Below are 42,162 nucleotides of genomic sequence, written 5' to 3'. Positions count from 1 at the left end.
CATCTACGGCTCCAACGGCAACTTCAACCTGTCCGGATAGGGAGATGACGTGACACGCAATCTCGGTCCGGGCCCGGCCGACCGATCCGAAACCGAAACCGCCGCCGCACCGGTGGCGGCCCGAACCGGCGCCAGCTTCGGCGCGCGCAACTACGCGCGCCCGGTAGCGGGCAGCCTGACGGTACTCACCATCATCGTCATCATCGTGGTCGCCGTCGGCCTGTTCCGTGGCGACTTCACCAAAACCGTTCCGGTGACCGTGATCTCCGACCGCGCCGGCCTCGTCATGAACCCCGACGCCAGCGTCAAACTTCACGGCGCCCAAGTGGGCACGGTGGCTTCCATCGACTCGCTGCCCGACGGCAAGGCCGCGCTACATCTGGCGATCGACCCCGCCAAGGTGCGGATCATCCCTGCCAACGTCAACGCCGACATCACCTCGTCAACCGTCTTCGGGGCCAAGTTCGTCGAATTGCGCACGCCCGCAAACCCGTCCGCGCAGCGTGTGCAATCGGGCCAGGTGATCGACGGTAAGCACGTCACCGTCGAGATCAACACCGTGTTCCAGCAGCTGGTCTCGGTGCTGTCCGAGATCGACCCCGTCAAGATCAACCAGACTCTCGGGGCGATCGCCAAATCCCTGAGTGGGCGAGGCGACAGATTCGGCCAGACCCTGGCCGACCTGGACACCGCGCTGGCCACAATAAACCCCAGCCTGGACACCATCAATCACGAAATCGCCATCGCTCCAGAGGTATTCGATGCCTACGCAGACGCCTCGCCAGACCTCGTGAACACCGTGAGCAGCGCGACGAAAATCAGCGACACCATTGTCGACCAGGAACAGAACCTCGACACCCTGCTCATCAGTGCTATCGGCCTCGCCGACATCGGGACCGAGGTTCTGACCGACAACCGGCAACCGTTGACCGACCTTGTCCATCTGCTGGTCCCTACTCTCGACCTGACCAACAAGTACAACGCGGCCCTGACCTGTGGACTCCAGGGCATGATCCCGTTGGCAACCGGTCCGGGTACCGCACAACCAGGCGTCATGTTGCTCGACTCGTTCTTCCTGGGCCGCGAGCGCTACCGGTACCCGGCCAACCTGCCCAAGGTCGCCGCCAAGGGTGGCCCGCAGTGCGCCGACCTGCCGGCGGTGGGCTTCGAACAACGACCCCCGTACGTGGTGACAGACATCGGCGCCAACCAGGCTCAATACGGCAACCAGGGGATCCTGCTCAACTCCGACGGCTTGAAACAGGCCCTGTTCGGGCCGATCGACGGACCGCCACGTAACTCCACACAGATTGGCATGCCGGGATGACGGGCCTGTCGAAGACCATCGTCAAGATCAGCATCTTCGGTGTCGTGATGATGCTGTTGACCGGGGCGTTGTTCGCCATCTTCGGACAGTTCCGCAGCGGGTCGACGAACACCTACTCGGCCATGTTCACCGACGCGTCGCGCCTGAAATCAGGGGACTCGGTCCGGGTGGCCGGAGTCCGGGTCGGCACCGTCAGTGATGTCGCGTTGCAGGTCGACAACAAGGTGATCGTCACATTCGACGCCGATCGCGACGTCGTGCTGACGTCAGGGACCAAAGCGGTCGTCCGATATCTCAACCTGGTCGGCGACCGCTACCTGGAACTGCTGATCAGTCCGGGCTCGGGGAAGGTCCAGCCGCCGGGCAGCCGGATACCACTGGGCCGCACCGAGCCGGCGCTGGATCTCGACCTACTGCTCAGTGGCCTCAAACCCGTTGTCCAGGGCTTGAATCCGCAAGATGTCAATGCGCTGACCAACTCATTGATCCAGATCCTGCAAGGTCAGGACGGCAACGTCGAGTCGCTGTTCGCGCGAACGTCCTCGTTCACGAGTTCCCTGGCCGACAACGGCAAGACCGTGCAGCAGCTGATCGACAACCTCAACACTGTGGTCACAACCATCAGCAAAGACGGCGAGAAGTTCTCCGGCGCCATCGACAAGCTGGAGAAGCTGATCAGTGGTCTGTCTGCCGACAAGGACCCCATCGGAGCGGCCATCTCCGCCCTGGACAACGGCACGGCGTCGCTCGCGGACCTGCTGACCCAGGCGCGACCACCGTTGAGCGGCAGTATCAACCAGTTGGGCCGCCTGGCACCGCTGCTCGACGAGGACAAGGCCCGCGTGGACCTCGCGCTGCAGAAGGCACCCGCCAACTATCGAAAGCTGGTGCGACTGGGCGCATACGGCAGCTGGCTCAACCAGTATCTGTGTGGCTTGTCCGTGCGGGTCACCGACCTGCAGGGCCAGACCGCCTACTTCCCCTGGATCATCCAACACACTGGAAGGTGCGCCGAGCCGTAATGCTCAAATACCGTGGATCCTCGCTGATACGGGCGGGCTTCATCGGCCTCGTCCTGATCATTCTCGTTATCGTCGTCGGATTGCAGCCCGAGCGAATGATGACGTGGGCCAGCGCGATTCGGCACCAGGCGGTGTTCGCCGAAGCGGGTGGTCTGGCAGCGGGCAACGATGTCGTTGTCGCCGGCATCAAGGTCGGAACTGTCTCGGAGGTGTCGTTGCTGCGTGGCGATGCCCTGGTGACCTTCATGGTCAACGGCACGGTGCGGCTGGGCTCGGAGACGACCGCGCACATCCGCACCGGAACGCTGCTGGGTCAGCGGGTGTTGACGCTCGAGCCCGAGGGAGCCGGAAAGCTGCGGTCCTCTGACGTCATCCCGCTGTCACGCACCGGATCCCCCTATTCCCTCACCGATTCGGTGAACGATTTCACGGCCAATACCGCCGACACGAACACCGCGACGCTGAATCAGGCCCTGGACACGTTGTCCGACACTCTGGATCGCGTCACCCCGCAGCTGGGTCCGACGTTTGATGGTGTGAGTGCGCTGTCGCGGATGCTGAACGAACGCAACGACTCGCTGGCGGGATTGCTCGACAGCGCCGCAAAGGTCACCGGAGTTCTGTCGCAGCGCAGTGAGCAGGTCAACACCCTACTTCTCAATGCCAACGACCTGTTCGGGGTGTTGGATCAGCGACGGTACGCCTTGGTGAATCTGCTGACCAACACCTCCGCGCTGTCCAAACAGATCAGCGCGATGGTGCACGACAACGAGAAGACGCTGGCGCCGGCACTGGAGAAGATCAATTCAGTGACCGCGATGTTGCAGAAGAACAACGACAACATCGTCAAGGCGCTCAACGGGTTGGCGAAGTATCAGTTGACCCAGGCGGAAGCCGTCAACAACGGCTTTTACTACAACGCCTTTGTCGGCAACCTGCTACCGGCGCAAACCCTGCAGCCCTTCCTGGACTACGCCCTGGGCTTCCGGCGGGGAACCGATGCGGGGCAGCCGGCCGACAACGCGGGCCCCAGGGCGGAATTCCCCTTCCCCCGCAACGGAATACCTCAGCCCGCTCAGCGATGGGGACAGCCATGACATCTCGCAAACGAGTTACCGTCGGCGCGGCGCTGGTGCTGGCAGTGCTGCTGGTCGCCGGCGTCGCCGTGCTGATTCGCCAGTCGGTTGACAAACCGACCACGATCACCGCGTATTTCACCAGCGTCACCGCGATCTACCCCGGCGATGACGTTCGGGTCTCGGGTGTGAAAGTCGGCACCATCGCATCCATCGAGGCGCAACCAACTCAGGCAAAAGTCGTACTCGACATCGACCGAGGGGTATCGATACCGGCGGATGGCAAGGCGATCATCGTCGCCCAGAACCTCGTCGGCGCCCGCTTCGTCCAACTTGCGCCGTCATACCGGGGGAGCGGTCCCACCATGGCGAACGGCGCGGTGATCGGCCTGGACCGCACAGCGATTCCGGTGGAATGGGACGAGGTCAAGACCCAGCTGATGCGGCTGGCGACTGACCTCGGGCCGGCCAACGACGCGTCGAGCACGTCGGTTGCGCGCTTCATCGACACGGCCGCCACGGCACTCGACGGCAATGGCGACAAATTGCGGCAAACCATCGCCCAGCTCGCCGGCATCAGCCGCGTCCTGGCCAATCGCAGCGGAAACATCGCCGACATCATCAAGAATCTGCAGACGTTCGTCACCGCACTGCGCGACAGCAACACCCAGATAGTCCAGTTTCAGAATCGGCTGGCCAGTGTGAGCAGCGTCGTGGACGGTAGCCGATCGGATCTGGATGCGGCCCTGACCGATCTGTCCGGTGCCGTGGTCGACGTCCAACGTTTCATCGCGGGCAGCCGGGACCAAACTGCCGAGCAGATTCAGCGACTGGGCGATGTGACCCGTACGGTCGCCGACAACAAGACAGCGTTGGAGAACGTGCTGCACGTGGCCCCCAACGCAATCGGGAACAGCTACAACATTTACAACCCTGACACCGGCAGCGGTATCGGCGCGTTCGCGCTGGCCAACTTCTCCAATCCGGTGCAGGTGATCTGTTCGGCCATCGGTGCGGTCAGCAATGCGACCGCGTCGGAGACCGGTAAATTGTGCGCCCAGTATCTCGGGCCGGCACTGCGCCTGCTGAACTTCAACTACCTGCCGTTCCCGTTCAACGCCTACCTCGGGAAGTCGCCGAGCCCGGAGAACTTGGTGTACTCGGAGCCGCAACTGGCGCCGGGGGGTTCCGGTGCGTCGGCCCCGCCTGCCGAAATCCCACCGAGTGTGTCGGCCTACACCGGATACAACGGTGACGTTCCCCCGCCGCCTGGCTGGGGCACCCCACCCGGTCCGGCGGGATCGTATGCGCCCAATGGTCTTCCGGCCGATCCGCAGCCGGCCCTGTATCCCGGAGCCCCGGTCCCGCCGGGTGTCGTGTCCTCACCTGCTGCGCCACCGCCGTCGAACCTGGAGGGCATGTTGCTCCCGGCCGAAGGGACGCCGCCATCATGATTCGAGATCGTTCGCTCCGACACTTCGCGGTGTTGACATCGTGTGTGGCGGTCACCGTGAGCGGGTGCGCGTTCGGCGGACTCAATTCGCAGCCTCTGCCGGGCACAGCAGGCCGCGGGTCGGGTGCGACCACGTATCACGTCGAGCTGGCCAACGTGGGAACGCTGGAATCGAATTCGCCGGTGCTCATCGGCGATGTCGTCGTCGGGAGTGTCGGCACGATGCGGGCGCGGGACGGGCATGCCGACGTCGAGGTGTCGGTCAATCCCGGCGTTGTCGTTCCGGCGAACGCGGTTGCCGTGGTCGGGCAGACCAGCCTGCTGGGATCGATGCATCTGGCGCTGAATCCGCCGCTCGGTCAGGCGCCGAGCGGTAGCCTGCGGCCGGGTGCAACGCTCGGCCTCAACCGCTCGTCGACCTACCCGTCGACCGAACAGACGTTGTCGGCACTGTCGGTGGTCGTCAATGGCGGTGGCTTGGGCCAGATCGGCGATATAGTGCACGAGTTCAACAGCGCCCTCAACGGTCGCCAGGACCAGATCCGCGATTTGTTGGGCCGACTCAACGACTTCGTCGGGATGCTGGCCGCCCAACGGGACAGCATCAATGCCTCCATCGCGTCATTGAATCGCCTGGCGGATGTGTTCGCCGGCCAGCGTGACGTGCTGACCGAGGCGCTCAAACGGATCCCGCCGGCGCTGGAGATCCTGGTCAAGGAGCAACCGAAAATCACGACCGCGCTGGAAAAGTTCCGCACCTTCAGCGATCTGGCGACCGGCCTGATCTCCGATACCCAGGCGGACCTGGTGCGCGACTTGAAGAACCTCGAACCCACCTTGCGGTCCCTGGCCGATGTGGGTCCCAAGCTCGACACGGTGCTGGCCTACGCCACGACATTTCCGTATACGCAGAACTTCATCGACCGGGCCATCCGGGGCGATTACATGAACCAGTTCATCGTGTTCGACTTCACCATCCCGCGGCTCAAGCGCACCTTGTTCCTGGGCACCCGGTGGGGCCAGGAGGGCGCCAAACTGGTTCCCGCACCGGGCGATCCGTGGTATGCGACCTACACCTACGATCCGCTGAACGCGCCGCTGACCCCCACACCATCGGAGGTTGCCGCGATTCCGCCATTGGTCGATCCCGGGACGACTGACGCGACGGGATCGCTACCGGGTCCTGATCCGCACGCGGCACCGCACAACGAGGGTGGTCAGTGATGTTGACGCGATTTATCCGCACTCAGCTCATCATCTTCGCCATCGCCTCGATCGTCTCGATCACGGCCATGGTCGTGGTGTATCTGCAGGTTCCGACCCTGATCGGTATCGGCAAGATGACGGTGAAGCTGGAGATGCCCGAAACCGGCGGCCTGTACCGGTTTTCGAACGTGACCTATCGCGGCGTTCAGCTCGGCAAGGTCACCGACGTACAAGCCACTGAACAAGGTGCCGAGGCGACGTTGATGCTCGACACCTCACCGGAGGTGCCCGCCGATGTCCAGGCGCGAGTTCTCAGTGTCTCGGCAGTCGGGGAGCAGTATGTGGATCTGGTGCCGCGCAGCGCATCAGGCCCCTATCTGCGGGACGGCTCGGTGATCGCGGCCGGCAACGTCACCGTTCCGCAGGCGGTCGGCCCGATGCTTGATCAAGCCAGTGAGCTTCTGAAGAGCATTCCCAAACAGCGGCTCGGGGATCTGCTGGACAATTCCTTCGCGGGACTGAACGGATCAGCCGACGACCTGAGCACGCTGATGGATTCGTCCTCGCGGCTCGCCGCCGACTTCAACCGGTCCGCCGAGCGTCTGCGCACCGCGGTCGAGGACGGCCGCCCGCTGCTGGACGGCCAACTGGCATCCACTGACGCCATCCGGACGTGGGCGCACAGTGTCGCCGGCGTCACCGGACAATTGGCGGACAACGACCCTCAGGTGCGGGGTCTGTTGGCGAATGGGCCGGGTGCAGCCGATGAGGCCGCCCGGCTGCTCAACCAGATAAAGCCAACCCTGCCGGTACTTTTGGCCAACCTCACCACCATCAGCCAGGTGGCCGTCACGTATCACGCTTCGCTGGAACAGTTGCTGGTGTTGCTGCCGCCTGATATTGCCGCCACCCAGTCGATGGGCGGGGGGCCGCGCAATCCCACCGGCATGTCGCTCGGTGACTTCACCGTCGTGATGAACGATCCACCCGCCTGCAGCGTGGGATTCCTACCGCCGAGCTCGTGGCGGTCCCCGGAGGACCTGTCCGATGTCGATACCCCGGACGGGCTCTACTGCAAGCTACCGCAGGACTCACCCATCGGTGTTCGCGGTGCCCGCAATTACCCGTGCATGGGCAAGCCGGGCAAACGCGCTCCGACAGTGGAGATCTGCAACAGCGACCAGCCTTACGAGCCGCTGGCCATGCGCCAGCATGCGACCGGTGCTTACCCGATCGATCCGAACCTGCTCGCGCAGGGGATCCCGCCCGACGACCGGACCACGTTCTCGGACAACATCTTCGGTCCGTTGCAGGGCACACCCACACCATCCGCGGCTCCACCGGCAGCGCCACCGACGCCGGCGCCTGCCGACGGTGCAGCGCAGGTAGCGCCAAGCGGGTTCAGCCCGGGCGCAGGACCTGGACCATCGGTTGCCGTCACTCGATACAACCCGAAGACCGGGCAATACGTCACGCCGGAGGGCGCGGTGTTCCAGCAATCAGATCTGGTCGCGCCGGACGCCACCCGATCGTGGAAGGACTTGCTGCCGACCACGTGAGAAGCCGGCCGCGCGAATCCGACGTCAGGGCTGTTTGACGAGTTTGAACGGCATGTTGACGAACAGCGCCAGGCTACGGCCGCAGGCCCCGCTGGGCCCGGTCGTCTGGTCCTCGCCGAGCAGCGTGGTGGAGCCGGGGTCGCCCGCTTCACCGCCGGGTGTCATGGGCTGAAACCAGAACACCTGCAGGCCGTCGGCTGATGTGCCATCGGGGCACGGTTCCCAATTGGCCACGGTCCGTTTGACATACCACATCCCGCCCGTCTGATAAATCGGCGCGGACCAGCCTGCATCGCTGGTGACGGTGCCGGTGCACTCGGTGGGGTAGCTGCATCGGGTGCTGATCACCCAGTCGGATCGCACCGATTTCTCGTCGTGGAAGACGTCGTTGGTCTTCGCCCACTCGCCATTCGACGTGGCGGTGAAGGTTCCGTTGAGTCCCCAGTCATCAGCCGCGTGGGCCGGAGTTGGGACACTACCGCACTGCAGTGCACCAGTGGCTACCAACCATATTGTGACAGTGCGTAATCCACGCATCATTCTCCTCAACGCCGGTCAGGTGCTGTGCCAGGGGCACCGCGCGCGAAGCTAACACCGGCGAGGTGCCGAGGATGCGCTACCGTCCACTCAACGGACGGTCACCCGCCGTCCGCGGAGGTCCTTTTCGGGCGGATGAACACGCCATGCGCCTCAACGGTGATCATGCCGTCGGCGTCGGCTATCCGACCTACGGCAAAGGTCTTGATGCCCTCGTGACGGTCCACCCGAGCCTCGGCGTGGACGCGGCCGAGGCGAGTCGGTCGCACATAACGAACAGTGAGCGTGCCGGTGAAGGCGGGGTTCCCGGGTTGATGTGCGGTGGCGCCGAGCATGTGGTCGAGGATCAGAGCGCATACCCCACCGTGGACGTGTCCTGGAGGGCCTTCAAATGCGGCACCGAGGTCTACCTCGGTGTGCACCGAGCCGTCCGCATCGCCGTGTATGACCAGCGGGGGAGCGACCGGATTGCGAAGGCCGATGGCGACGTTGCCCCACGCAACCGTGCCGCCGTCAGTTGTCGTCTGCACACCGAATGAGCCGGGGCTCATCTCGGCAGCAAGCAGTTCGGTGGCCCTCTCGATGAGTGCACGGGCGGTAACGACGGTCTCGGCATCGACTTCGGTGCGGATCGTGGCATCGATGAGGTGCCGGACGGACCGGGTCAGGGGTGCGAAAACGGCTTCGCCTCGTTCGACGTCGACGGCTCGCATCTGGTTGTCCGGCTCGCCGTGACTCATTGCACCTGACTCCCTCCCGCGACTGCACGTCTACGTTGCTAGCTGGAATGCCGGCTGCGCAATGCGCCATCCCGACCAGCGGTCGGCAAACCGCACTCCGGTGACCTGGGTTGATACCCTCAGCGGGTGACCGAGCCCGAATCTGGCGCCATGCCGTCGCTGTCCGCGACCGGCTGGGCATTGCTCGGGATGCTGTCATACGAGACGGAGCTGTCGGGTTACGACATCCGGAAGTGGATCGACTGGAGCATGCGCTACTACTACGGCAGCCCAGCGTTCAGCCAGATCTATTCAGAACTCAAGAAGCTCGAGAAGCTGGGCCTTCTCACGTCCCGGGTGGACGGCGCAGGCACCCGGAACCGCCGTCTGTACAAGATCACCGAGGCCGGCATGGAAGCGGTCACCCGGTGGGCGCGGGAGGCTCCGCTCGAGCCGCCGTCTCTGAAGCACCCCGCGATTCTGCGAGTGACCCTCGGGCACTTGTCTGATCCGGCGGCGCTCAAACAGATGCTGCACGAGCACATCGCGTACATCGACAGGATGCAGCGCGACGCCGCCAAGGAAGCTCGGTGGGCTGCCGCGGATCCCTCGTGGGCGTACGCCAAGATCGCGCTGGACTGGGCCGACCGGTATTACGAGTCGGAGCGGGAACTGACTTTGAGGTTGATCAAAGATCTCGACGAAGCCGAGGCCAACTTCCCGAAAGTCGGTGAGGGCGGCAAGATTCCGTGGCCGGATCCGGCCTACTGGTACGAGATCGAACGCAAAGCCGACGCCGAAGACGCCTAGGTCCTCCCCGCCGCGTCGAGGGCGGCGATATAGCCGTATACCAGGCCTTGGGCGATCGTCGCACCCGCGCCGGGATAGGTGTTCCCGAACGCGTTGGCCGCCGTGTTGCCGATCGCGTACAAGCCATCGATGATGGTTCCGTCCTCGCGAAGCACCCGAGCGCGGTCGTCGGCGCGTAGGCCGCCGCAGGTCCCCAGATCGCTCAGCACCATTCTCACCGCGTAGAACGGTCCCTTCACCAGCGGCCGCAGATTTGGGTTCGGGGTGATCGTGGGGTCACCGTAGTAGCGGTCGTATGCGCTGCGGCCGCGCTCGAAGTCGGGATCCTCGCCGGCGAACGCATTCTCGTTGAAGCGGGTCACCGTCGCGGAGAAGTCGTCGACGGGCACCCCCATTTTCGTGGCGAGATCGCTGAAATTGTCTGCGCGAACAGCGATTCCGGCGTCATACCAGGACTGGGGAATCGGCATCCGGGGGAACAGCTCGGCAGCGAAGACGTAGCTGTTGCGGTACTGCTGATCGAAGACGATCCACATACTTTCCACCGGGGTCCCGGCGGCTTCCAGTTGCAGGACCCGCTGACCGAAGCTCATGTAGTCGGCGGACTCGTTGGCGAACCGCCGGCCGTTCTGGTCGACGATGAACGACCCGGGCAGCGACCGCTCGGCCAACATGACCGCCGGGGCCGCGTCCGGCAGTGGGGCGACAGCAGGGAACCACCATGATTGATCCATCAGCGCGATGTCGGCGCCCACGTCCTGGCCGATGCGGATCGCGTCGCCGGTGTTGGATTCCGCACCGAGACTGAGATTTCGGCCGAGAGATTCGGATTGGAACTTCCACCGCATGTCCATGCTGTGATCGAATCCCCCCGCGGCGAGTACCACGCCGCGGCGCGCGGTGACGGTGACGCTGTGTCCGGAGTGTTCGAGGACGGCGCCGGTGACCCGGCCGCCATCGGTCGTCAGCTCTTTCAGCGCGGTGCCGAGCCAGATCGGAACTCCGGCACGGATCGCACCGGCGAACAGGCCGGCCGCCAAGGCCTGGCCCCCGGCTGCGTAGCGCCTTCCGAGGGCGAGCCCACCGACTCCCTGCGCGAGCCGCTTGAGAATGGTGGGTAACCCCTTGCGCGGTACCCGGCTCATGAGGTTCATCCAGCGGTAGTCCGCACCGGTGGTCGGCATCGGAATGCTGACCTCCATGATTCCCGGACGAAGGTCAGGCAGATATTCGCCGAGAATCGTGGTGTCGAGTGGGCGGCACTCGCACGTGCGTCCGGCAGCTGACCCACCAGGGGCTTCCGGGTGGTAGTCGGAGTATTCCTTGGCCCAGAACAGCTTCATCGGAGTTGTGCGGCGAAGCATGTCCACCGTTGCCGGCAGGTTCTTCACGTACGCCGCCGAGCGCTCCTGTGGTGCCGAGTCGGCTACCACCGAGTCGAGGTACGTCTGCGCCCGGCTCGCTGTGTCGACACCGCCGCATTCCGCGATCACCGGGCTGGCGGGCAGCCAGAGCGCCCCACCGGATCGTGCAGTCGACCCGCCGACACGCGAAGACTTCTCCACGACGAGAACCGACAACCCCCGCTCGTGGGCGGCCAGGGCGGCGGCGAGCCCGGTGCCCGACCCCACCACCAGAAGGTCTACCTCGGTGTCGGCGATGGTCAACCCGGTGGGGACGGTGTTGTGGCTGGTGGGGATCACAATTGTCGACGATAGGTCGGCGCGGGGAAATTCTGAATCCCGCCTCCCTTTGAGCGGAACGCAGACCTTCGCACGGCGTTTCTGCCAAGTTGAATGGGGACATCAGCCCGCGGATCCATCGATGAAGGACGGACGCAGATGACGACGCATGCCGAGGCCGACGACGTTCGCTTGATCGAGGCCGGATCGGTACCCACCCGCTTTGCCCGGGGATGGCATTGCCTGGGTCTGATCCGCGACTTCGCAGATGGGAAGCCGCACCAGATCAACGCGTTCGGCCAGAAGCTCGTGGTGTTCGGCAGCCAGGACGGTGCCATCAACGTGCTCGACGGCTATTGCCGGCATATGGGTGGTGATCTGTCCCAGGGAACGGTCAAGGGCAACGAGATCGCCTGCCCGTTCCACGACTGGCGCTGGGGAGGCGACGGTCGGTGCAAGTCGGTGCCCTACAGCAAGCGGACCCCGCGGTTGGCGCGCACCGCCTCATGGCCCACGTTGCAGCAGGACGGCATGCTGTTTGTCTGGAATGACCCGGAGCGCAACGCGCCGCCGGCAGATGTGACGATCCCTCGCATCGAGGGCGCCGGTAGCGACGACTGGACCGACTGGCATTGGTACACCACCGTGGTGAACACGAACTGCCGGGAGATCATCGACAACGTCGTGGACATGGCGCATTTCTTCTACATCCACGGATCGCTGCCGACCCATTTCAAGAACATCTTCGAGGGCCACGTCGCGACGCAGTACATGAACAGTGGCGGCCGTCCCGATATCGGGGAGCCCGGCGAAACGCAGATGTTGGGGACGACGTCGGTCGCGTCCTACCACGGCCCGTCGTTCATGATCGACGACTTGACCTACCACTACACCAATGTCGACCACCATACGGTTCTGATCAATTGCCACTATCCGATCGACGCGAATTCCTTTGTCCTGCAATACGGCATCATCGTCAAGAAATCAGCAGAGCTGCCTGACGACCTTGCCATGCAGACGGCGATCGGTCTCGGGGACTTCGTGAAGATGGGCTTCGAGCAGGATGTCGAGATCTGGCGCAACAAGACCCGGATCGACAATCCGCTGCTGGTGGAAGAGGACGGGCCGGTATACCAGCTGCGGCGGTGGTACGAGCAGTTCTATGTCGACGTCGCCGATGTCACGCCGGATATGGTGGACCGCTTCGAGTTCGAACTCGACACCACACAACCCACCGCGGCGTGGATGAAGGAAGTGGAGGCCAACCTGGCCATCCAGAAGGCGGCATCCGGGTCAGTGGGGGGATGATGGCGGTCCGCCCAGATATTCGCCTCGATGACTCGCCGATGGTCCCGGTGACGTGTGTGCGTTGTGGCGCCGGCGTCGAGGTCCGAAAGAGTAGTTGGAATCAGACCAGTGTGCAGTGGACCGCGTCGGCTTTGAGTCGATGTGAAGAGCGCTGCAGCGCATCGCAATTGGCGGCGAACGGAAGGGGCGGTCTCTTCCTGGCGTGCTCAGCCCTCAATGGTTCGATCGTCGATGCCGTGAAAGCGGGGATTGTTCCCGTTCTGGACACCGCCCGCTGATCGATCCGATGATCATCTCCATCCCGCTTCGCAGCGCGGATTGCAGGCGGGCGAAATCGCCATCGTCAACCCAGTGCACGTAAGCATGCCTGCATGCCTGAATTATCAATTGGGCAGGCAACTCTCGTGAAAACGAGTCGGTGCCGAGGTCGAACCGCGCGTCGAGAAAATCGGTGATCGGCGTGGCCAGGTCTTGGCCCCAATCCAGCCAACGCAGTCGATACTGCGGGTCGCTGAGCACCAACGCCATGAACGCGCGGTCGACGTCGAATTGACCGCGCTTGGGGATCTCGCTGCCGAAGGCGCGAACCAACGCATCGACGGGGTCGCTACCTGATTCTGCGTCGGCCAGCACGTGAATGCTCAGGCTGCCGAACTTGCCGAAGAGCGGCAGGATGACGTCTTCCTTGACAGGAAAGTGGCGGTGAAACGTCCGAGGCGCGATGCCGACGACCTCACAGATTCGCTCCACGGTCGCCGAGAAGGATCCGTCGGCGAGGAAGATGTCCCGGGCCGCCACGGCGACTTCGAGCCGCAACTCCTCGGCGCGCCGCTCGGTGAGTGTGGCCGGTTTACCGGTCGACGTCATGCTGTCACCCCCTTTGTCTGACCAGCTGGTTCATCGTAATCGCCGCGATCGTGTGCGCTTGCTTCACGCACCGCACATCTCCCGCTGACCGGGAATCCCGCACTGGCGCGAGTTACGCCGGCTTTATCGTCTGTGTCAGATTCTGCCACACAGGCTGAATCTGACTGCCACCCAGAGTCGAGTGCTTCCAGGAGGATCCAGTGTCAACCGCTACCGAAACTGCCGACGACCTGAACTACGACGACTACACCCACGACTTCATGGGCAAAGTCGGCAATATCCAGGATTTCTCCCGCGACTTCCTTCTCGGCCTGGCCCGCGTCTTCGAAGACGTCTTGAACTTCATGCCGTACGCGCACGTGAAGATCTACTCGGAGAAGGTGGGTATCAACGCTGCCATGGACGTCGCGGCCGAGGTGTCGAGAGCGGGTATGCGACAGGTCATGCCGATGGGCCGGTTCATCGCACCCCCGGGTTGGGATTGGAAAGACGCTCAGTACCAGGCTATTCCGTTCGACGTGCAGACCGAGGACCTGACCAAACCGGCCCTGATTCGGCTGATCAAGACGTACTGGGACCAATACCTCAAGGGACACAACTACTTCATCGACCAGTGGACGAAAATCATCCCCGAGGAAGAGGTTTGGTTGGGTCTGCCGGACATGTATCAGCTGATCATCGACTACCAGTACCCGAAGCTGGCGAAAGTCTTCAAGATCGAGCCCGTCCACGTCGTGGACTTCCTCAAGCTGGCGGTCCTGAGTATCGACGGCACCCTCGGATACGGCGGCGAGTACATCGTCTACAATTCGGACCACGTGGTGCTGAACATGCGCCGCTGTGAGGTGCTGCAGAAGTACACCGACGAGGGCCTCTACCCGCCGGCGCGGGCGTGGATGAACTGCACCTTCGAGCAGCGCATCTCGGCACCGTTCTTCCCGGGCTGCAAGCTCGCAATCAACCTGCCGCCCAAAGATTTCACGTTCGCACAGGGCGAACCCTTCTGCGTGTGGACCTACACCCGCGGTGAAGAAAATCATGCCGCGGCCGCGGCCGCGCCGGATCCGCGCGCAACTGCCATGCAGCGCATTCCGCTGATGGATGTGACGGTGTCGAAATGAGCTGACCGGAGCGGGAGGTCAGCGCGGTTTCGCTTCGAACACCTCAAGAGTGCCGACGAAACCGCGATTGACCTTCACCCGCTCGATCAGCAGCCATGATCCGTCGGCCGCCCGCCGCCAGGCGTCGCGGTAATCGCCGAGGGTGTACATCCGCGTCGCCGGATCGTCGGTCGAGTTCAGGTGAACGTCGCGGATGTATGCCCGGCTGGTGGCCCGATCACCCGAAACATCGATCACGACATTGCCGAGCAGGTGCTGGGTGACTCCGCAGTGGTCCAAGTAGCCGCGGACGAGGCCGACGACAGCGGAGCGCCCAGTCACCCGCCCGGTGCCGAAATCGCCCTCGGCATCCTCGGCGAGGATGCGCTCCATCGCCGCCCAGTCCCGTTCGTCCATTGCACGCGCGAAGAGGATCAGCGCGCGTTCGATGGCGCGTTCGTCGAGCAGGAGCATCAAAGCAGCCGACTCCATGCCGACGGTCCCCTCTCAGCTAGGCGTGCGCGCCGCCGTCCAGACGGATCTCGGTGCCGGTGATGAAGGCGCCGTCATCAGAGGCAACCATAGCGACCACAGCCGCGACGGCACTTGGATCGCCCAGGATCTCGCTGTCGTTGCCGTGAAGAAGCGGAGTCTGTTTGGCCCATAGGCCGAGGTCGTACCCTTCGGGCATCTTGTCCAAGGTGCTGTTGGCCAACGCCGTGGACACACCACCCGGTTGGATGTTGACCGCGCGCAGACCCTGCTTCGCGTATTCCAAGGCGAGCGAGTGCGTGAAACTCAGTATTCCGCCCTTGCTGGCCGCGTACGCCGCCATGTACGGGTGGGCGAAGGTCGCGGCGGTGGAGGTGAAGTTCACGACGACGCCACGGCCAGACTTCAGCAGCGCGGGCAGCGCTTGCCGGGTCATGAGGAACGTTCCGGTGAGGTTGACCGCCAGTGTGCGGTTCCACTCGTCCAAGCTGGTTTCGTGGGTATGCGAACAACTCTGAACGGCAGCGACGTTGATCAACGCCTCGAGTCCGCCCATCTCTGTCACCGCCGTGTCCACCGCAGCGATGACCTCATCCTCGAGCGATATGTCCACGACGGCCGTGGTGAGGCGCTTGGCTGTTCCGGCTTCCTCGGCGGCCGCGGTGGTTGCCGCCAGGCCGGCCGCGGAGATATCGAACGCGGCGACCGCTGCGCCCTCGTCGAGCAGGCGGGCCACGGTCGCGGCGCCGATACCCGAGCCCGCGCCGGTCACGATCGCGCGCCGGTCTGAGAACCGTTGCATCACACTGTCCTTCTGCTGCTTAGGCCCTTTACTACTCAGGCGAATTGGAATGCGCTGATGGGTGCCTCGTCGGGGTAGCTCGTGGGTCCGCCGAGGTCGTAAGCGGAGTTGAGGGCCGCGATGAACTGGGGATCGTGCAACGGCTCGCTCGGCACATCGAGTGCGATGCCCTTGCCTTTGAGATCGTCGACCATCATGCCGATCGCGCGTTCGATCGTGATGTCGTCGGTCCCGTCCATGTTCTTTTTGAGCTCGTCGAAGTCTGTGAAGACTTCGGCGGACCAGTGCACGAGGAACCTCAGTTCGTCGGTGTGGTGGCGGGCGATGACATCGTCGCCGTTCTTCAACAGCCATTGATCGCGGTCGGCGGGGTCGCCGGCGAAGACGGTGTCGAATGCCAATCCGGCCGGAACCTGTTGGTCCAGTGGGCCATTGGCTTCACCCCGGTGCACCATCATCTCGTTCTGCACGACCACCCCGCGGTTGTTGATCGGGGGCAGGACGCGGGCGGGAGCCTTGAGCGGGCCGTCGGGCCAGTAGGTGAACCCGGATCCTTCGTCGAGGGAGAACCAGGTGATGACCTGGGCCATCTTGATCAGGTAGTCGGTGAACAGCCCGGACTTGCCCATCACGCTGCACAGCCAGGTCGGCGCGTTCTCGTGACGCACACCTCGGAAGCTCGGCGAATCCAGGTGGCCGGGGTCGCGGTTGGCGCACGGCCCGTTGATGTTGAACAGCATCATCTCCGGCTTGGCGTATTGCGCGTTCCAGTAGTTCTTGGCGTGCCCGATGAAGTCGGCGTTGTAGAAGCAGTCGTGCAACTCGGGGTAGAGGACGGTCCCGTAGTTGGCGAGATACCCGCGGAAGGTCGGCGTCAGGAACAGGTCCAGCGAAGGCGTGAAACCCTCGGGGAACGCGCCGCTCATGGTGGCCATCAGTTCGTCGGCGGAGGCGAAGTGCTGGGCGATGATGAGCTTCCACGGCCCCTCGCTGTGCACGACATCGAGCAATCGCCGCCGTTGATCAGGGGTGTAGATGTCGGCGATCTCCCGCGGCGGGGCCACCGGACGCAGGATGTCGGACAGTTCCTGACGCTGCTCATCAGTCAGCATGATGATCTCCTTCGGTGCTGAGTCATTCGATTGTGGTGGGTGTCGAGTTGGACGATCCGGCGATCGTCCGTTGATCGGGAGGTCCGCTTTCGGTGCCGAGATGGCGGAATTTCGCGCGCAGCAAGGCACCGATCTCCGCGATCGCCAGGCGGCCCCGCGCGGTGGCATCGGACCGCATCAGGAAGCCGTGGTACACGCCCGGGTAGCGAGTGAGCGTCGTCTGCACGCCGGCATCACGCAGCCGCAACGCGTACCGTTCGCCCCAATCCCGGATCGGGTCACACTCCCCGGTCACCACGATGGCTGCCGGCAGGTTACGCAGATCCTGTGCATAGGCCGGGATTTGGTACGGATCCCGCGGCACCCCAGTTCCCTGGTCGACCAATTCGTGCATGTACAGGATGTCGTCGTGGCGCAGCATCGGTGCATCCGGCATCGAGGTGATCGACGTCGCACCCATGTCCCGGTCCAGGCCCGGATAGAGCAGCACTTGCGCGGCGATGTCGGGTCCGCCGTGATCCCGCGCCGCCAATGCGACAGCGGCAGCCAGCGATCCGCCCGCACTGTCGCCGACCACCGCGAGTCGGCCTGCGTCGATACCGAGGGAATCGGATTGTGTCGCAACCCATTCGGTGGCGGCGTACGCGTCGTCGAATTGGGCCGGTGGTGGCGCCTCCGGTGCCAGTCGGTAGTCGACCGATACCACCGCGGCGCCGCTGGCGTGGGCCAGCGCGCGTGCCAGGGGTTCGAACGAGTGATTGCTTCCCATCACCAGCCCGCCGCCGTGCAGGTAGACGAGCACGGGTGGGAAGGGTTCGGTGGTCGGCCGGTAGAGCCGCAGCGGGATCGGCCCCGCCGGGCCCGAAGCCGTCAGATCGTCGATGCCCGCCATCGGCGACATATCGGGCAGCGGTGCCGATTCGAGGCCGGCCCGCACTGCGGCCAGACCCCGGATACGCATCGGGGGGAGCTCGCCGAGAGAAGCGACGCGGTCTGCGGCGTCCGGGTCAAGTTGGGGGAGCACGTCAGTTCTGCGCGGGGTCGAATCGGCGTTCGGTACGTAACCGGGGCGGCTCCTGGCTGGTCAAGACGCGGGCCCGCTCCGCCATCGCCGACCCGACGTAATCAGGCTGAGTGAGCAGGTAGAACCGGCCCTCGGCGGCTTGTTCGAACACCACTTCGGCGGCCGCGATCGGATCCATGGCCTCGGCTTTGATGTCCAGCATGGCGGTTCGCTGGGCCTCGGCGGCACCGGCGTCACCAGAGTTCACGCCGCCTGCGGACTCGAAGATGTTGGATACCACCGCACCTGGCAGGACCGCCTGCACATGTACATGGTGATCGTGCCCGGCGGACTGGACCTCGAGGTGCAGGCACTCGGTCAGCGCCAGCACGGCATGCTTGCTCATGATGTAGGGCGCCTGCAGCGGAACCACTGCGACGCCGCCGATCGAGGACAGATTCCACACCCACGCCGGCGCGTCGGTGGCCATCATCCTGGGGAGAAACGCCCGAACTCCGTAGAAAACGCCGCTGATGTTGATGTCGACGACGCGCTGCCAGTTGGCCACGGGGGTGTCCCACAGGTAGCCGAACTGTTCGACACCGGCGTTGTTGACCAGCAGGCGCACATCGCCGATATCGCGGTAGACAGTCTCGGCCAACTCGTCGACCGCGTTGGCGTCGCGCACGTCGCAGACTGCCTCGACCGCGGAACCGCCTGCCGCGGTGAGTTCGTCGCGGAGCGCCGCCACTGCTGCGGCGTCGACGTCGGCCAGGACCACAGTCATGCCCAGCCGGCTGGCCTGACGAGCCAAGCCCGCACCGATTCCCGCTCCGGCGCCGGTGATGACGGCGACTCCGCCACCGAAGGTTTCGCGTGCGCTCACGCGGGGGTGCTGGCGGAGGCGTTGGCGGTGTGCTGCGCGAGCGGCACGGAATCCTCGGCGTCGAGGACCACCGTCATTGAGGTGAACACGAGGCCGTCGCTCGCCCGGCGGATGCCGGCGTCGACGACGCCACTGGATACGGCGAACGGAACGTTGTTGGTGATCTGGTTGACGAACAGATAGAACCGGACCGAGGTCACGTCACCGTCGACACCGGTGCGGAAGATGTTGGTCGCGTGGTGGCGGCAGGGGTACGGGTTCTCGTTACGGTGCTCGGTGAGCCAGGCGCGGGTTTCCTCGCCGCCGTGAAGGTCGGCGGCGAGGAGGTGCTCGAATGGGCAGTTCCCGGAATCCGAACGGCTCAGGTACTGCATCTCGTCGCCGATCCGGGCGTCCACCTCGGTGAAGTGGCCCTGGTCGTAGTGATACCAGAAACCCGCGATGAACTCCTGGACCTCGGACAAGGCGATCTCGTTACTCATGACGAGAAGTCAACCCCGGATGTGGCGCCAGTTACACCGGTGATGACCGTTGAGTGGAACACCCGGGGCCGGGTCAGCGACCATCGGCGATCAGGGCCCACAATCCCTCGGCTCCCGCAGCGGTTGCGGCGGCCGCGATCTGCTCGTCCCACTGGCGCACCGACCCGTATTCGGATCGCCACGTCAGCGCGGCACGGGTGAATTCGTGCAATCGATGTTCCCGGGTCGTGCCGATCGCGCCGTGCACCTGGTGCGCGTTTCGCGATACCACCGACGCCGCGTGGCCGGCGCAGGAACGCGCAGTGGCGATGAGGAAGTCGAGGTTGGCCGAGTCCCACTCTGTTGCGACCGCCACGTCGAGCGCCGCCTCGGTGGCGGCGCGGGCGAGTGCCGCCTCGGCGGCGGCATCCGAGATGAGATTCTGGATCGCCTGGAACTTGGCGAGCGGGCGGCCGAATTGCACCCGGGCGCAGACGTGCTCGATGGACAGCTCCACGGCACGTTCGAGTGCCGCGCACACCTGGATCGACCTCATCAGCGCCGCCCTGCGCTTCAACCGCCCCACCAGCGCGTCACTGACCGGCTCTCCGGCGCTCGCTGCGAAGTCCGCGCGGACGGTGTCACGAGGCTCGCCGATCAGATTGGCACCGTCGGTGATCGACAGCGTGGCGCGCTCGACGTCGGCAAGGCGATACTCGTCACCGGTCCACCACACCACCACGATCCGATCGACCTCGCCAGCCCACGGAACGGGTGCATCGTGCTCGACGTCGCGTCCCGGGAGGTGCACTGTGCGGACGGCGTCGCCGGGTGGCCGGCCGAGGGACTCCAGCAACCAGCATGCCAACAAGTCGTGTTCGCCGACGGGGGTGCGAATCCCATGGCGTACAGCGGCAGTCAGCAGCACGGCCGCTTCATGCCAGCCCGCCCCACTGCCGCCCGACTGCTCTGATCCGGTCAGCCGCGCCAATCCGAGGGATTCCAGACGGTGCCACAGAGTGCGGTCAAGGGCGGCGCGTCCGCCCGGTGGATGCGCGGGTCCGCTGCGTCGGTGGTCGGCGAAGACGGCGTCCATCATGGCGACCAGGTCCGGGTCGACCGCCGGGGCCGCGTTTACCGAGAGGTGGGTTGTGGTCATCGAATGCCCAATCCGCGTGCGATCACGCCACGTAACACTTCGTTGGTTCCGCCGCGCAAGGTGAAGCCGGGTCGCTGGTCGACGGCGTCGGCTACCAGTTGCACCCATTCGCCGGATTGCTCTGCATCGCAGTCGGTTTGGAGGTCGGCGAAGTCTGCGATGTCACCTTCGACGGTCGTGCCCAACACCTTGACGACGGAAGCGGCCACATCGCAGCTCTCGCCGCGCTGCAGCGCGCCTGCCACTGCCGTCGACATGTGGTGAAGCCCGGCGATGCGAGCCACCAGTCGACCGAGTTCGCGATCACCGGTTCCGCGCGGCGCGCCCGTGGTGTCCGCCGCGTGCGCCAGGAGGGGAAAGGTCGACAGGAAGCGTTCGGGGCCGCTGCGTTCGAAGCTCAGCTCCGAGGTGACCTGAGTCCAGCCTTGCCCGATCTCACCGAAGACCATCGCGTCGGGGACGAAAACGTCGGAGAGGATGACCTCGTTGAAGTGATGGCCGCCGTTCATCGAGACGATAGGACGAACGTCAACCCCAGGACCGTGCAAGTCGACGATGAATTGGCTCAGTCCGGCGTGGCGATGCGCAGGGTCCGCGGCGGTGGTGCGGGCCAGCACGATGAACGCATGCGCGCGGTGAGCTCCGGACGTCCAGACCTTGGTGCCGGTCAACGACCAGCCGCCGTCCACCCGGGTTGCGCGGGTGCGCACGCTGGCGAGGTCGGATCCAGAATCGGGTTCGCTCATCCCGATCGCGAAGAAGCACTCGCCGGCGACGATGCGTGGCAGGAAGTGCGACTTTTGGTGCTCTGTGCCGTATTTGAGCAACGACGGCACAATCTGCCGATCGGCGATCCAATGTGCCGCAACGGGGGCGCCCGCGGCCAGCAATTCCTCGGTGACGACGAATCGCTCGTGAAAAGAACGACCGTGCCCGCCGTAGTGCCGGGGGACGGTCATGCCCAGCCAGCCGCGCTTGGCCAGTGCCGACGTGAAGCCTTCATCCCATCCGCACAACCACGAGTCGATGGACGGTCGGAACGCGCCGGCGGCGAGCTGGTCGGCCAGGAAAGCCCGCACTTGCGCCCGTAGCGCGTCCGAGGTGGCGTCGTTGCTGACCGGTGGTACCAACCGGGGCATCGCAGTGGTCATGTCGTCCTCCACTTCGCGATCCGGCGCTGGTGCTCGGAGTCGTGGTGGGCCAACGGCTGCATTGCGGCGGCCATTGCCAGGGTGGATTCCAGCGATCCGGAGATGGATTCCTGCAGAAGTCGTTTGGCCATCCGCAGGGCATGCGGAGGGTTCACCGCGATGCGTTCGGCCAGCGCCCGTGCTTCGGTGAGCAGGTCATCATGTGGCACGACGCGGCTGACCAAACCCCATTCGAGTGCCGTACTCGCATCGATCCGGTCGCCGGTGAAGGTCAATTCAGCGGCCCTGGCGTACCCGACGGCACGCGGCAGGAACCAGGTGCCGCCGTCCCCGGGGATCAGGCCCAGCTGGACAAAGCTCTCGGCGAACGATGCGCGTTCGGAGGCGATCCTAATGTCGCACATCATCGCCAGGTCGCAGCCGGCGCCGATGGCCGCACCGTTGACCGCCGCGATCAGCGGCACTTCCAGACGGCCGAGCGCCCGAGGGATGCGTTGAATACCGTCGATGTAGGCGCGGCGTTGATCGATCGCGTCCAAGCCGAACATGCCACGGCCGTCGGCCATGTCCTTGACGTTGCCGCCGGCGGAGAAGATTTTCCCGGCACCGGTCAGCACGATCGCACACACGGCAGTGTCGCGATTCGCCCCATCGACAGCCTGCTCGAACGCGGCGATGACAGCCGGATCGGTGATGGCGTTGCCGACCTCCGGCAAGGTGATGGTCCAGACCTGAACTGCGCCGTGCGTGGTGACGTCCAGCGGTGACGTCATGCGCCCACCCTGAGTTGAAGGGATTTCGTCTGCAGGAATTCCTCGAGCCCGAACCGTCCCAGTTCGCGTCCGATGCCGGATTTCTTGTAACCGCCGAACGGTGCAGCCGGGTTGTAGGGCCCGCCATTGATATCGAGTTGGCCGGTCTGAACCTGGCGGGCGAACGCGATCGCGGTCTCGTCGTCGGCGGCCCACACCGCGCCCGACAGTCCGTAGAGCGTTCCGTTGGCGATGCGCAGCGCATCGTCGGTGTCGGTGTAGGGGATAACTGCCAGTACGGGGCCGAACACCTCCTCCTGGCCGAGCTCGGATTCCGGGTCGACGTCGGCGAAAACTGTTGGAGCAAGGAAGAATCCCTCGTCCCGAACCGGCTCGGCGCCGCCGGTCAGCAGTCGGGCACCTTCGCGGGCGGCCCGCTCGATGAAGCCGCGCACGGTGTTGAACTGCGACCGCGAGGCCGACGGGCCGATGCGGGTGGCAGGATCCCAGGGGTCGCCTACGGTGTAACGGGCGACGGCGGTTTCGATCTGATCCAGCGCCTCCCCATAATGCTTCTGTGGCACCAGCATCCGGGTCCAGGCCATGCAGGTCTGGCCTCCGTTGAGAAACGCATTGCCGACCCCGACCTTCACGGCGGTGGCCAGGTCCGCGCCGTCGAGGATCACATTGGCCGATTTGCCCCCCAGCTCGAGGGCGACCTTCTTGATCGATTGACCGGCCAATTCTCCGACGCGCGATCCGACACCGGTGGACCCGGTGAAGGACACGAAGTCGACGTCGGGGTGAGAGGCCAAGCGCTCACCGATGACCTGCCCCGGGCCCGACACGATATTGATGACGCCAGGGGGCAACCCGGCCTCTTCGCACGCTTCGACGAACGCGAACACCGACAGGGGCGCGTCGTTGCTGGGCTTGAGCACGACGGTGCAGCCCGCGGCGATGGCGGGCAGGACCTTGGCGACCACCTGGTACAGCGGGTAGTTCCACGGTGTGATGGCACCGACAACCCCGTATGGTTCCCGCAGCACCAGGGAATTGCCGATGCGCTCCTCGAAGGCAAAGCCGTCCAGTGCGTCGGCGAATCCCTTGGCCACGGCCAACGGAACCCGGGTCTGAACCGTCTCAGCGATGCGCACCGGGGCGCCCATCTCCGCGGTGATGAGATGGGCGATGTCGGGCAGACGTTTCTCCATCGCGTCGATCACGCGGTGGAGTCGATCGCGGCGTTCGTCCACGCTGATCAGCGGATCGAATGCGCGTCGCGCTGCGTGAACCGCAGCGTCGACGTCGGCGGCCGAACCGTTGGGCACGTGACCGATCACCTTCTCGGTAGCGGGATCGATGACATCGATCACCCCGCTGCCGGCCGGGTTCACCCAGCGGCCGTCGATGAACAGCGTGGGGTGCTCGTAGGTAGGCAAGACGAATTCTCCTCCGGTCGTGATGGTCAGGGGATCAAGCTGGCCCGGATGTCCCGCTTGCCGTCGGCAGCGGCGAACGCATCGTTGATGTCGTCGAGCGGGTAGGAGGCCGCGGCGAGTCGCTCGAATGGCAGCGAGTGCTGATGGCGGTCGAGGAATGTCAAGGCGCGGGACAGCACTGCCGGGTCATACAGCGAGACGCCGACCATGGTCTTGTTGGAGAACACGAAGCGCGACGGATCGAAAGCGAAAGTCCGGCCGACGTTGATGTTGCCTATCTCGACATAGCGGCCGAACTGTCCGAGCATCTGCAGACCCTCCTCGATGGCCGACGGGTGTCCCACGACTTCGACCACCACGTCGGCGCCGTGGCCGCCGGTCAACCCACGCACCGCTTTCGCGCGATCTTTTGGAGTGCTGATCTCGTTGAGGTCGAGCACGGTGTCGGCGCCGAACGCTGTTGCGAGTTCGAGTCGCTCGGATACTCCGTCGATGGCGATGACGTTTGCGGCGCCGCGCGCTTTGGCCACGGCGATCGCATAGAGTCCCAAGGCTCCTGCGCCTTGGACCACGACGTGTTCGCCGAGCTGCATGTCGACGCGTTCCAGTCCATACATCACCTGCGACAGAGCGCAATTCGCGCCCGCGGCGATATCGTCACCCACGCTGTCGGGCACAGAGTAGACAACCGCGCCGGCCAGCAGCAGATAGTAGTCACCGTAGCCGCCGACGAAATAGGGCGGCTCGTCAGCCCGGCCCAGCATGGCCATCTTCAAGTTCAGGCACGCGTTGCGTCGGCCGGCCAGGCAATTCCGGCAGGTGTGACAGCAGAAGAAGTAGGGGAACACCACCCGGGCGCCCTCACCCAGTGGTTTGCCGTTGGAATCGGCCGAGACCCCCGAGCCCAGTGCGGCGACAGCGCCGACCATTTCATGCCCGAGAACCGTCGGCAGCTGGCCGCCGAGCCCTCGCGTCGCGAACGTGCCGTGCCAGGCGTGGACGTCGGACCCACAGATGTTCGCGCGGAGAACTCGGACCAGGATCTCTCCCGGGCCTACCTCAGGGAGGCTGACGGTCTGGATTTCGAACGGCTTGCCGGGTTCGTCAAAGCGCGCGATGCGGCCCTCATACACGGGGGGAATCCCTTTCGATTTCGGAGTGATCGACGCTGAACCGCTGGCGCAGATCGCGTTTGAGTAGTTTGCCGCTCGGGTTCTTCGGCAGGGAGTCGACGAAGAACACCTGCTTGGGGGTCTTGAACCCGGCGAGGTGGTCGCGACAGTGACTCAGAATCTCGGCTTCCGACGGATCGGCTCCGGCGCGAGCGACCACCGCGGCCACCACGGCCTCCACCCAGACCGGGTGCGGGATGCCGAACACGGCCGCTTCTTCGATCCCGCTGTGCCGGTAGAGAACTTCTTCGACCTCACGGCTGGCGACGTTCTCGCCCCCGGTCTTGATCATGTCTTTCTTGCGGTCCACGACGTGGAGGAGACCGTGCTCGTCGTAGAAACCCAGATCCCCAGAGTGGAACCAGCCGCCGGAGAACGCTTGGGCTGTGGTTTCCTCGGCATCGAGGTAGCCGAGCATCAAATGTGGGCTGCGGTGGGCGATTTCGCCCACGGTTCCGGCCGCGACGGGGTTGTCCGCCTCGTCGAGGATGGCGGTTTCGACATTGACGACCGGCCGTCCCGCTGCCCCGGCATGGGCATCCTGCTCGTCGGGTCCCAACGCGGAGGCCAGCGGAGCCATCTCGGTCTGGCCGTAGAAGTTCCACAATCGGAGGTTGGGTAGCCGCTGTCTCATCTCGTACAGGATCTCGGTGGGCATCGCCGAGGCTCCGTAATAGCCTTTGCGCAAACTCGACAGGTCGACCTCGTCGAACACCGGGCTGCGCAACAGACTGATCCAGACAGTGGGCGGCGCGAAGTAATTGGTGACGCCGTAGCGCTCGATGGCGCGTAACACCAGCTCGGGATCCGGTCGAGGCACGATGATGCTGGTGGCACCCAGATAGATGTCGGTGGCCAGGAAATTGTCCAACTGGGCACAGTGATACAGCGGCAGGGAGTGGACTTCGACGTCGTCGCCGGACATGGAGCCCGCCACGATGGTGCTGATGTACTGCCACATCAGGCTGCGGCTGCTGTGCATGACGCCTTTGGGGCGTGACTCGGTGCCGCTGGTGTACATCACGCGCAGCAGTTGGTCGTCGTCGATGCGGACATCGGGTGCCGGGCTGGTCGTGGTCAGCCAGTCGGCGAAGTCCGGCCAACCGGCAGGCGGGGACTGTCTGTCGGGTGTCAGCGCAACCTTTGTGGTCACCGTCGGGCTGATCGCCATCGCCTGCTCGGCGACGGGCACCAGGTCGGTCTCGACGACGAACGCGGTGGCCTTGCTGTGCCCGAGGATGTAGGCGATCTCTTCGGCGGTGAGCATGAAGTTGATCGGTACGAGAACCACGCCGGCCCGCGCGGTGGCGAACGCCAGTACTGCGTACTGCCAACAGTTGCGCGCCAACAGCGCAACCCGATCGCCGGGTCGCAATCCGTTGTCGTGCAAGGCTGCGGCGGCTCGGTCCACCAGGTGGTCGAACTCCGCGAAGCTGAGCACCACGTCACCATCGATGATGGCGGTCTTGTCCGGCTGCTTGCGTGCCGAACGACGCGGGATATCGCCCAGGCTGTGGCTGCGGGCACGGGCGATGACCGCGGCGAGGTCCTCAGAGTGCATGAGCCGCAGGGTAGGCAGGTCGACCGCGGAAATGGTGGTTCGTCTCCCGCTCAGTAGACACGCGGGCATGGACGGGGACGACTCCGTTCGATACTCGAGGCATGACCGCTACCACTGAATCGTCGTCATCGGCAGACAGCGCACCGGATCCGGCGGTCCTGCGCGCGCATCTGCGTCAGGCAGACCCCGGCGTTCTGGTTGCGGTGCTCGCCCAGATGACGGGTGACCCATCGGTCGTGGACCGGTACGCCGGCAAGATCGACCACGTCCCGGACCCGCCGGAGCGGGCGGGAACCACCGATCCGGCCACCGCGGACGCGCTGGCCGACGAGATCATCACCGCGCTCGGTCGGCCCCGGCCGGTCGGCGCGATCGCCGCGGACGATCGTGCGCTGTTCGCCGCCCTGTTGCCGATCGCGTTGGGCAGCGATGTCGACGACGAGCAGGTGGATCTGCTCCTCGAGCAAGGCGGTTTTCGGCCCTCGCAACCCACGCTGCCCCGCACCACGCCGATTCCCTCGACAACGACGATGGCGATCATCGGTGCCGGCATCGCCGGTATCGCGGTCGCACTCGCGGCGGCCGAAGAGGGCGTGCACTTCCAGATCTACGACCGCAACAATGAGGTCGGTGGCACCTGGCTGACCACGACCTACCCGGGCATCGGCGTGGACACGCCGTCGGCGTACTACTCGCTGTCGCGGGAAGTGAACCCGGACTGGTCCAACTACTACCCGGAAGGTGCCGAATACCAGGATTATCTGGTGGCCCTGGCCGACAAACACGAGCTGCGCCGCCACATCCGGTTCGGTACCGAGGTGGAAGCGTTGTGGTGGGACGAGCAACGGCAACAGTGGCAGATCCACTCACGCGCCGCCGACGGTGTCCGAAGTGTCGACTATGCCAGCGTCGTCGTCACCGCGGCCGGGTACCTCAACCGGCCCCGCTTCCCGGACCTCAAAGGGCGAGAAACATTCTCCGGAACCAGCATTCACTCAGCGCTATGGGACCCGACACTCGACCTCACCGGTAAGAGGGTGGCGGTGATCGGGGCTGGGTGCACTGCCGTACAGATCGTCGACGCCTGTGTCGACGAGGTCGAGCACCTCACCGTGTTTCAACGGCAGCCGCACTGGGTGGCACCCCGCAAGCGCCTCTCCGATGAGGTGCCCGAGCACCGGCGCTATCTGGGCCGGGTGCTGCCGTTCTATGCCATGTGGCACCGGCTCAAGTCGTACTGGGGCACAGCAGACAACAACTATCCGATCATCCTGCAAGATCCCGAGTGGTCGCAGACGCACCTGTCGATCTCGCCGGCCAACGACGTGTTGCTGCAGATGTGTCAGGACTACATCGAGCGCATGTTCGGGGCCGGAACGGAATTGGCCGGCAAGGTCACGCCAGACTTCGCGCCCTATGGCAAGCGCATCATTCGCGACCCCGGTGGCTATTACGCCGCGCTGACTCGCGAGCATGTCGACGTCGAAGCCAGCGAACCCGCCGAAGTGAACGCCGACGGGATCGTGACGGCCGACGGCCGCCAGATCGACCTCGACGTCATCATCTATGCCACCGGCTACCATCTCGACTTCTTGTCCACTGTCGATATCCGCGGCCGCGGCGGCAAGACGTTGGCGGGGGAGTGGGGCGACAGTCCGCGTGCCTACCGGGGCGGAACCGTTCCGGGATTCCCGAATCTGTTCATCACCTCGGCCCCCAACTACAGCCCAGGGCACGGAGCGGGTGCCAACTTCTCCATGGAGGTTCTCGCTCACTACATCCTGGAGTGCCTGCAGCTCATGGCTTTACGCGGCGCGACGACGATCGAGGTGACCGAGAAAGCGTTCGAAGAGTACGTCGCCGGTATCGACCAGGCGATGCAACGCACCGTGTGGTGCCACACCCCGAACGCCCACACGTACTACCGGTCGGAATCGGGTCGCGTCGTCGTCGCAACCCCGTATCGGCTGGTCGACTTGTGGCAGCAGCACCGCGCCCCCGTCGAAGAGGATTTCGTCCTGCAATGAGTCAGATCCTTGCGGGCAAGACGGCGTTGGTGACCGGAAGCAGTCGTGGGATCGGGCGGGCGATCGCCCAGCGCCTTGCCGCCGAAGGCGCGACCGTCGCGGTCACCGCCCGGGCCTACACACCGTCACCCTCGCTGCGGTCCGGGCACACCGAGGCCCTACCCGGCACCATCGAGGAGACACTCGCACTCATCGAAGACGCGGGCGGGAAAGCCTTCGGTCTCGCCGCCGACCTGGAAGACTCCGCAGCGCGTGACGGGCTGGTGGATGCGGTGGTGGACCGCACCGGCGGCATCGACATCGTGGTCAACAACGCGGGGTTCGCCGACTATTCAGTGGTCGAAGACATGTCCCTGGAGACGTTCGACCGGACCGTCGAGCACTACCTGAGAACACCGTTCGTGTTGACGAAAGCCGCTGTGCCCCATATGCGTCGACAGGGGGCAGGGTGGATCGTGAACATCGGCTCGGTTACCGGAGTGGCACCGGTACGGCCGTACCGCGACTACAACAAGACCGCGGGCGACGTGATCTACGCGTCCTGCAAGGCGGCGTTACACCGATTCACCCAAGGCGTCGCGGCCGAATTGCTCGACGCCAATATCGCGGTGAATTGTGTCGGGCCGTCCACGGCGGTGCGCACGCCCGGTGCGGCGTCGCTGATTCCGGACAGTTTCCCCACCGAGCCCGTCGAATACCTGGCCGAGACCGTCTTGGCGATGTGCCACCTACCAGCCGAGCAGCGAACGGGTCTGGTGGCCTTCAGCTTGCATTACCCGTGGTCGCAACGTCTTCCGGTCCATTCGCTGGACGGGCTCACCTTGTTGCCGCCACTGGAGCCACCGGCGACTGCGAACCCGAATATCGCCCCCGCCGGGATCTGACAAGCTGCCGGGCCTCAGCTCAGTACGGGGCCGTCGGTTCGGCAAAAGCTGTGACACACCCGGTCTCGGACGATCATGTCGGTCGTTTCCGGATCGAACCAACGATCCACCACGGCCCAGTGGACGGGGTGCATCAAATAGGGCCCCATCAATCCGTCGACATCGGTGAACTCCTGCTCGAAGACGTGAGTCCAGCCCGTGGTCCCGATCGCCTCATCGACTCGGCTCAGTTGCCATGCCCGGATCGTCGATACGTATGTGGGCATCATCGCCAGTTCTCGCTCGAATGCGCCGACCTGGTCCGCGGGAACTTCGGGGGGTACCCGCAGCAACAACGCTCGGTACACCGTGCCGGCACCTCGATGCAGGGGAGTTCCCCGATATGTCACGCCGTTGACGTTGGTGATTGCCGGATCGCGAAGGGCATCATCGAAATCGCTTCGAGCCCAAGCATTCAGGTCCGGAAACCGGAGATGCACCAGGATGTCGCCACCGTTGCGTGACCCCGCTTCCGTCGGTTCGACCAGTGCCCGCAGCGGCCCGCCGGCGTCGGCTGCCTGACGCAAGGCACTCAGTACCCGTGGGCGTTCATGTTCGGCAACATCCAGCAACCGGGTGACACCCACCGTCGGGCTTCCATCGCGCCAATCGGCCATCGGGGCCGAGGACTCGGTGCGATCGATATCCTGGCTGCGCGCCGCGACGGTGCGGCTGCGCTCGACCACGAGCTCGCAGACACCTTCCCACCAGCGGGCGACCGTCGGATCGGGCCGAGCCTGCCAGGTCATCTGCCACCAGGCTTGCGGGCTGGGCACCGACCAGGTGATCGTTACGACGTTGGGGCGGTCGTCGAACAGGATCGGCGGGCTGACCAAGACATCGTGTAACTCCATGCCGCGCTCCCGGGCGCCGGGCGCGTAGCCGGACAGGTAGGAGTCGATGAAAGTCTGTGCGCAACCCGGGGCGGTGACCACGCGGTCGACGATGAACACCTCGGCCATGGTCGCGACGCTACGGTCCGTGGCCGCGGTGTTCGGCAACGGCTCCCGGCCAACGGGAAACCACTGTTGACCGCACGTGGTGGCGGCGCGATCGTGATGCGATGAGCGAAGTGTTCAGCCCGGCGCGCCTTGGACCGGTGACCCTGCGCAACCGAGTGATCAAGGCCGCGACCTCCGAGGGACGCTCGCCATCCGGTGAGGTCACCGACGACCTGATCGCGTTCCACCTGACCTTCGCCGAGGGCGGTGTCGGCATGACGACAGTCGCCTACTGTTGCGTGTCGCCCCAGGGCGCCAGCGCGCCGGGTCAGATCGTGATGAGCACGGCGGCGCTTCCGGGTCTGCGCAGACTCACCGACGCCGTACACGGAGCCGGGGCAGCGATATCGGCGCAACTCGGACACGCCGGGGTCGTGGCGCCGCGAAAGCTCACCGGCGTCACGGCGGTGGCCCCCAGCCGATTCGTCAATCCGACGTCCATGGCGTATTGCCGCGCCATCACCGTCGAGGAAATCCGCACCGTCACCAAGCAATTCGGTCTCGCCGCACAGGTGGCGATCGATGCCGGATTCGACGCGGTCGAACTGCATTTCGGCCATCTGTATCTGCCGAGCTCCTTTCTCAGTCCACTCATCAATCGACGGAAAGATTCCTACGGCGGCAACATCGACAATCGTTCGCGGCTGGTCCGCGAGATCGCCCAGCACGTCCGTGAGGTGACGGGCGATCAGATCGCAGTGATCGCCAAACTGGACATGGACGACGGTCTGCCCGGCAGCATTTGGATCGATGAGGCATTACGGACCGCACAGCTACTCGACTCGGATGCCACCCTGGATGCGTTGGAACTGACCCAGGGCTCGTCGGTGTACAAGCCGATGTACCTGTTCCGGGGAGATGTGCCGGTCAAGGAGTTCGCCGGGGTCATGCCCCCCGCGCTGCGTCCGGCTGTTCGGTTGTTCGGCAAGCGGACGATGGGTGTGTATCCGTACCAGGACCTGTACATGCTCGATGCTGCGCGGCAATTCGTACCGCTCATGCGCAATACCAAGCTCATCCTGCTGGGTGGCATCACCGAGCGCGAACACCTGGAGACCGGCCTGGCCGAGGGGTTTGACTTCTTCGCGATGGGCCGGGCGCTGCTGCGTGAACCTGACCGCGTCAATTCGATGATGTCGCAACCCGCTTCGCGAAGCCGATGCAACCACAACAACAAATGTATGGTGACGGTCTTCGGCCGGACGCACTGCGTGCTCGACCCGGTGCAACGATACGGTGCAGCAGTGCCGTCAGCGTCGGAGCAGTTCACCTAACGATCGGGCCGCGTCCCGACGGGCTTGGTGCGCGAGGTCGAGCATCGGCATCGTCATGAAACCGTGGATGCCGCCGTCGTAGGAGCATCGGGTGGTCGGAACCCCGGCGGCGGTCAGGGCGTCCGCGTACGCGTTGCCCTCATCGCGCAGGGGGTCATGCCCGGCCACCACCACGACGGCGGGCGGCAGCCCGGTCAGATCCGCCTGCAGCGGTGAGGCGTAGGGATGTTGCCGATCCTCGACCGCGGGCACGTATTGATCCCAATACCACTGCAGCGCCGGCCGCGGGTTGTAGTAGCCGCGGCCGTAACGCCGGTAGGACTCGGTGTCGAAGTCGGCGGCGATCACGGGATACAGCAGCAACTGCGCGGCGATGGCCACGGAGTCACGATCTCGGGCCATCACCGCGGTGACTGCCGCAAGGTTTCCGCCTGCGCTGTCCCCGCCCACCGCGATCCGGCCGGGATCGCCGCCGAGTTCGGCCGCATGCGAGGCTGCCCACCGGGTGGCGGCGAAGACGTCTTCGGCAGCGGTGGGCCATCGGTGCTCGGGTGCTAGCCGATACTCGACCGAGACCACCACGGCCGGAGTGGAATTGGCGAGGTTGCGGCATAAGCCGTCGTGGCTGTCGAGGTCGCAGAACACGAACCCGCCACCGTGGGCATACACGAGTATCGGCAGTGGCTGATCGGACTCGGGCCGGTAGATCCGGACACCTACGCTGCCGCCCGCGACCTCGATCTGGCGATCGACGACGTGCGACACCGGTTCGGGATTCGGGTTCGGCACAAAACGGGCGCGGATCGCGGCGCGCACCTGCGCTCCCGTCATCGTGTGCACCGGCGGGAACCCGGAGTCGAGCGTGTCGATCAGGCCGGCGATCTGGGGGTCGAGTGTCACGCGGGCTGCAGCGATGCCGAATCCCGTCCCATGGGTCGGGGAGCGGGGCCGACGCGCAGCGGGCGCAGGGACTGCAGTGTCGGCGCGACACGGTCGGCACCGTCCTCGGCGCTACGCCAGATACCCATCGCAGTCATTCTCACCGGTGCCACCAGTCGGTTGTCGAAGGCCATCCGATTCATCGGTCCGCACACCGAGACCGCTGCCACCGCGTGACCGGCCGGGCCGATGGGGGCCGCCACACAGCCGAAGCCGGGCAGCGATTCCTCGCGTTCGAACGCCACCCCGTGCGCGCGGATCTTGGCCAACTCGGCAACCAGTTGGGGAGCTGTCGCGATCGAGAACCGGGTCTTGCGGTCGGTCAGGTCGACTTCCGTGATGTGGTTGTCGGCGAGGATCGCTTTGCCGATCGCGGTGCAGTGGGCCGGCTGACGACCGCCGACACGAGTGGGGATCGCCGCTCCCAGTTGCTCACCGATCTTCTCCAGGTACACCACGTCGGAGCCGTCCAGGACCGCCAGGTGCACGACCAGCCCCGTTGCCCGGTGCAGGTCCCGCAGCAATGGGATGGCGGCCCGATGGATGCGGTCTTGATGCAGTGCCAATGATCCCAGCTCGACCAGCCGCATCCCGAGCTCGTAGTCGCGGCCGTCGCGGCGCAGCCAGCGCAATGCGACGAGGCGCTCGAGCATGCGGTGCGCCGAGGACCGCGGGAGGCCGGTTCGACGGACGATCTGCGCGAGCGTCAGTCGGCCCGGACCGTCGAAAGAGTCCAGGACCAGCGAAATCCGGTCAATGACGGCGCTCGGTGTCTCGCCCGACTTCTCGACAGTCAGTGTCATGAGGGCCTCCCAGTCTCAGCGGCATGCCAACCAGGCATATAACTAATAGTCATATAGTTGTAGCACAGCGCTGTGTGCGCTGTCACACGAACACGCGGACAGATCGGTGATGGCGTAGCGGGGTGTGGGGGAGGAACGCCGTGCGGTGTGTGGCTCTTCCAGAACGTGATATCGCCGGTGGCATCGCGTTCGAGAAGAGAGCGTCCCAGCCTCAGACCGGCGGCGCGGTCGTCAGGCCTTGGCTACGGCGCGACCGGCTCGACGGCCGTAAAAGCTGCCGTCACCGAGGGATACGCCACTCGCGTAGCCCCATGCCGCCAGGCCCGCGGTGCAGCGGCCTGCCGCGAACAGGCCGGGGATCGGGTTGCCGCTGACGTGCAGCACTTCGCCGTCCAATGAGGTCATCAGGCCGCCGAGCGTGAAACCGCCGCAGCTGGCCCGCAGGTCGATAGCTCCGACCGGGACACCGACCGGCTTGATCCACTCCGGCTTCTTGTGCAGCAACGGATCCTCGCCGCGCGCGGCCGCCTCGTTGTAGGCGCCGATCGTCGCCTGCAGGGACCCGACCGGGAGCCCGATCTCGGCCTCCAGCTCGGCGACCGTTTCGCATACCCACGTCGCGGGCCGCTTGAGGAACGGGGTGGCCGATGTCGCCGCCATCGCGTCCTCTTGTGCGTCGCCGTCGATGATCAGGTAGGCGGTGTCCTCCTGCCGGTACAGCGTCAACTGCCCGATCCGGCCGGAGTACATGTCCTCGGGGACGTAGCGCTGACCGAGGCCGTTGACGAGAACGCCGCGCACGGTCTGCTGCGGATCGATGAGAAACGCCACCTCGGTGGCGTCCATGTGTGCCAGGTCCGCGCCGAGTGCCTGCGCCATCCGGATCGCGCGGCCGTCGTGTTGTTCGATGGATGCGGCGGGGCGTCCCGCGATCGCCGGTGCGAACTGCTTGACCATCGACTCGCTGTAGGCGAAGCTGCCGGCCGCCAGCATGACCCCGCGCCGGGCCCGCACCCGCACCGTCTCGCCGTATTGGCGCGCGAGCACTCCTGCCACCCGGCCGTCGGATTCGACGATCAGCGTCTGCGCCCGCACGTCGTACACCGCTCGTACGCCGAGCGCGGTGGCGGTTTCGACCAGCGGCTTCATCAACATGAAACCGCCGCTCTTCTCGCCGGCGACTTTGCCGGTCATCTGCGGGATATGGCCGCGCGGTGCGGGTTCGGCGATCGTGTTGAACGGGTAGGCGTTCTCCCCGCCGGTGAACATCAGCCCCTGATCGCCGGGCGGCTCCCACCCGGGCTCACCCCAGAACTCCGGCTTGAACGGCACACCGCAGTCCGTCAGCCAGTCGAAGTGCTCCAGGCTGCCGTCGCAGTAGTCCGCGATGCGGGCTTCATCGGCCCCCGGCCCCATCGCCACGTTGAGAAATGCCGCCATGTTCTGAGGCGAATCCTCGAAACCACACGCCTTCTGGATCGGCGTGCCGCCGCCGAGGTAGATGAACCCACCGGCCATCGCCGCGGCGCCACCCCACGACCCGGTGCGTTCGAGCACCAGCACGTCGGCACCGCCACGCGCCGATTCCACCGCAGCGGCCGCACCGGCGATGCCGTAGCCGACGATGACCACATCGGCCTCGTGATCCCAATGGTCGATCGACGATGCGGGGACCGGACTGACGTCATCGTCGACCGTCATGGACGCATGGCCGCCGGAAGGTCGGACACCCATTGATGCCCCCAGTAGCTGTCGGCGGTGATTTCCTCTGCGGTGTAGTACATTTCGTCGACTCGCATCCCTTCGGTGCCGAATTCGATGTCCCAATCGCCGGGCGCGCGCACATAGAACGACACCATCTTGTCGTTGGTGTGCCGACCCAGGGTCGACGATAGTGCAAAGCCCTCGGCGTTGACCCGATCCAGCGCCTGACCCACCGCGTCGAGCGAGTCGACTTCGACCATCAGGTGGATGAGCCCGGGATCGCGAACCGTCTGCGCGGGGCAGATCGCCAGACTGTGGTGACGTTGGTTGACACCCATGAACCGCACCCGGATCGGTCCGAATTCGGGTGGCGCGGGGACCCGGAATGCGCCGCGGGACGTGAACCCCAGGACGTCGGTGTAGAACGCGAACGCTCCGTCGACGTCGAGGGCCGGCAGCACGACGTGGCCCAGTCCCTGATTGCCGGTGACAAACCGGGCGCCGAACGGGGTCACGACGGGGGAGTGGTCGAGGACCGCGCCGTGGAAGACCTCCAGCGAGGTTCCGGCGGGATCTTCGAAGGTGATCGCTTCCTCGACGCGCCTGCTGTCTGCTTCCTCCAGAGACAGTTGCTTGAACGGGACCCCGGCGGAATCGAGCGAGGTCTTGACCCGCTCCAGGTCGGCGTGGTCGCGCACCTCCCATCCGACTGTGACGATCTTATCGACATCACCGGGCACGACGATGATGCGGGCGGACCGTTCGTCCATCCGCAGGTACAGCGCTGAGGCATCGGAACCCTTGCCCTCGGCAAAGCCGAGGACGCCGAACGCGAAATGTCGCCAGCGCTCGATATCGGATGCGGCCACGGTGACGTAGCCCAGCCCTTTGATGAGACTCATGTTTCTCCGCCTCAGATCATCGCCCGGAGCGGTCCCTGCGGATCCACACCGAGCGAGCTCAATGCGGAGGCGTGGTAGACCGTTCCTGGAACGTGGATCGCGTGCGCCTGGCCGACGTGCACATCACGCCAATACCGTTGCAGTGGCTTGTCCATCCGTGCGGCATTGCCGCCGCAGCGCGCGAAGATCTCGTCGACCGCTGACACCGCGCGCCACACCGCGCGAACCTGGGTCCGTCGACCCGCCGCCCGGTCCTCGAATGAGACCTCCTTGCCCGCGTCGACCATGTCGTAGATGCGGTCGGCGTTGGCGAGCAATTCCTGCCGGGCGGCGTTGATATCGGCGGCCGCCTCCCCGATGGCGTACATGACGTAGGGGTCGTCCTTGATCGCCACACCGCTGGCGTTCACCCGCTCCCGCTGATAGTCCAGCGCAGCCGCCAATGCGCCCTCGGCGATACCGATGGTGGCTGAGGAGATGCCCAGCGGGAACATCGTCGACCACGGCATCAGGTACAGGGTCTCGGTCATGCCGGCGTCACGCTGGGCGGTGCCGTCCATGACCTTCATCGCGTCCATCGTGCGGTAGGACGGCACGAAGGCGTCCTTGACGATGACGTCCTTGGAGCCGGTGCCGCGCAGGCCGACGACGTTCCAGGAGTCCTCGACGATGGTGTAGTCCTTGCGCGGCAGGATCATGTGCAGCATTTGCGGGGGCATCAGCGGCTTGCCGTCGGCGTCGCCGAGCATCGCGCCGAGGAAGATCCAGTCGCAGTGGTCGGTTCCGGAGCTGAATTGCCATCTGCCGGTGAACATGTAGCCACCGTCGACCGGGGTCGCCACTCCCTGCGGGGCATAGGGCGAGGCCACCCAGGTGTCGACGTCGTCGGCCCAGATCTCCTCGGCGACCCGCGGGTCGGCATAGGCCAGCTGATAGGGGTGCACGCCGACCACGCCGTTGATCCAGCCCGCGGACGGGTCGAGTGCGGCAGTGGCCATGACCGTCTCGGCGAATTCGCGCGGATGAACTTCCAGCCCGCCATGAATCTTCGGCTGAAGCAGGCGGATGTTTCCCGCCGACTTCATCAGCTTCACGGTCTCGTCAGTGAGCTTGCCGACCTTCTCGCCCTCGGTGCCCTGGCCGCGCAGTTCCTCGGCGATCTGGCGCACCCGGTCGATTACCCGCTCAGTCATCATCTGGTCCTATCGTCGCTGGGTGCCGTCGATGGTGTACCGGTGGTGCGGGGATTGCGGCAACGGTTCCCGGTCAGCGGAAAGCTGTTGTCGGCGGGCTCAGAACTCGATGTGCAGGTCATCGGAGACCGGTCGGGCTTGGCAGGCCAGGATCACGCCGTCGGCCAGATCCTCTGGCTCGAGAATGTCGCAGGTGGCCATGTCCACCTCACCGCGCACCACGGTCGCCGCGCACGACCCGCAGCGGCCCTCCTTGCATGAGTAGGGCACGTCGACGCCGGCAGCGATCATGGTGTCCACCAGCGTCGCTCGTCGCGGCCACCGCAGCCGGTGGCTCTCGCCGTTCAGGTCGAGGAGCACCCTGACAGCGTCGCCATCGTCGGGACCGGTCTGTGTCGCAGCGATATCGTCGGTGAAAGGGTCACCCGACAGGGATTGAAAGATCTCGAGATGGACCCGTTCGCGTGCCATGCCCGCCTCGGCGAGAGCGTCTTTGATCATTGCCATGAACGGCGCAGGCCCACAGATGAACGACTGCACCGTCGCAGAACCCGCCAGAACCGTGTGGGTGAACCCACTCATCTGCGCGCGAGTGGGGAGACCTTGCACGGATTCCAGCCAGTGCAGCACCGTCAGCCTCCCGGCGTACCGCGCGGCCAGTTCGCGCAACTCTTCGGCGAAAATCACCGAGCGTTCATCGCGGTTCGCATAGCACAGCACAACTCTGCCCGTACCAGCTGCCAGAACGGATTTCAGAATCGATATGACGGGCGTGATACCGCTGCCAGCCGCCCACAGCAGGAAGTCTTCATCGAGGTCGGCCGGAGTGAACGCCCCCGAAGGCGGTAGCACCTCGATGGCGTCGCCGGGAGATATGTTGTCGCACAGCCAGTTCGATGCGTACCCGTCGGCGGTCCGTTTCACGGTGACCTTGGGTGCGGAATCGGTGTGCGGCGAGCTCGCCAGCGAATAGCACCGCGCCACCGAACCGGTTTGTCGGCTGGGTACCCGAAGCGTCAGGAACTGTCCGGGCCGATAGCCGAACCGGTCACGGTGGTCGTCGGGAATGGCGAACACCAGTGACATCGCGTCGGAGCCCTCCGGTATGACATCGGCTACCGATACCATCACACCCCGTCCCGGGGTGACCACTTCACTGCCGTTGTCGACGTTGGACATGGGATCGATTCTGCGGCGCGATGCCCGACAGGTGCCGTCTCGGCGTCCGGTGACCGGGAGAGACCTCGTGCCGGAGCCTCAGAACCGCTTACCGTTCGGCGCGTGAGCAGTGAGTCGAAGACCTCCGTGGATGTCGTTGTGGTCGGGGCCGGGTTCGCTGGCCTGTATGCCCTGCACAAGTTCCGCTCGCAGGGCCTGTCCGTCCGGGTGTTCGAGGGGGCACCTGACGTGGGCGGCACCTGGTACTTCAACCGTTACCCCGGCGCACGGTGTGACGTCGAGAGTGTGGACTACTGCTACTCGTTTTCCGATGAGCTGCAGCAGGAATGGACATGGACCGAGAAATACGCCACCCAGTCCGAGATCCTGGCCTATATCAATTGGGTTGCCGACAAGCTCGATCTGCGTCGCGATATCACCTTCAACACCCGTGTGACGGGCGCCGTGCTCGACGAACAGACGTTGCGCTGGACCGTGAGCACCGACACCGAGGAGAAGGTCAACGCCCGATTCGTCGTGATGGCCACCGGTCCGCTGTCCGCAGCCATGACACCTGGCTTCAGAGGTTTGGATACCTTCGGCGGCGAGGTGTACCACACGGCGCACTGGCCGCACGAAGGCGTCGACTTCACCGGTAAACGGGTAGCTGTCATCGGCACCGGATCCTCCGGCGTCCAATCCATTCCGATCATCGCCGAACAAGCTCAGCAGCTGTACGTCTTCCAGCGCACGCCGAACTACAGCGTCCCCGCGGGGAACCGGCCGTTGACGGCCGAAGAAGTCGCCGACACCAAGGCCAACTATGCCGAACGACGACGGATGTCGTGGCGCAGCGGCGGTGGCTCACCGCACGTCGCGCACCCCAAGCTGACGATGGAGGCGACCCCCGAGGAACGGCGTGCCGCGTTTGAAAAGCGTTGGGAGCTCGGCGGTGTGCTGTTCTCGAAGACCTTCACCGACCAGATGGTTTCCCTGGAGGCCAACGAGGAAGCGCGCAAGTTCTACGAAGAGAAGATCCGGTCGGTGATCGACGATCCCGAGCTCGCCGAGCTTCTGATTCCGAACGACCATCCGATCGGCACGAAGCGAATCTGCACCGACTCCAACTACTTCCAGACCTTCAACCGGCCCAACGTCACTCTGGTCAGCGTGAAGAAGACTCCAATCGAGTCGATCGACGAGACCGGCATCGCCACCTCCGACGCGCACTTCGAAATCGACGCGTTGGTCCTGGCGACCGGATTCGACGCCATGACCGGCACACTCGCGAAGATCGACATTGTCGGCCGCGGTGGCCGGCGGTTGGTCGACGATTGGGGGAACGGACCGCGCACCTACCTCGGATTGGGCACCGACGGGTTCCCCAATTTGTTCCTGGTGTCCGGGCCGGGTGCTCCCGCGGTCTTGGCGAACATGGTCCTTCACGCAGAGGCCCACGTGAATTGGATCGCCGACGCCATCGAGTACCTCGATGACTGCGGCTACGACGCCATCGAGCCGACCACCGAGGCTGTCGACAACTGGATTGCGGAGTGTGCGCAGCGCGCTGAGGCGACGCTGTTCACCAGAGCCAACTCCTGGTACATGGGCGCAAACGTGCCGGGTAAGCCCCGCCAATTCATGCTGTTCATCGGTGGATTCGGGACCTACCTGGACATCTGCAATGAGGTGGCCGCCGCTGGATACAAGGGCTTCGACCTGCTCAAGGCGCAGTGAGTGTCCGATCTGGCAGACAAGGTCGTGCTGGTCACCGGTGCGGGTCGCGGCACCGGTCGGGTGCAGTGTGAGCGGTTCGCCGACGAGGGTGCTGACATCATCATGGTCGACCACATCGGTGCGGCGGACGACCTCCGCGAAACCGCGCACCGGGTCGAACAGCGGGGCCGGCGTGCGGTGGCCGGAACAGCGGACGTCGCCGATCTCGCCGCAGTCACCGCCGCGGTCGATGCGGGCGTTGGGAAACTTGGCCGCCTCGACGTCGTCGTCGCCAACGCCGGTATCCATTCTCCCGGCGGCCCCGCGTGGCAGATCACTCCGGAAGACTGGCAGCGCACCATCGACGTGAATCTGACCGGCGTGTGGCACACGGTCCGTGCCGGCGTTCCGCACATCGGTTCTGACGGTGGTTCGGTCGTGATCATCAGCTCCACCAATGGTTTACGAGGCACCGCCGGTACCGCGCACTACACCGCCAGTAAACATGCCGTCGTCGGACTGGCCCGCACACTCGCCAATGAGCTGGGTCCGCGCAGTATTCGGGTCAATACCGTGCACCCCGGCGCGGTCGCCACACCCATGGTGCGCAACGCGGCAACCTATAAGCGGCTGCGGCCCGATCTCGACAATCCCACCGAAGCCGACGCTGCCGAGGTTCTCACCGCGCGCAACCTGCTTCCGGTGCCGTGGGTTGAGTCCGTCGACGTGGCCAATGCCGTCGTGTTTCTCGCATCGAACCACGCCCGTTACATCACCGGAACCCAACTGGTCGTTGACGCGGGCCTGACCCAGAAGACGACATGACCGGGCGGCTGGCGGGGAAGACCGCGTTCATCACCGGGGCGGCACGAGGCATCGGCCGTGCCCAGGCGGTCCGTTTCGCCGATGAGGGTGCGGCAATTGTGGGCGTTGACATCTGCGGGCCGGTCGACTCCGTGCAGGTGCCGCCGAGCACGCCGGAGGACCTCGACGAGACGGCGCGGTTGGTCGAAGAGCGTGGTGGCCGCATTGTGACCGACGTCGTCGACGTCCGCGACGTGAACGCGCTGCGCGCGGCAGCCGATCGAGGTGCAGACCATTTCGGCGGGCTCGATATCGTCTGTGCGACAGCCGGAATCACGTCCCGTGCATTCGCCGTCGACATGACGGAATCGATGTGGCGGACGATGCTGGACGTCAACCTCACCGGGGTGTGGAACACCTGTACTGCTGCCATACCCCATCTGATCCATGGTGGCGGCGGCTCCGTGGTGCTGGTCAGCTCGATCGCCGGGCTGCGCGGCTTGGTCGGCGTCGCGCACTACACGGCCGCCAAGCACGGTGTGGTCGGGTTGATGCGCAGCCTCGCAATCGATGTCGCGCCACATGGGATCCGGATCAATTGTGTGCATCCGACCAACGTCGATACACCGATGATTCAGAACGACGTCGTACGACGTGCGTTTCGACCCGACTTGAGCCGGCCGCCGACCAGGGATGAGTTCGCCGAGTCAGCCACCCGGATGAACATGCTGCCGGTGCCGTGGGTCGAAGCGGTGGACGTCGCCAACGCCAGTCTCTTCCTGGCATCGGACGAGGCGCGTTACGTCACCTCGGCCAGCCTGCCGGTGGACGCGGGCGCGACTCAACGATGAGTGTGGTGAAACAGGTGTCCAAGCAGCAAGTCTATGTCGTGACCGGTGCGGCGTCCGGAATGGGAAAGGCCGCAGCCGACCTCTTGAGAGCTGATGGCCACCATGTGATCGGCGTGGACCTCCGCGACACCGAGGTGATCGCCGATCTCTCGACCGCCGAGGGACGCTCACGTGCCGCCGGCGCGGTGCTCGCATTGGCGAATGGGGG

At 65.1% G+C, this 42,162-nt stretch carries 40 protein-coding genes (1 of these 40 cut by a window edge); 17 read left to right on the top strand and 23 right to left on the bottom strand.

Annotated features, from left to right (window positions below; translation table 11 throughout):
* The first annotated feature begins 49 nt into the window (after positions 1-49).
* From AB4879_RS26105 to AB4879_RS26080, 6 genes are read left to right on the top strand one after another with little or no spacing between them, the layout of a single operon-like run.
* Positions 50-1,327: an MCE family protein gene (locus tag AB4879_RS26105; RefSeq protein ID WP_370509891.1), complete on the top strand. Its 1,278-nt coding sequence runs from the start codon at positions 50-52 to the stop codon at positions 1,325-1,327.
* Positions 1,324-2,349 (top strand): MCE family protein, encoded by a 1,026-nt coding sequence (locus AB4879_RS26100; RefSeq protein WP_370509890.1) that lies wholly within the window; start codon positions 1,324-1,326, stop codon positions 2,347-2,349. The genes AB4879_RS26105 and AB4879_RS26100 overlap by 4 nt, the downstream gene beginning before the upstream one ends.
* On the top strand, positions 2,349-3,446 hold the full coding sequence (locus AB4879_RS26095) for an MCE family protein (RefSeq protein ID WP_370509889.1): 1,098 nt from the start codon (positions 2,349-2,351) through the stop codon (positions 3,444-3,446). The genes AB4879_RS26100 and AB4879_RS26095 overlap by 1 nt, the downstream gene beginning before the upstream one ends.
* Positions 3,443-4,879 (top strand): MCE family protein, encoded by a 1,437-nt coding sequence (locus AB4879_RS26090; protein WP_370509888.1) that lies wholly within the window; start codon positions 3,443-3,445, stop codon positions 4,877-4,879. Before AB4879_RS26095 ends, AB4879_RS26090 begins: the two co-directional genes overlap by 4 nt.
* Positions 4,876-6,102: an MCE family protein gene (locus tag AB4879_RS26085; RefSeq protein WP_370509887.1), complete on the top strand. Its 1,227-nt coding sequence runs from the start codon at positions 4,876-4,878 to the stop codon at positions 6,100-6,102. Before AB4879_RS26090 ends, AB4879_RS26085 begins: the two co-directional genes overlap by 4 nt.
* Positions 6,102-7,643, top strand: a complete 1,542-nt coding sequence (locus AB4879_RS26080) for an MCE family protein (protein WP_370509886.1) — start codon at positions 6,102-6,104, stop codon at positions 7,641-7,643. The genes AB4879_RS26085 and AB4879_RS26080 overlap by 1 nt, the downstream gene beginning before the upstream one ends.
* Before the next feature lie 24 nt (positions 7,644-7,667).
* On the opposite strand, the gene AB4879_RS26075 is transcribed toward AB4879_RS26080, so the two are convergent.
* Together AB4879_RS26075 and AB4879_RS26070 are read right to left on the bottom strand one after the other, a co-directional pair.
* Positions 7,668-8,183, bottom strand: coding sequence for a hypothetical protein (locus AB4879_RS26075; protein ID WP_370509885.1), 516 nt, complete (start codon positions 8,181-8,183; stop codon positions 7,668-7,670).
* A gap of 98 nt (positions 8,184-8,281) precedes the next feature.
* The gene (locus AB4879_RS26070; RefSeq protein ID WP_370509884.1) at positions 8,282-8,920 is read right to left on the bottom strand and encodes a PaaI family thioesterase; all 639 of its coding nucleotides are present in this window, start codon (positions 8,918-8,920) and stop codon (positions 8,282-8,284) included.
* 150 nt (positions 8,921-9,070) lie between these two features.
* On the opposite strand from AB4879_RS26070, the gene AB4879_RS26065 reads away from it, so the two are divergent.
* Positions 9,071-9,709, top strand: coding sequence for a helix-turn-helix transcriptional regulator (locus AB4879_RS26065; protein WP_370509913.1), 639 nt, complete (start codon positions 9,071-9,073; stop codon positions 9,707-9,709).
* On the opposite strand, the gene AB4879_RS26060 is transcribed toward AB4879_RS26065, so the two are convergent.
* Positions 9,706-11,412 carry a 3-ketosteroid-delta-1-dehydrogenase gene (locus tag AB4879_RS26060; protein WP_370509883.1) on the bottom strand — a complete coding sequence of 569 codons (1,707 nt, stop codon included), beginning with the start codon at positions 11,410-11,412 and terminating at the stop codon, positions 9,706-9,708. The genes AB4879_RS26065 and AB4879_RS26060 overlap by 4 nt on opposite strands.
* A gap of 138 nt (positions 11,413-11,550) precedes the next feature.
* On the opposite strand from AB4879_RS26060, the gene AB4879_RS26055 reads away from it, so the two are divergent.
* Both AB4879_RS26055 and AB4879_RS26050 read left to right on the top strand, forming a co-directional pair.
* Positions 11,551-12,699, top strand: coding sequence for a Rieske 2Fe-2S domain-containing protein (locus AB4879_RS26055; protein ID WP_370509882.1), 1,149 nt, complete (start codon positions 11,551-11,553; stop codon positions 12,697-12,699).
* Complete coding sequence (locus AB4879_RS26050; RefSeq protein WP_370509912.1) at positions 12,699-12,977, top strand: ferredoxin; 279 nt, start codon at positions 12,699-12,701, stop codon at positions 12,975-12,977. Before AB4879_RS26055 ends, AB4879_RS26050 begins: the two co-directional genes overlap by 1 nt.
* On the opposite strand, the gene AB4879_RS26045 is transcribed toward AB4879_RS26050, so the two are convergent.
* The gene (locus AB4879_RS26045) at positions 12,913-13,566 is read right to left on the bottom strand and encodes a TetR/AcrR family transcriptional regulator (protein WP_370509881.1); all 654 of its coding nucleotides are present in this window, start codon (positions 13,564-13,566) and stop codon (positions 12,913-12,915) included. The genes AB4879_RS26050 and AB4879_RS26045 overlap by 65 nt on opposite strands.
* Positions 13,567-13,766: 200 nt before the next feature.
* Between AB4879_RS26045 and AB4879_RS26040 the strand changes: the two genes are divergently transcribed.
* Positions 13,767-14,687 carry a hypothetical protein gene (locus AB4879_RS26040; RefSeq protein ID WP_370509880.1) on the top strand — a complete coding sequence of 307 codons (921 nt, stop codon included), beginning with the start codon at positions 13,767-13,769 and terminating at the stop codon, positions 14,685-14,687.
* Positions 14,688-14,705: 18 nt separating this feature from the next.
* Here the strand turns inward: AB4879_RS26040 and AB4879_RS26035 are convergent, their stop codons facing one another.
* From AB4879_RS26035 to AB4879_RS25980, 12 genes are all read right to left on the bottom strand, one after another.
* On the bottom strand, positions 14,706-15,158 hold the full coding sequence (locus tag AB4879_RS26035; RefSeq protein WP_370509879.1) for a nuclear transport factor 2 family protein: 453 nt from the start codon (positions 15,156-15,158) through the stop codon (positions 14,706-14,708).
* A 19-nt stretch (positions 15,159-15,177) separates the two neighbouring features.
* Entirely contained in the window at positions 15,178-15,960 is a 783-nt protein-coding gene (locus AB4879_RS26030) for an SDR family NAD(P)-dependent oxidoreductase (protein WP_370509878.1), read from the bottom strand.
* Positions 15,961-15,995: 35 nt separating this feature from the next.
* Complete coding sequence (locus AB4879_RS26025; protein ID WP_370509877.1) at positions 15,996-17,072, bottom strand: hypothetical protein; 1,077 nt, start codon at positions 17,070-17,072, stop codon at positions 15,996-15,998.
* A gap of 22 nt (positions 17,073-17,094) precedes the next feature.
* Positions 17,095-18,033, bottom strand: a complete 939-nt coding sequence (locus AB4879_RS26020; RefSeq protein WP_370509876.1) for an alpha/beta hydrolase — start codon at positions 18,031-18,033, stop codon at positions 17,095-17,097.
* 64 nt (positions 18,034-18,097) lie between these two features.
* Positions 18,098-18,961 (bottom strand): SDR family NAD(P)-dependent oxidoreductase, encoded by an 864-nt coding sequence (locus AB4879_RS26015; protein WP_370509875.1) that lies wholly within the window; start codon positions 18,959-18,961, stop codon positions 18,098-18,100.
* Positions 18,958-19,443 carry a hypothetical protein gene (locus AB4879_RS26010; RefSeq protein ID WP_036345307.1) on the bottom strand — a complete coding sequence of 162 codons (486 nt, stop codon included), beginning with the start codon at positions 19,441-19,443 and terminating at the stop codon, positions 18,958-18,960. Before AB4879_RS26010 ends, AB4879_RS26015 begins: the two co-directional genes overlap by 4 nt.
* 73 nt (positions 19,444-19,516) lie before the next feature.
* Positions 19,517-20,581: an acyl-CoA dehydrogenase family protein gene (locus AB4879_RS26005; protein WP_370509874.1), complete on the bottom strand. Its 1,065-nt coding sequence runs from the start codon at positions 20,579-20,581 to the stop codon at positions 19,517-19,519.
* Positions 20,578-21,732: an acyl-CoA dehydrogenase family protein gene (locus AB4879_RS26000; RefSeq protein WP_370509873.1), complete on the bottom strand. Its 1,155-nt coding sequence runs from the start codon at positions 21,730-21,732 to the stop codon at positions 20,578-20,580. Before AB4879_RS26000 ends, AB4879_RS26005 begins: the two co-directional genes overlap by 4 nt.
* A complete protein-coding gene (locus AB4879_RS25995; protein ID WP_370509872.1) occupies positions 21,729-22,505 on the bottom strand; it encodes a crotonase/enoyl-CoA hydratase family protein in 777 nt (258 codons plus the stop codon). Before AB4879_RS25995 ends, AB4879_RS26000 begins: the two co-directional genes overlap by 4 nt.
* Positions 22,502-23,926, bottom strand: coding sequence for an aldehyde dehydrogenase family protein (locus AB4879_RS25990; RefSeq protein WP_370509871.1), 1,425 nt, complete (start codon positions 23,924-23,926; stop codon positions 22,502-22,504). The genes AB4879_RS25995 and AB4879_RS25990 overlap by 4 nt, the downstream gene beginning before the upstream one ends.
* Positions 23,927-23,952: 26 nt before the next feature.
* Complete coding sequence (locus AB4879_RS25985) at positions 23,953-25,059, bottom strand: zinc-binding dehydrogenase (RefSeq protein WP_370509870.1); 1,107 nt, start codon at positions 25,057-25,059, stop codon at positions 23,953-23,955.
* On the bottom strand, positions 25,052-26,659 hold the full coding sequence (locus AB4879_RS25980; RefSeq protein WP_370509869.1) for an acyl-CoA synthetase: 1,608 nt from the start codon (positions 26,657-26,659) through the stop codon (positions 25,052-25,054). The genes AB4879_RS25985 and AB4879_RS25980 overlap by 8 nt, the downstream gene beginning before the upstream one ends.
* Before the next feature lie 101 nt (positions 26,660-26,760).
* On the opposite strand from AB4879_RS25980, the gene AB4879_RS25975 reads away from it, so the two are divergent.
* Together AB4879_RS25975 and AB4879_RS25970 are read left to right on the top strand one after the other, a co-directional pair.
* Positions 26,761-28,686 (top strand): flavin-containing monooxygenase, encoded by a 1,926-nt coding sequence (locus AB4879_RS25975; protein WP_370509868.1) that lies wholly within the window; start codon positions 26,761-26,763, stop codon positions 28,684-28,686.
* Entirely contained in the window at positions 28,683-29,570 is an 888-nt protein-coding gene (locus AB4879_RS25970; protein ID WP_370509867.1) for an SDR family NAD(P)-dependent oxidoreductase, read from the top strand. The genes AB4879_RS25975 and AB4879_RS25970 overlap by 4 nt, the downstream gene beginning before the upstream one ends.
* Before the next feature lie 14 nt (positions 29,571-29,584).
* Here AB4879_RS25970 and AB4879_RS25965 read toward each other — a convergent pair whose 3' ends face one another.
* Positions 29,585-30,226 carry a Dabb family protein gene (locus AB4879_RS25965; RefSeq protein WP_370509911.1) on the bottom strand — a complete coding sequence of 214 codons (642 nt, stop codon included), beginning with the start codon at positions 30,224-30,226 and terminating at the stop codon, positions 29,585-29,587.
* A 446-nt stretch (positions 30,227-30,672) separates the two neighbouring features.
* Here AB4879_RS25965 and AB4879_RS25960 point away from each other — a divergent pair, with 446 nt between their 5' ends.
* Complete coding sequence (locus AB4879_RS25960; RefSeq protein WP_370509866.1) at positions 30,673-31,884, top strand: NADH:flavin oxidoreductase; 1,212 nt, start codon at positions 30,673-30,675, stop codon at positions 31,882-31,884.
* On the opposite strand, the gene AB4879_RS25955 is transcribed toward AB4879_RS25960, so the two are convergent.
* From AB4879_RS25955 to AB4879_RS25930, 6 genes are all read right to left on the bottom strand, one after another.
* The gene (locus AB4879_RS25955) at positions 31,861-32,784 is read right to left on the bottom strand and encodes an alpha/beta hydrolase (protein WP_370509865.1); all 924 of its coding nucleotides are present in this window, start codon (positions 32,782-32,784) and stop codon (positions 31,861-31,863) included. The two genes, AB4879_RS25960 and AB4879_RS25955, sit on opposite strands and share 24 nt — an antisense overlap.
* The gene (locus AB4879_RS25950; protein WP_370509864.1) at positions 32,781-33,626 is read right to left on the bottom strand and encodes an IclR family transcriptional regulator; all 846 of its coding nucleotides are present in this window, start codon (positions 33,624-33,626) and stop codon (positions 32,781-32,783) included. Before AB4879_RS25950 ends, AB4879_RS25955 begins: the two co-directional genes overlap by 4 nt.
* A 231-nt stretch (positions 33,627-33,857) precedes the next feature.
* Positions 33,858-35,327 (bottom strand): FAD-dependent oxidoreductase, encoded by a 1,470-nt coding sequence (locus AB4879_RS25945; protein WP_370509863.1) that lies wholly within the window; start codon positions 35,325-35,327, stop codon positions 33,858-33,860.
* A complete protein-coding gene (bphC, locus tag AB4879_RS25940) occupies positions 35,324-36,232 on the bottom strand; it encodes a biphenyl-2,3-diol 1,2-dioxygenase (protein ID WP_370509862.1) in 909 nt (302 codons plus the stop codon). Before bphC ends, AB4879_RS25945 begins: the two co-directional genes overlap by 4 nt.
* Positions 36,233-36,243: 11 nt before the next feature.
* Positions 36,244-37,425: an acyl-CoA dehydrogenase family protein gene (locus AB4879_RS25935; protein WP_370509861.1), complete on the bottom strand. Its 1,182-nt coding sequence runs from the start codon at positions 37,423-37,425 to the stop codon at positions 36,244-36,246.
* A gap of 99 nt (positions 37,426-37,524) precedes the next feature.
* Entirely contained in the window at positions 37,525-38,604 is a 1,080-nt protein-coding gene (locus AB4879_RS25930; RefSeq protein ID WP_370509860.1) for a 2Fe-2S iron-sulfur cluster-binding protein, read from the bottom strand.
* Positions 38,605-38,706: 102 nt separating this feature from the next.
* Between AB4879_RS25930 and AB4879_RS25925 the strand changes: the two genes are divergently transcribed.
* The 4 genes in view from AB4879_RS25925 to AB4879_RS25910 are tightly spaced (each overlapping or abutting the next) and all read left to right on the top strand, a layout consistent with a single transcriptional unit that may run on beyond the window.
* Positions 38,707-40,320: a flavin-containing monooxygenase gene (locus AB4879_RS25925; RefSeq protein ID WP_370509859.1), complete on the top strand. Its 1,614-nt coding sequence runs from the start codon at positions 38,707-38,709 to the stop codon at positions 40,318-40,320.
* The gene (locus AB4879_RS25920) at positions 40,321-41,124 is read left to right on the top strand and encodes a mycofactocin-coupled SDR family oxidoreductase (RefSeq protein WP_370509858.1); all 804 of its coding nucleotides are present in this window, start codon (positions 40,321-40,323) and stop codon (positions 41,122-41,124) included.
* Entirely contained in the window at positions 41,121-41,954 is an 834-nt protein-coding gene (locus AB4879_RS25915; RefSeq protein WP_370509857.1) for a mycofactocin-coupled SDR family oxidoreductase, read from the top strand. The genes AB4879_RS25920 and AB4879_RS25915 overlap by 4 nt, the downstream gene beginning before the upstream one ends.
* Positions 41,951-42,162: the 5' portion of an SDR family oxidoreductase gene (locus AB4879_RS25910; RefSeq protein WP_370509856.1), read on the top strand. Its footprint extends 682 nt past the window's final position; only the first 212 of its 894 coding nucleotides appear in the window; the start codon lies at positions 41,951-41,953; its stop codon lies off the right edge, out of view. Before AB4879_RS25915 ends, AB4879_RS25910 begins: the two co-directional genes overlap by 4 nt.

Origin of the sequence: Mycobacterium sp. SA01 (genome assembly GCF_041287105.1) — a bacterium.
Classification (GTDB): Bacteria; Actinomycetota; Actinomycetes; order Mycobacteriales; family Mycobacteriaceae; genus Mycobacterium.
Note: the sequence above shows the minus strand (reverse complement) of the source record. Positions and strands in the feature narration are given on the sequence as shown.

Bases quoted from the DNA above. Each gene is read 5' to 3' on its own strand.
- AB4879_RS26100 (WP_370509890.1), top strand. From the start codon at position 1,324: ATGACGGGCCTGTCGAAGACCATCGTCAAGATCAGCATCTTCGGTGTC.
- AB4879_RS26095 (WP_370509889.1), top strand. From the start codon at position 2,349: ATGCTCAAATACCGTGGATCCTCGCTGATACGGGCGGGCTTCATCGGC.
- AB4879_RS26090 (WP_370509888.1), top strand. From the start codon at position 3,443: ATGACATCTCGCAAACGAGTTACCGTCGGCGCGGCGCTGGTGCTGGCA.
- AB4879_RS26085 (WP_370509887.1), top strand. From the start codon at position 4,876: ATGATTCGAGATCGTTCGCTCCGACACTTCGCGGTGTTGACATCGTGT.
- AB4879_RS26080 (WP_370509886.1), top strand. From the start codon at position 6,102: ATGTTGACGCGATTTATCCGCACTCAGCTCATCATCTTCGCCATCGCC.
- AB4879_RS26075 (WP_370509885.1), bottom strand. From the start codon at position 8,183: ATGATGCGTGGATTACGCACTGTCACAATATGGTTGGTAGCCACTGGT.
- AB4879_RS26070 (WP_370509884.1), bottom strand. From the start codon at position 8,920: ATGAGTCACGGCGAGCCGGACAACCAGATGCGAGCCGTCGACGTCGAA.
- AB4879_RS26065 (WP_370509913.1), top strand. From the start codon at position 9,071: ATGCCGTCGCTGTCCGCGACCGGCTGGGCATTGCTCGGGATGCTGTCA.
- AB4879_RS26055 (WP_370509882.1), top strand. From the start codon at position 11,551: ATGACGACGCATGCCGAGGCCGACGACGTTCGCTTGATCGAGGCCGGA.
- AB4879_RS26050 (WP_370509912.1), top strand. From the start codon at position 12,699: ATGGCGGTCCGCCCAGATATTCGCCTCGATGACTCGCCGATGGTCCCG.
- AB4879_RS26045 (WP_370509881.1), bottom strand. From the start codon at position 13,566: ATGACGTCGACCGGTAAACCGGCCACACTCACCGAGCGGCGCGCCGAG.
- AB4879_RS26035 (WP_370509879.1), bottom strand. From the start codon at position 15,158: ATGGAGTCGGCTGCTTTGATGCTCCTGCTCGACGAACGCGCCATCGAA.
- AB4879_RS26030 (WP_370509878.1), bottom strand. From the start codon at position 15,960: ATGCAACGGTTCTCAGACCGGCGCGCGATCGTGACCGGCGCGGGCTCG.
- AB4879_RS26025 (WP_370509877.1), bottom strand. From the start codon at position 17,072: ATGCTGACTGATGAGCAGCGTCAGGAACTGTCCGACATCCTGCGTCCG.
- AB4879_RS26020 (WP_370509876.1), bottom strand. From the start codon at position 18,033: ATGCGTATCCGGGGTCTGGCCGCAGTGCGGGCCGGCCTCGAATCGGCA.
- AB4879_RS26010 (WP_036345307.1), bottom strand. From the start codon at position 19,443: ATGAGTAACGAGATCGCCTTGTCCGAGGTCCAGGAGTTCATCGCGGGT.
- AB4879_RS26005 (WP_370509874.1), bottom strand. From the start codon at position 20,581: ATGACCACAACCCACCTCTCGGTAAACGCGGCCCCGGCGGTCGACCCG.
- AB4879_RS26000 (WP_370509873.1), bottom strand. From the start codon at position 21,732: ATGACCACTGCGATGCCCCGGTTGGTACCACCGGTCAGCAACGACGCC.
- AB4879_RS25995 (WP_370509872.1), bottom strand. From the start codon at position 22,505: ATGACGTCACCGCTGGACGTCACCACGCACGGCGCAGTTCAGGTCTGG.
- AB4879_RS25980 (WP_370509869.1), bottom strand. From the start codon at position 26,659: ATGCACTCTGAGGACCTCGCCGCGGTCATCGCCCGTGCCCGCAGCCAC.
- AB4879_RS25975 (WP_370509868.1), top strand. From the start codon at position 26,761: ATGACCGCTACCACTGAATCGTCGTCATCGGCAGACAGCGCACCGGAT.
- AB4879_RS25970 (WP_370509867.1), top strand. From the start codon at position 28,683: ATGAGTCAGATCCTTGCGGGCAAGACGGCGTTGGTGACCGGAAGCAGT.
- AB4879_RS25965 (WP_370509911.1), bottom strand. From the start codon at position 30,226: ATGGCCGATTGGCGCGATGGAAGCCCGACGGTGGGTGTCACCCGGTTG.
- AB4879_RS25960 (WP_370509866.1), top strand. From the start codon at position 30,673: ATGAGCGAAGTGTTCAGCCCGGCGCGCCTTGGACCGGTGACCCTGCGC.
- AB4879_RS25950 (WP_370509864.1), bottom strand. From the start codon at position 33,626: ATGACACTGACTGTCGAGAAGTCGGGCGAGACACCGAGCGCCGTCATT.
- AB4879_RS25945 (WP_370509863.1), bottom strand. From the start codon at position 35,327: ATGACGGTCGACGATGACGTCAGTCCGGTCCCCGCATCGTCGATCGAC.
- bphC (WP_370509862.1), bottom strand. From the start codon at position 36,232: ATGAGTCTCATCAAAGGGCTGGGCTACGTCACCGTGGCCGCATCCGAT.
- AB4879_RS25935 (WP_370509861.1), bottom strand. From the start codon at position 37,425: ATGACTGAGCGGGTAATCGACCGGGTGCGCCAGATCGCCGAGGAACTG.
- AB4879_RS25930 (WP_370509860.1), bottom strand. From the start codon at position 38,604: ATGTCCAACGTCGACAACGGCAGTGAAGTGGTCACCCCGGGACGGGGT.
- AB4879_RS25915 (WP_370509857.1), top strand. From the start codon at position 41,121: ATGACCGGGCGGCTGGCGGGGAAGACCGCGTTCATCACCGGGGCGGCA.